This is a genomic window from Mitsuokella sp. AF21-1AC (assembly GCF_003458855.1).
In the GTDB taxonomy this organism is placed as follows: Bacteria; Bacillota; Negativicutes; order Selenomonadales; family Selenomonadaceae; genus Mitsuokella.
Genome location: NZ_QRVW01000022.1, coordinates 1 through 45,069 on the forward strand (window position 1 = coordinate 1; position 45,069 = coordinate 45,069).

49 protein-coding genes are annotated in these 45,069 nt (G+C 56.7%); 44 read left to right on the forward strand and 5 right to left on the reverse strand.

Going from position 1 to position 45,069, the window contains the following annotated elements:
- Positions 1–56: 56 nt before the first annotated feature.
- Complete coding sequence (locus DWX75_RS08565) at positions 57–257, forward strand: RepB family protein (RefSeq protein ID WP_118015956.1); 201 nt, start codon at positions 57–59, stop codon at positions 255–257.
- A gap of 179 nt (positions 258–436) precedes the next feature.
- On the opposite strand, the gene DWX75_RS08570 is transcribed toward DWX75_RS08565, so the two are convergent.
- Positions 437–859, reverse strand: coding sequence for a type II toxin-antitoxin system HicB family antitoxin (locus tag DWX75_RS08570; RefSeq protein ID WP_118015915.1), 423 nt, complete (start codon positions 857–859; stop codon positions 437–439).
- A 26-nt stretch (positions 860–885) separates the two neighbouring features.
- Entirely contained in the window at positions 886–1,026 is a 141-nt protein-coding gene (locus tag DWX75_RS08575) for a type II toxin-antitoxin system HicA family toxin (protein ID WP_118015957.1), read from the reverse strand.
- Positions 1,027–1,256: 230 nt separating this feature from the next.
- Between DWX75_RS08575 and DWX75_RS08580 the strand changes: the two genes are divergently transcribed.
- The 25 genes from DWX75_RS08580 (at position 1,257) to DWX75_RS08700 (ending at position 27,745) form a co-directional block, all read left to right on the forward strand.
- Positions 1,257–2,129 carry a helix-turn-helix domain-containing protein gene (locus DWX75_RS08580; protein ID WP_158558781.1) on the forward strand — a complete coding sequence of 291 codons (873 nt, stop codon included), beginning with the start codon at positions 1,257–1,259 and terminating at the stop codon, positions 2,127–2,129.
- A 173-nt stretch (positions 2,130–2,302) separates the two neighbouring features.
- Positions 2,303–3,703: an ethanolamine ammonia-lyase reactivating factor EutA gene (locus DWX75_RS08585; RefSeq protein ID WP_118015917.1), complete on the forward strand. Its 1,401-nt coding sequence runs from the start codon at positions 2,303–2,305 to the stop codon at positions 3,701–3,703.
- Positions 3,704–3,719: 16 nt separating this feature from the next.
- Entirely contained in the window at positions 3,720–5,093 is a 1,374-nt protein-coding gene (locus tag DWX75_RS08590) for an ethanolamine ammonia-lyase subunit EutB (RefSeq protein WP_118015918.1), read from the forward strand.
- On the forward strand, positions 5,090–5,866 hold the full coding sequence (eutC, locus tag DWX75_RS08595; protein ID WP_118015919.1) for an ethanolamine ammonia-lyase subunit EutC: 777 nt from the start codon (positions 5,090–5,092) through the stop codon (positions 5,864–5,866). Before DWX75_RS08590 ends, eutC begins: the two co-directional genes overlap by 4 nt.
- Before the next feature lie 59 nt (positions 5,867–5,925).
- Positions 5,926–7,425, forward strand: coding sequence for an APC family permease (locus DWX75_RS08600; protein WP_118015920.1), 1,500 nt, complete (start codon positions 5,926–5,928; stop codon positions 7,423–7,425).
- 188 nt (positions 7,426–7,613) lie between these two features.
- Positions 7,614–8,399: an ABC transporter permease gene (locus DWX75_RS08605; protein WP_118015921.1), complete on the forward strand. Its 786-nt coding sequence runs from the start codon at positions 7,614–7,616 to the stop codon at positions 8,397–8,399.
- Between the two features lie 30 nt (positions 8,400–8,429).
- Complete coding sequence (locus DWX75_RS08610; protein WP_118015922.1) at positions 8,430–9,227, forward strand: ABC transporter ATP-binding protein; 798 nt, start codon at positions 8,430–8,432, stop codon at positions 9,225–9,227.
- A complete protein-coding gene (locus DWX75_RS08615) occupies positions 9,220–10,197 on the forward strand; it encodes a C-terminal binding protein (protein WP_158558782.1) in 978 nt (325 codons plus the stop codon). The genes DWX75_RS08610 and DWX75_RS08615 overlap by 8 nt, the downstream gene beginning before the upstream one ends.
- Entirely contained in the window at positions 10,194–10,520 is a 327-nt protein-coding gene (locus tag DWX75_RS08620) for a P-II family nitrogen regulator (protein WP_118015924.1), read from the forward strand. Before DWX75_RS08615 ends, DWX75_RS08620 begins: the two co-directional genes overlap by 4 nt.
- Positions 10,520–10,870, forward strand: a complete 351-nt coding sequence (locus DWX75_RS08625) for a P-II family nitrogen regulator (RefSeq protein ID WP_118015925.1) — start codon at positions 10,520–10,522, stop codon at positions 10,868–10,870. Before DWX75_RS08620 ends, DWX75_RS08625 begins: the two co-directional genes overlap by 1 nt.
- On the forward strand, positions 10,863–11,684 hold the full coding sequence (locus DWX75_RS08630; protein ID WP_199497565.1) for an ABC transporter ATP-binding protein: 822 nt from the start codon (positions 10,863–10,865) through the stop codon (positions 11,682–11,684). The genes DWX75_RS08625 and DWX75_RS08630 overlap by 8 nt, the downstream gene beginning before the upstream one ends.
- A gap of 1 nt (position 11,685) precedes the next feature.
- A complete protein-coding gene (locus DWX75_RS08635; RefSeq protein ID WP_118015927.1) occupies positions 11,686–12,930 on the forward strand; it encodes a lactate racemase domain-containing protein in 1,245 nt (414 codons plus the stop codon).
- An 84-nt stretch (positions 12,931–13,014) separates the two neighbouring features.
- Positions 13,015–13,890: a MurR/RpiR family transcriptional regulator gene (locus tag DWX75_RS08640; protein WP_233519544.1), complete on the forward strand. Its 876-nt coding sequence runs from the start codon at positions 13,015–13,017 to the stop codon at positions 13,888–13,890.
- Between the two features lie 230 nt (positions 13,891–14,120).
- A complete protein-coding gene (locus DWX75_RS08645) occupies positions 14,121–15,320 on the forward strand; it encodes an aconitase X catalytic domain-containing protein (RefSeq protein WP_118015929.1) in 1,200 nt (399 codons plus the stop codon).
- 18 nt (positions 15,321–15,338) lie between these two features.
- Entirely contained in the window at positions 15,339–15,764 is a 426-nt protein-coding gene (locus DWX75_RS08650) for an aconitase X swivel domain-containing protein (RefSeq protein ID WP_118015930.1), read from the forward strand.
- Positions 15,765–15,826: 62 nt separating this feature from the next.
- Complete coding sequence (locus tag DWX75_RS08655; protein ID WP_118015931.1) at positions 15,827–16,840, forward strand: aliphatic sulfonate ABC transporter substrate-binding protein; 1,014 nt, start codon at positions 15,827–15,829, stop codon at positions 16,838–16,840.
- Between the two features lie 118 nt (positions 16,841–16,958).
- The gene (locus tag DWX75_RS08660; protein WP_118015932.1) at positions 16,959–18,221 is read left to right on the forward strand and encodes a M20 family metallo-hydrolase; all 1,263 of its coding nucleotides are present in this window, start codon (positions 16,959–16,961) and stop codon (positions 18,219–18,221) included.
- Positions 18,218–19,555, forward strand: coding sequence for an amidohydrolase family protein (locus DWX75_RS08665; protein ID WP_199497566.1), 1,338 nt, complete (start codon positions 18,218–18,220; stop codon positions 19,553–19,555). The genes DWX75_RS08660 and DWX75_RS08665 overlap by 4 nt, the downstream gene beginning before the upstream one ends.
- Before the next feature lie 53 nt (positions 19,556–19,608).
- Positions 19,609–21,612 carry a urocanate hydratase gene (locus tag DWX75_RS08670; RefSeq protein WP_199497567.1) on the forward strand — a complete coding sequence of 668 codons (2,004 nt, stop codon included), beginning with the start codon at positions 19,609–19,611 and terminating at the stop codon, positions 21,610–21,612.
- A gap of 74 nt (positions 21,613–21,686) precedes the next feature.
- On the forward strand, positions 21,687–22,949 hold the full coding sequence (hutI, locus tag DWX75_RS08675) for an imidazolonepropionase (RefSeq protein WP_118015934.1): 1,263 nt from the start codon (positions 21,687–21,689) through the stop codon (positions 22,947–22,949).
- Between the two features lie 4 nt (positions 22,950–22,953).
- Positions 22,954–23,523, forward strand: a complete 570-nt coding sequence (locus DWX75_RS08680) for a HutD family protein (protein WP_118015935.1) — start codon at positions 22,954–22,956, stop codon at positions 23,521–23,523.
- A gap of 105 nt (positions 23,524–23,628) precedes the next feature.
- Entirely contained in the window at positions 23,629–24,894 is a 1,266-nt protein-coding gene (hisD, locus tag DWX75_RS08685; RefSeq protein ID WP_118015936.1) for a histidinol dehydrogenase, read from the forward strand.
- A gap of 25 nt (positions 24,895–24,919) precedes the next feature.
- Positions 24,920–25,681 (forward strand): SDR family NAD(P)-dependent oxidoreductase, encoded by a 762-nt coding sequence (locus DWX75_RS08690; protein WP_199497568.1) that lies wholly within the window; start codon positions 24,920–24,922, stop codon positions 25,679–25,681.
- 22 nt (positions 25,682–25,703) lie between these two features.
- Entirely contained in the window at positions 25,704–26,705 is a 1,002-nt protein-coding gene (locus DWX75_RS08695) for a zinc-binding dehydrogenase (protein WP_118015938.1), read from the forward strand.
- A gap of 26 nt (positions 26,706–26,731) precedes the next feature.
- Complete coding sequence (locus tag DWX75_RS08700) at positions 26,732–27,745, forward strand: ABC transporter substrate-binding protein (RefSeq protein ID WP_118015939.1); 1,014 nt, start codon at positions 26,732–26,734, stop codon at positions 27,743–27,745.
- 78 nt (positions 27,746–27,823) lie between these two features.
- Here DWX75_RS08700 and DWX75_RS08705 read toward each other — a convergent pair whose 3' ends face one another.
- Positions 27,824–29,590, reverse strand: a complete 1,767-nt coding sequence (locus tag DWX75_RS08705; protein WP_118015940.1) for an NFACT family protein — start codon at positions 29,588–29,590, stop codon at positions 27,824–27,826.
- Positions 29,591–29,809: 219 nt separating this feature from the next.
- Here DWX75_RS08705 and dapF point away from each other — a divergent pair, with 219 nt between their 5' ends.
- Genes dapF through coaBC form a run of 6 tightly spaced genes read left to right on the forward strand, consistent with a single transcriptional unit; the run spans position 29,810 to position 33,926 of the window.
- Positions 29,810–30,649 carry a diaminopimelate epimerase gene (dapF, locus tag DWX75_RS08710; RefSeq protein WP_118015941.1) on the forward strand — a complete coding sequence of 280 codons (840 nt, stop codon included), beginning with the start codon at positions 29,810–29,812 and terminating at the stop codon, positions 30,647–30,649.
- Between the two features lie 35 nt (positions 30,650–30,684).
- A complete protein-coding gene (locus DWX75_RS08715; protein ID WP_199497569.1) occupies positions 30,685–31,563 on the forward strand; it encodes a YicC/YloC family endoribonuclease in 879 nt (292 codons plus the stop codon).
- Positions 31,564–31,580: 17 nt separating this feature from the next.
- Positions 31,581–31,877 carry an extracellular matrix/biofilm regulator RemA gene (remA, locus tag DWX75_RS08720; RefSeq protein ID WP_118015960.1) on the forward strand — a complete coding sequence of 99 codons (297 nt, stop codon included), beginning with the start codon at positions 31,581–31,583 and terminating at the stop codon, positions 31,875–31,877.
- The gene (gmk, locus tag DWX75_RS08725; protein ID WP_118015942.1) at positions 31,874–32,485 is read left to right on the forward strand and encodes a guanylate kinase; all 612 of its coding nucleotides are present in this window, start codon (positions 31,874–31,876) and stop codon (positions 32,483–32,485) included. The genes remA and gmk overlap by 4 nt, the downstream gene beginning before the upstream one ends.
- Positions 32,472–32,702: a DNA-directed RNA polymerase subunit omega gene (gene rpoZ / locus DWX75_RS08730; protein ID WP_118015943.1), complete on the forward strand. Its 231-nt coding sequence runs from the start codon at positions 32,472–32,474 to the stop codon at positions 32,700–32,702. Before gmk ends, rpoZ begins: the two co-directional genes overlap by 14 nt.
- A gap of 6 nt (positions 32,703–32,708) precedes the next feature.
- On the forward strand, positions 32,709–33,926 hold the full coding sequence (gene coaBC / locus DWX75_RS08735) for a bifunctional phosphopantothenoylcysteine decarboxylase/phosphopantothenate--cysteine ligase CoaBC (protein WP_233519545.1): 1,218 nt from the start codon (positions 32,709–32,711) through the stop codon (positions 33,924–33,926).
- A gap of 112 nt (positions 33,927–34,038) precedes the next feature.
- Here coaBC and DWX75_RS08740 read toward each other — a convergent pair whose 3' ends face one another.
- Positions 34,039–34,485, reverse strand: a complete 447-nt coding sequence (locus DWX75_RS08740) for a hypothetical protein (protein WP_118015944.1) — start codon at positions 34,483–34,485, stop codon at positions 34,039–34,041.
- A gap of 120 nt (positions 34,486–34,605) precedes the next feature.
- Here DWX75_RS08740 and DWX75_RS08745 point away from each other — a divergent pair, with 120 nt between their 5' ends.
- The 3 genes from DWX75_RS08745 to DWX75_RS08755 all read left to right on the forward strand — a co-directional run bounded on the left by DWX75_RS08745 (position 34,606) and on the right by DWX75_RS08755 (position 36,777).
- A complete protein-coding gene (locus DWX75_RS08745; RefSeq protein ID WP_147671571.1) occupies positions 34,606–35,436 on the forward strand; it encodes a hypothetical protein in 831 nt (276 codons plus the stop codon).
- Entirely contained in the window at positions 35,433–35,681 is a 249-nt protein-coding gene (locus DWX75_RS08750) for a hypothetical protein (protein ID WP_118015946.1), read from the forward strand. Before DWX75_RS08745 ends, DWX75_RS08750 begins: the two co-directional genes overlap by 4 nt.
- A gap of 61 nt (positions 35,682–35,742) precedes the next feature.
- Entirely contained in the window at positions 35,743–36,777 is a 1,035-nt protein-coding gene (locus DWX75_RS08755; protein WP_118015947.1) for a 3-deoxy-7-phosphoheptulonate synthase, read from the forward strand.
- A gap of 143 nt (positions 36,778–36,920) precedes the next feature.
- On the opposite strand, the gene DWX75_RS08760 is transcribed toward DWX75_RS08755, so the two are convergent.
- Positions 36,921–37,331 carry an ACT domain-containing protein gene (locus DWX75_RS08760; RefSeq protein ID WP_118015948.1) on the reverse strand — a complete coding sequence of 137 codons (411 nt, stop codon included), beginning with the start codon at positions 37,329–37,331 and terminating at the stop codon, positions 36,921–36,923.
- Positions 37,332–37,651: 320 nt separating this feature from the next.
- Here DWX75_RS08760 and DWX75_RS08765 point away from each other — a divergent pair, with 320 nt between their 5' ends.
- The 9 genes from DWX75_RS08765 to nhaA all read left to right on the forward strand — a co-directional run bounded on the left by DWX75_RS08765 (position 37,652) and on the right by nhaA (position 44,897).
- Complete coding sequence (locus tag DWX75_RS08765; RefSeq protein ID WP_118015949.1) at positions 37,652–38,017, forward strand: VOC family protein; 366 nt, start codon at positions 37,652–37,654, stop codon at positions 38,015–38,017.
- Between the two features lie 125 nt (positions 38,018–38,142).
- Positions 38,143–38,436, forward strand: a complete 294-nt coding sequence (locus DWX75_RS08770; RefSeq protein ID WP_118015950.1) for a DUF1653 domain-containing protein — start codon at positions 38,143–38,145, stop codon at positions 38,434–38,436.
- A 28-nt stretch (positions 38,437–38,464) separates the two neighbouring features.
- Positions 38,465–39,766, forward strand: coding sequence for an L-lactate permease (locus DWX75_RS08775; RefSeq protein WP_118015951.1), 1,302 nt, complete (start codon positions 38,465–38,467; stop codon positions 39,764–39,766).
- The gene (locus DWX75_RS08780) at positions 39,766–39,957 is read left to right on the forward strand and encodes a type II toxin-antitoxin system HicA family toxin (RefSeq protein ID WP_118015952.1); all 192 of its coding nucleotides are present in this window, start codon (positions 39,766–39,768) and stop codon (positions 39,955–39,957) included. The genes DWX75_RS08775 and DWX75_RS08780 overlap by 1 nt, the downstream gene beginning before the upstream one ends.
- A 58-nt stretch (positions 39,958–40,015) precedes the next feature.
- The gene (locus DWX75_RS08785) at positions 40,016–40,468 is read left to right on the forward strand and encodes a type II toxin-antitoxin system HicB family antitoxin (RefSeq protein WP_199497570.1); all 453 of its coding nucleotides are present in this window, start codon (positions 40,016–40,018) and stop codon (positions 40,466–40,468) included.
- A 234-nt stretch (positions 40,469–40,702) separates the two neighbouring features.
- Positions 40,703–41,584 carry a phosphate ABC transporter substrate-binding protein gene (locus DWX75_RS08790; protein ID WP_118015963.1) on the forward strand — a complete coding sequence of 294 codons (882 nt, stop codon included), beginning with the start codon at positions 40,703–40,705 and terminating at the stop codon, positions 41,582–41,584.
- Positions 41,585–41,781: 197 nt separating this feature from the next.
- A complete protein-coding gene (pstC, locus tag DWX75_RS08795; RefSeq protein WP_118015953.1) occupies positions 41,782–42,699 on the forward strand; it encodes a phosphate ABC transporter permease subunit PstC in 918 nt (305 codons plus the stop codon).
- A gap of 4 nt (positions 42,700–42,703) precedes the next feature.
- Positions 42,704–43,555, forward strand: a complete 852-nt coding sequence (pstA, locus tag DWX75_RS08800; RefSeq protein WP_118015954.1) for a phosphate ABC transporter permease PstA — start codon at positions 42,704–42,706, stop codon at positions 43,553–43,555.
- A gap of 160 nt (positions 43,556–43,715) precedes the next feature.
- Complete coding sequence (gene nhaA / locus DWX75_RS08805; RefSeq protein ID WP_118015955.1) at positions 43,716–44,897, forward strand: Na+/H+ antiporter NhaA; 1,182 nt, start codon at positions 43,716–43,718, stop codon at positions 44,895–44,897.
- Positions 44,898–45,069: the final 172 nt, after the last annotated feature.

The following is a 45,069-nucleotide window of genomic DNA, read 5'->3' on the forward strand; positions in this document are numbered from 1 at the left end:
AGAATAAATTAGTAGTTTAGCAACTGCGAAGTTTGAGTTATGATATTCTTCATGCGATGAAAAAGGTGATTCTTATGGCAAGGCAAAAGAAAGATGCAAAGATTTTAAATATCCGTTTGGCCACTCCTGTCAGCGATAAGCTGGAAGCTTTCTGTAAAGAGTCAGGGCAGACGAAAACGGTAGCAGTAGAGCGTTTCTTGACAAAATGCTTGGATGAATATTTTGCAATTCCGAAAGAACGTCGTTCTCTGAATTAATCATTCGCGGTTGACGCTTTCTACCTGCCCAGAATGGTCAGAAAAAGTCCTCGTTTCTTCGAATCGGCCAGATAAGAAGAAAACGAGGGCTTTTTGCTGTCCTAGAATAGATACACTTTCGCAGGCAAAAAAGAGGCACCTGCCAATCGGACAAAGAGCCTCTTTGATGTCATGGAGTATTACTGAAAATGTCGTGCCGCAGAATCTTGTACCCCAAGGTATGTCTTCAGAGCTTCCTGCAACAGATGAGAATAATTTACTTTTTCTCTCTTTGCAAGAATATCCAGCCAGCGAGGAATGGTAACTGTTTTGTTCGTTGATTTATTCAACATTTTTTCTCGGAACGGCGGCATCCAGGCCCGAATCATGGCAATACTGTCTCCTTTTCCGCAAGTCAAAGAAGATACAGAAGAAGGGGAGGGAATGGATTCGCCATCTTCTTCCATCCCAAAAATGTGGAGCTGTAGTGCTTCTTTGGCATTTCGGAAGGCTTCTTCCATATCGGAAGCACAAGGAAGACATCCTGGTAAATCAGGAAAATAAATGGAAATACCGTCTTCTGCTTCATGAAAGATTGCGGGGAAAATATATTCATCTTTCATTATATCGTCACTCCTTTTACAAACACTCAGGGAAGTACAATGCCAGCCTGTGCCAGGATACTCTTGAACGTTCCTAGTGGAATATCCTTACGCGGATGCGTGATTGTTACACGGCCTTTCTTTGTCGGATGCTTGAACTGATGGTGATCACCGACATGGTAACACATATTATTACACGCGTCAACTCGACGTATGTCATCGCGCTCGACCTCGGCCTCGGCGTTGGCCTGTACATGTTCGGCGCTTTCTTTTCTTTTGCAGGGATACGTACTTGACAGAACGGTGCTGAAAATCTTAAAATAATATAAGAAGTAAACAAATTGATTCAAAGACAAGGGAGTCGTTTTCGTGAGGAAACGGCTCTTTTTTGTACCCGGGGCTGACAGGAGGGATGCATATGGAACGGACAAGAAACGCCGGCCTGTGGCAGCGCAAAGCGATTTTTTCAGAGGAAAGCTATATTCCCTGGCAGCCGGGATTTGAACGCTTCGGCGCAGAATACCATCATCAATTTGTCCATGATGACATCGTAGCGGATTTCTATGAAATCGATGGCGCCGATTTCATGCACTATGCGCTGCCGACCATCCCCGATGGCTGTACGGATTTCATGTTCACGAAAAGCGGCGATGTCTTTCATGGCTATATCAGTACTGGTGTACGCGCCAAGAAGGATTTTTACTTCGGCGAGATTGAGTACCTGTTCGGCATCCGGTTCATGCCCGGTGCGACCTGCCTGTTCTTCCGAAATCCAATCCGGGAGATCGTGGAGCGCCCGGTCTACATAGAAGATCTCTTTGCCGAAGGGGATTCCCTGCTGTCGCGTCTGACGGCAACGAGTTCCTTCGAAGAACGTGTCGCGGTGGCAACAAAGTTCCTGCAGGCAGCGCGTCTGCAGGAGGATGGGCAGAGTAAGCTTCTGGGTTACTGCACGAAGCGCATGTACCAGACCCGGGGAAATGAGAAACTTTCTGTACTGGCCGAGGATACGGGCTATACTGACCGCTATATCCGCAATTTGTTCACGGACTATATCGGTATTTCTCCAAAATCATTCTGCCAGATGCTGCGTCTGCAATACGTCCTGCTGCTGTTGGCACAGCATCCGTATATGAATCTGGAGGCTGCGGCTGCGTTTGCCGGTTACGACGACCTCAGCCATATGAACCGCGACTGCCGCCGGTATATGGGCTGCAGTTCCCGCCAGGTCCGCACAGAGGATTTCTGGCAGAGGGGATCGAAAAACGGCAGCATCATGTTTCCCTGTTGAAAACGGGCAGGATAAGGTTTTCATGAAAATATTTTGTGCGAGTTCCGATTTTTTCTATTTTATTTCGCAGTTCAGCCTATAATAAGAACATCGAAAGCGAGCAACGGTGCCGGAAAGGTTATCCCGTTGCCCGCTTTTTTATTTGCAGCTTACAGGAAAGGAGGTCGTCTGCGATGCAGCAGCTCATCAGCGTGGGGATTGATATCGGCACGAGTACGACACAAGTCATCTACAGCCGTCTGAGCGTGGACGACACCTCGTATGCATCCCAGCTTTCGCAGATGGAGATCGTCGATAAGGAAATCCTTTATAAAGGCAGGATTTACATGACGCCGATTGTCCAGCAAAAATTCCTGGCAATGGATGCCCTGAAGGCCATCCTGAATCGGGAGTTCGAAACGTCAGGCATCCGGCGGGAGGATGTGGCTAGTGGTGCCGTGATCATCACGGGGGAGGCCGCCAACAAAGAGAATGCGGCCAGTATTGCCGAAGCCCTGGCTGAATATGCCGGAGATTTGGTCGTTGCCATTGCCGGTCCGGATTTGGAAGGGATCTTGGCCGGTATCGGCAGCGGTGCGCAGCAAAAGGCGCGTGAAAAATTGATTCGTCTGGTCAATTTCGACATTGGCGGCGGTACGGCGAATGCGGCTGTCTTTGATAAAGGAAAGCTGGTCGATGCCTATGCACTCCACATCGGCGGCCGGCTCATCCAGTTTGACGCATCGCATCGCGTCACGTACTGTTCGCCATTCGTCCATAACATGTTGCAGAAAGAAAATGCCGACAGCAGTACGGTGACGTCACAGCAGGCAGAGCATATCTGCCGGGAGTTCGCGGATATCCTCGTCCGCATTGCTCAGGGCCGGAGCCCGGGCGCGGAGGAGGAGAGCCTGATGATCTATCATCCGCCGCAGCCCGTGCCGGTCGATGCCTGTTCCTTTTCCGGCGGCGTTGGCGAGTTCGTCTATCAGGAGGATGCTCCTGACAAGAACGCATTCTTTTACCAGTATGGCGATATCGGTCCTCGGCTGGGGCTGACCATCCGGCAGCGTTTTGCCGAGGCCGGCATCCCTATCGTCAAGGTGCCGGAGCGCATCCGGGCGACCGTCATCGGGGCCGGCGTACACAGCATGAAGCTGAGCGGCAGCACGGTCTTTTACGACGCAAAGCTGCTGCCGCTCAAGAATGTTCCGGTGGTGTCCATTCCCTATCGTCAGGGAGAGGGTGAGGAAAAGTTTCTCACGAGACTCCGGCAAAAAGCGGCACGGAATGCCGGTGATGCCAATATCTGCCTGAGCATCCAGGATTTAAAGAAGCCGCGTTATCAGGAAATCAAATTCCTGGCCAGGGCCTTGTGGAAGTGGGAGAAGGAATCCGGACGCCGGCTGCTGCTGGTGCTGCCTTGTGACTGTGCCAAGGTCCTGGGACAGACGCTGGCCATCTGCCGGGATGAGGCGCAGGGCTTCCTGTGCGTTGATAACGTCCGGGCGACCGACGGCATGTACATCGATTTTTGCAAACCCGTTGGCGGCAGCGTCCTGCTTGTCCTCAAGATGCTGATTTTCAAGAATTGAGAGAAGGGAATCACCCATGCGCTTAAAGACAAAATTATTGAATCATACCTACGAGTTTCGCGACTTGAACGATGTCATGGCCAAGGCCAATGAAGAAAAGACAGGAGATTCCCTGGCCGGCATTGGTGCTGATTCCGCTGCTGAGCGGGTGGCGGCAAAAGTCGTGCTGGCAGAAGTCACGCTGAAGGAACTGCGGGAAAATCCCTGCATCCCCTATGAGGCGGACGAAATCACCCGCCTGGAAGAAGATGCCGTTGATGAGGAGGCCTTTGCCAAGATCGCTTCCATGAGCGTGGGGGAGTTCCGCGAGTTCCTGCTGGCGGCAGACACAAAAACCATTGCTTCCATCCGCGGCGGTCTGACAGCTGAAATGATTGCCGCCGTCACGAAATTGATGAGCAATATGAATCTCATCTGTATCGCGGCCAAGATGCCTGTGACAGCTACCTGCAATACAACCATCGGCCTGCCTGGTGTTTTTGCCGGAAGGCTGCAGCCAAACAACGCCAAGGATGATATCCGCGGCATCATGGCTTCTGTTTACGAGGGAATCAGCTATGGGATTGGCGATGCGGTCATCGGCCTGAATCCGGTCAGCGATGATGTCGATACGGTTCAGAGAATTCTCGGGGAGTTCACCGAATTCATGGAAACCTGGGACATCCCGACCCAGAACTGCGTGCTGGCCCATGTGACGACGCAGATGGAGGCTCTGAAGCGGCCGGAAACCACCATGGACCTCATGTTCCAGAGCCTGGCCGGGACTGAGGATGCCAACCGCGGCTTCGGCATAAGCCTGACACTCATGGATGAAGCGTATGCCTGCATGAAAGAGCGAAAACATTCGCATGGTCCCAATTTCATGTATTTCGAGACGGGCCAGGGCTCGGAACTCTCCTTGGAAGCCCATCACGGCGTGGATCAGGTTACATTGGAAGCCCGCTGCTATGCCATGGCCAAGCGGTACCATCCGTTCCTGGTCAACACGGTGGTCGGCTTTATCGGGCCGGAGTACCTGTACGACGGCAAGCAGACCATCCGGGCGGGACTCGAGGATCATTTCATGGGCAAGCTCACAGGCATCCCGATGGGGGTGGATTGCTGCCATACGAATCACATGAATTCGGATCAGAATGATTCCGATAACCTGGCCATGCTGGTTGCCATGGCAGGAGGCAATTACATCATGGGCATCCCGCTCGCGGATGATGTCATGCTGATGAATCAGACGACGAGTTTCCATGATATTGCTTCCATCCGCGAAGTGACCGGCAAACGGCCCATCCGGGAATTCGAACAGGCGATGGAACGCCTGGGAATCATGGAGGACGGCCGCTTGACCGAGCGGGCGGGAGATCCTTCAATCTTCTGGAAGGGGGGAGCGTTATGAAGGATGAAGATGGTTTTGTGCGGGATATATCCGCCATCGATTATCATACGCGTGTCACGATCCAGCATCCCTGCAATCTGGAAGCCTGCAGGGCCATCAAGGGCAGCACGAATGCCAGGATCTGCGTGGGGAAAGCCGGTTCGAGTTATCGGACGGAAAGCTACCTTCGCTATCTGTCGGATCATGCGGCTGCCATGGATTCGGTCTGGAAGGAAGTGGATGATATCATTTTTGATCCGTATGGCTTTGTCAAAGTCGAGACTTGTGCCAAGAGCAAAGAAGCGTATATCAAAAGACCCGACCTGGGACGAATCTTCTCATCGGCGACGATGGATTTCCTGAAGAAGAACTGCAGGCATGACATAGATGTCCAGATCCTGATCGTAGATGGCCTGAGCGCCTATGCGATTGAAGAGAATGCGTTGGACGTATACGAGGTGATGCTGGATGGTTTGAAGGCACGGGGGTATTCCCTCGGAACGCCGATTTACATCAGGCATGGGCGTGTGGCGACGATGGATTCCATCAGCGAGGCACTCCATGCGAAAGTCATCGTACAGCTGATTGGCGAACGGCCGGGACTCATCACGAATCAGAGCATGAGCTGCTACATGGCCTATGAAGCCAGCACGAAAAAACCGGAGTCGCAGCGGACCGTCATTTCCAATATCTATGCGGGCGGCACGCCCGCTATCGAAGCGGCGGCCCAGATTGTCGACTGGTGCGGTGTCCTGATGCGAGAGAAGAAAAGCGGAGCTGCCTTGAAACTGTGAAGCATACATCTTTGTATCGCAGCATCTCAGAATGAACTGTATGAAAAGGAGTGGTGATCATGTCTACTTCTGCTGTTGCTGTTTCAGAACCCAGACTGGAGCGTGCGTTGAGCCTGTCTTCGTGCATCACGATTACGACAGGTGCTGTCATTGGCGTCGGTCTGTTCACAACGGGTTCCGCTGCTGCCGTCAGCATGGGAACTTCTGCCATTATCGCGACGATTATTGCCTTTCTAATGGTCCTGTGGCCGTCCTTGCTGTATGGCGAGATGGGCGCAGCACTGCCCTTGGCCGGCGGTACGTATGCGTTTGCGAAGCGTGCCATCAGCTATCCGGTCGGCATCTTCTGCAGCTGGAATTATACCGTGGCCCAGATCGGCATCGCGGGCGCTGAAGCCCTGGCCTTTGCCAATTACTTCGGCTGCCTGCTGAACTTCCTGGGCTATACGAGCCCGGTCAATGAGAAGGTGCTCGCTTCGGGGCTGATCGTTCTATTTGTCCTGATCAACTATTTCGGCATCAAGGCGGCGGGTAAATTCCAGAATGCGTTCATGTTCTTCTTCTGGGGCATGTCCACCATCTGGTTCTTCAATGTCCTGAAGGATGTGGATTTTGCCAATTTCATGCCTCTTTTTGCCGGTATCCCGCATGAAGTCACGTCGATGGCACAGCTGATCGTTGCCGTCTGGTGGTGCTTTGCCGGCTTCGAGACGGTCGTCGGCATGGGCTCGGAAATCGAATTCCCTCAGATTACGATTCCGCGTGCTCTGATTATCTCTCCGTTCATCGTCTATGGTGTCAATGCCCTGTTTTACTGGTTCCTCATCGGTATCACGCCGCTCGACATGGTGAGTGAGGTATCCGGTGCCACGGCGCCCTTCGCTTCGGCCATGAATGCGGCCGGCATCGTCGGCCTGCCCGCCATTATCCTGTGCCTGGGCATTACGTTCGGCGGTGACTTCTCCACGATGAATCCCTGCATCACGGGGCCGTCAAGATACATGTACACGATGTCAAAGGACGGCTGTTTCCCGAAGGTCCTTGGCAAGCTGCATCCGAAATACAAGAGCCCATATGTGGCTGTCCTGACCATTGGCGTCATCGCCCTGTTCCTGATCTGGTCCGGCTCCATTGCCATCATCGCTGCCATGTGCGCCTTTTCGCAGATGATCTGTTACATGATTGGCTTCCTTTCGTATATCTTCCTGTACAAGAAAGAACCGGATCTTGCGCGTCCCTGGGTCGCGCCGCTCGGAACGGTTGGCGCCGTGGTCAATCTGATCGTTTACGGCGTCGTCATGGTCCTGGCCGTTGACTGGTCTGCACTGCCATACAATCTGGTCCTGTGCGCGGCCTGCCTGGCTTACTATTTCTTTGAAGTGCGCAACAGACCGATGCCGGAAGCCGCGAAGGAGCTGGAAGCATCCGAACTCGTCCTGAATGCTCCGGATGCAGAGGAGATGGCCAGCCTCAACAAGGAATACCGCTACTGGAAGTGGGGCGCCGTCATCGTCTTCGTGGCTGCTTCCGGTGCCTTCGCGCTGGGAAGCCTGCTCTAAAGTATACAGAGTTCATAGAGAAATAGGATTGACAGATCGTATCCTGCGAGCTATCATAAAACCATAAAAGCAACGGAGCTTCGGATTCTCGAAGTTTGGTTGCTTTTTCTTTTATCTGTCTATGAATGAATCCATCATTTATAGATGACAATTGATTATTCGATTAATATCAATCGGGGGGAGTGGCTATGAAACAGAGAGTGTTTATTCCACAGGGAAGTATCAGTAAGCACGCCTATACGGTCTTGGCGGTATTGACGTTTGCTTTTGTGTTTTTCGCTTGGTTTTTCTTGACGAATGCCGGCATCGTTGATCCGTCCTTCATGCCAACGCCTCAACATACGGTGGATTCGGCCGTGCAGCTCTTTGAGACGCATGATTTCATCAAGGATATCGGCATCTCGACGTATCGTGTCCTGGCCGGCTTCCTGATTTCGGCCGTGGTGGCTTTGCCGCTGGGGCTGCTGATCGGCACATATGCCCCAATCGATGCCCTGATTGAACCGCTGATGTCGTTTGTCCGTTACCTGCCGGCCACGGCGTTCATCCCGCTCTTCATCCTCTGGATCGGCATTGATGAATCCGAGAAGATTGCCCTGATCATCATGGGCAGTCTGCCGCAGCTTCTCCTGATGGTCGCCGTTGATGTGCGCAAGGTACCGCATGATTTGGTGGAAGTTTCTTACACGCTGGGCACGAAGCCCTCGCACGTGCTCTGGAAAGTCATCCTGCCGGCCAGCATGCCGCATATCCTGGATTCGCTGCGCATGGTTCTCGGCTGGGCCTGGACGTACGTCGTCGTAGCGGAGATGGTCGGTGCTTCGGCCGGTATTGGCTATATGATGATCCAGTCGCAGCGCATGCTGAATGTCGGCAATATCTTCGTCGGACTGCTGGCCATCGGCCTTCTGGGCTTGTTCTTCGATTGCGTGTTCAAGCTCATGAACAAAGTCTTTTTCCGTTGGAGTGAATAAAGGCTGCAACTCATACAGGGAGGGATCGTTATGGAAAAGAATATCATGTATCGCATCAAGGGTGTGACAAAATGTTATGACAACGGCAAAAAGAAGATACAGGCTCTGCAGGAGATTAATCTGGAGATTCGTAAGAATGAATTCATCGCGATACTCGGGGCCTCGGGCTGTGGCAAGTCGACGCTCTTGCGCATGCTGGCCGGTTTCCTGGAGCCGACGACCGGGAATATCTTTGTCGGCGGACAGCGGATCGAAGGACCGGGGCCGGATCGTGGCATGGTGTTCCAGGCCTATACGCTTTTCCCGTGGCTCAATGTCTACAAGAATGTGGAATACGGCCTGAAGGAATTGAAGGTGCCGGCAAAAGAACGGGAGGCTACCGTTAAGCAATATTTGAAAGACGTCGGGTTGGAAGGGTTTGAAGCTGCTTATCCGAAGGAGTTGTCCGGCGGCATGAAGCAGCGCGTGGCCATAGCGAGAGCCTTGGCCACGAATCCGGACAGTCTTCTTCTTGATGAGCCGTTTGGCGCACTGGATGCACAGACGCGTGGCCATATGCAGGAACTCACGCTGGAAGTCTGGCGGAAACATCCGAAAACCGTCGTGATGGTCACGCACGATATCGAGGAAGCCGTTTTCATGGCAGACCGCATTGTCGTGATGAAGTCCCATCCAGGGGCCATCCGGGAAATCGTGGATGTCAATCTGCCGCGTGACCGGGATTTCTACATCAAGAGCGACCCGCGTTTCCTCCAGTATAAGCGCGATATCCTGGGCATGATTTACGAGGAGATGCAGGAGCATGAGGAAAAGGAGATGGATGCCTGAGCAGGACCAGGTGCCCTGCATCTGGATTCTCGATGAAGAATGGCCGGATTACGAGCTGGAACGGCAGATATTCGCCCGTGCCCTGCCGTGGTGTGATGTCGTTCATTCCAGGCCGGCGGATTACGAGCGGGATGTTCCCGCTTATGGCCGGCGTGCGGTGGCCCTGCTCACACAGATTGATGTCGGGATGACGGAAGAACGCATTGCACAGCTGCCATGCTGCCGCATCATTTCCAATTATGGTACGGGCATCGATAATATCGATACGGCGGCGGCCATGGCCCGTCAGATCCTCGTGACCGGCGTCTCCGGCTACTGTGCGGCAGAGATCGCGCAGTATGTTCTGTCGGCCATTCGGGAATGGGGACGGCCTCTGCACCTCTATGAGCAGGCAACCCGCAGCGGAATCTGGGGGCTGGCGGCCGTGCAGGCCGTTCGCGCGTCTTCCCCAAGAGAGCTTTTCCTTGTCGGTTTCGGACGTATCGGCCAGGCGGTCGCCGCCCGGGCCCGGACATCCGGCATGATCGTGAGTGCCTGGAGCCCTAGCCTGACACCTGCCAGAGCAGAGGCGTGCGGCGCAAGGTATAAAGAGCTGTCAGATGGCCTGGCTTCGGCTGACGTTGTGAGTCTGCATCTGCGGTATGAGGCATCTACGCACCATTTCATCCGGGCGGAGCAGCTGCGGCAGATGAAGGAAACAGCCATCCTCATCAATACGGCGCGCGGCGGTATCGTCGATACGGCGGCTTTGCTGCAGGCCGTGCGCCGGCAGGAAATCGCGGGAGCCGTTCTCGATGTCTTGGAGCAGGAGCCGCCTCGTCCAGATGACCCGGTCCTGCATACGCCGGGAATCATCGTTACGCCGCATATTGCTTATTATTCGCCACGGGCCGTTCATGAACTGAGGCGGCGTGCTGCAGAGCATATCGTTCAGGCTTTGCAGGAAACAGGAAAGGAGAGATTCTCATGAAAATGATCAAAGCGGTTATCCGTCCCGATAAAGTCTTGCCGGTACTCACGGCCCTGAGTGAAAAAGGCCATAATTCCGTGACGCGTATCAACGTCCTGGGACGCGGCAAGCAGCGCGGACTGAAAGTGGGCGATGTCTATTACGATGAGATCCCGAAGGAGATGCTGGTGCTCGTCGTGGAAGATGCCGATACGGATGAGGTCATCAAAACCATTGAGCAGGAAGCGCGTACGAAGGAAAATGGTGCGTATGGTGACGGCAAGATCTTTTTGAGCGATGTTGCAGCTGCCTATACAGTTTCCAGTGGTGAGGAGGGACTTTGATGAAAGAAATCATGGCAATCATTCGCCCCAGCCGTTACTTTGCTACAAAACATCGTTTGATCGGCCATGGTTTTTCTGCCATGTCGACCAAGGAAGTGCTCGGGCGGGGCAGGAAGAAAGTCGTTTTTCATACGGAAGGTGAAGAAGAGCGGGAAGTGGTCGGTATTGAGTTTGTCGCCAAGCGCCTGATTGAGATGGTGGTGCGCGATGAAGACGTCAAGACGGTCGTCGGCTTGCTGCTGGAAGACAATTCAACCGGGCATCCGGGCGACGGCAAGATCTTCGTCCTGCCGGTAGAGAATGCCTTGCGTGTCCGCACCGGAGAGCAGGGGGATGATGTCCTTGTCTGAGCATGCGTTCCAAACACAGGCGCAGCCGCTGGAAGCACAGGTTGCGTCTTCCATCATCACGGCTTCGCATATCACGAAACGGTATCAGAATGACCATAAAGTGACGTTGGCCTTGGATGACTGCAACATCGAGGTCCTGGAAAACGAATTCGTCTGCATTGTCGGCACGTCCGGCTGCGGCAAATCCACGCTGCTGCGCATGCTAGCCGGCCTGGATTTCCCCACGCAGGGGAAGATCGTCATCAAGGACCGGCCAGTGACGGGCCCTGGCCCGGATCGCGGCATGGTGTTCCAGACGTATACGCTCTTTCCCTGGCTGACCGTCGCGGATAATATCGGCTATGGCCTGAAGGAAAAGGGGCTCAGCAAGATGGAACGGGAAGCGATCATTACGCGCTATCTGCACACGATGCATCTGGAGAACTTCCGCGATGCGTATCCCAGAGAGCTTTCCGGCGGCATGAAGCAGCGCGTGGCGATTGCAAGGGCTTTGGCGACGAAACCCGAGCTTATCCTGATGGACGAGCCCTTCGGTGCACTGGACCCCATCACGAAAGCACAGATGCAGCAGCTGATCCGCAGCATCTGGCAGCAGGAACGCCCTACGATTGCGTTTGTCACGCATGATATTGAAGAAGCCGTATTTCTGGCAACGAAAATCTATGTCATGTCGGCAAGGCCGGGCAGGGTCAAGAAATTGATTCCCATCTATCTGCCGTATAATCGTACCCAGGATTTGAAGGAACGGGAAGATTTTGTCGCCTTGCGCATGAAAATCAATGCCATGCTGGATCAGCAGGAAGGAAGCGTATGATATGGCCTTGCTTTTGCCTTCCGATTATGAATATCCGCTGCCGAAGATGTACCGCGTGCGCCAGGATTTCCCCGCGGCCCATCTGTCCGAGAGGCAGATTGTGCCATTGCTGCGCGGGCAGCTGGAGACGCAATCCGTCCGTGATGCGATAAAGCCGGGGATGAAGGTGGCAGTGGCGGTGGGAAGCCGCGGCATTGCCAACTTGCCGCTTATCGTCAAGACGGTCTTGCAGAGCTTAAAGGATCTGGGGGCATTTCCCTTTATTGTCAGTGCCATGGGGAGTCATGGCGGCGGCACGGAGGAGGGGCAGCGGGCCGTGCTTGCTGGCTACGGCATCACGGAGGCGGCGATGGGCGTTCCCGTTGTGACTTCTGTTGACACGGAGGTCATCGGGCATCTGCGCGATGGCCGTCCCCTTTATTTTGATCAGGCGGCCCTGCATGCCGACCGGATCGTGCCCATCAACCGCATCAAGCTGCATACCGATTTTATTGGCGACTTGCAGAGCGGCTTGGCCAAGATGCTGGTGATCGGCCTCGGGAATCAACGCGGCTGTTCCAGCATCCATGAGACACCGCCGGAGCATTTTGCTGCCATCCTGGAGGAGGCTGCCCGGAAAATCTTGTCCGTGGCACCCGTGGCCTTCGGTGTGGCCATCCTGGAAAATGCCTATGACGAAACGGCTGACTTGTCTGTGCTGCCGGCAGATACCCTGCTGGAGCAGGAAAAGCAGCTCGTCAGGCGTGCCATTGTCTATATGCCGCGTCTGATGATCCCGCAGATCGATGTGCTGGTGATGGAGGAAATGGGAAAGGATGTGTCGGGAGCAGGCTTTGACCCCAACATTGTCGGCCGCAGCTCGGCCCGCGATAAATTCCTGGTGCCTATCCCTGAAATCGAGCGCATGGTCCTGCTGGACATCACGGATGCTTCACACGGCAACGGCATCGGCATCGGTTTGTTCGATGTCATGCTCAAGCGGATCTTTCCCAAACTGGATTTGCCCGCCATTTACACGAATGCCATTGCCTGCCGCTGCATTGAGGACGCGAGGATTCCCCTGATGGCGAAGAATGAGGAAGAAGCGCTGCGGATTGCCATCAAGACCTGCCGCCATGCGGACCGGGATCATTTGCGCGTGGTCCGCATCAAGAACACCTTGCAGCTGGCCGAGATTGAAGTATCAGAAGCCTTGCTTCCCGTCGTTTTCCGGAATCCGCAGCTCACGTGCCAGGGGCCGGTTTGACGGGACTGCCGTGGAAGCATTATAATAGAAGCACCTTACGATACGAAAATAGAAAAAATGTGCGAAATGAGAGGGGGGAAACGTATGACATCCTTTCAGACGCCGGAAGAATTGCAGGGGATGCTGATGCGCGTCGCAAAGCATTCTCCGACGAATCAAAAGATTGCCTTGTATCTCGAAAAGAACTATCTGCAAGTGATTTTCATGACGGCCAGCGAACTGGCCGATGCGATGGGGGTATCGCAGGGCAGTGTATCCCGTTTCTTCATGATGCTGGGCTATCGCGGCTACAACGATTTCCTGCGCAGTCTGCAGCGCCTGGTCAGCAAGCAGCTCACAGGCCCTGAGCGATTGCAGTACAGCAACAGTTCTCATAAAGGCAATCATCATGAGGTCAGCCAGGTTCGTTCCATCCTGGATGTCGAGCTCGGCAATCTCAACAGCCTGGAAGAAATCATGCAGGGGGAAGATTACGAGGCGATGGTATCGATGGTGACGGCTCCCCATCCGCTGATCCTGTTGTCCGCCCGTATGTCGGCAACGCTTCTTCCGTATGCTGCCTACATCCTGCACAAGATGCGAGCAGATGTTTCTGTTGTCGTGCCGGGAACCGATGAATGGGGGACGCTCGAGCTTCTGGATCCGGCTCATACGAATGTCATTGCCGTTGCCTTTCCGCGATATTCCCAGACGCTCATCCAGAAATGTCGGGCGCTCAAGAAAGGCGGGTTCTCTCTTTGTGCCCTGACCGACAGCCGTCTTTCTCCCATGGTGGACATTGCCGCGCATACGGTCTGCGTGCCGGTCACCACGGCCTCGCTGTTTGATATCTACAGCACGCCGCTGGCATTCCTGAACCTGATGCTGCGAGATGCAGCCGGCCGCATGCCGCAGCTGGGCGCTCGCATTGAAGCCATTGAAGCGATGGAACGGCGGGATCGTGTGTATTTTACAAAATAATATTTGTCGTTTTGATATGGACTGTCATGGACAATGTATACTTAAAATAAGACGTTGACATGGCTGATGCGTAGTGTTATTCTATAGACATCAAGAGAACAAAGGCGTTCAAGACAAGCAAAATTGTCTTGAACGCCTTTTCGTTTTTCTTGTTGTTAATGATTTCATCAATATATAAGAATAAAAATGAAATCATTAACAATGACCATTTATACCGAGGGGGCTGGAATATGAAGCTGACGAAAGAGGAAAAAGCCATGCTGGCAGGTGCGTATGGTGAGGGAACGAGCCTGGCCATGAAAGTCCTGGTGGCTATTGGCGAAGCTTATGACGCTCCGTACATGGTGCCGGTGACACGAACCCATGTGGCCTTGAGCAACCAGGAAGCGGATCTCTGGTTCGCGGAACGCCTGGCGAAAGGCGGTGCTGTCTGCCGCGTCCGTCCCACTGTCAACCCGAGTTTCAACTGGCGCGCCTGTGAAGAATTCACGCAGCTGGAGGCAGAGGACCTGGCCATCGTCAAGCGTACGCATGCTGCCTATACCAAACTGGGTGCCATCATGACATACGATTGCACGCCGTATCTGGAACGCAATGTGCCGCGCTTTGGTGAGACGATTGCCTTTTCGGAATCCAGTGCCACGCCGTTCGTCAATTCCGTCTACGGTGCGCGCTCGAATCGTGAATCCGCGCAGAGTGCCCTTTGCTCGGCCGTCACGGGCGTGACCCCTTATTATGGATTCCTGCTCGATGAGAATCGTGCCGGCGAGGTCCTGGTTCATGTAGACGCGGATTTGCAGGATGATTTTGATTACCAGATGCTCGGTTACCTGACGCCGCGCAAGACGGGATTTGCCGTGCCGGTCTTCGAGGGCATCACAGGGCCGTCGAAAGAGGCGCTCATGAATCTGGGCGCTGAACTGAATACGGGCGGCAATGTGGCGCTTTACCACATCGTTGGCTTTACGCCGGAGGCCCCGACCCGCGAAGCGGCCTTCCAGGGCAGGAAGCCGCAGAAAGAGGTCACGATCACGCGGCCGGAGCTGGATGCCATGCGGGAGGAACTGAGTGCGCCGGGCGGCAAAATCGATTTTGCCCTTTACGGCTGCCCGCATTTCACCATCGATCAGGTGACGACCGTGGCCGAGATGGTGAAGGGCAAAACGCTGGCTGTGCCGCTTTTCATCATGACCTCTTCGCTGACGAAGAATCTGGCTCAGAAGATGGGCTATGAAGAAATCATCCGCCAGGCTGGCGGCTACATCATCGACGACACGTGCATGGATCAGCCCTGCTGGAAATTCCTTTACGGGAAGAAGGGCATCACGGATTCTCCAAAATGTGCCTATTACACGAAACGCCGTCAGATGGAATTCGTCATCGCTCCGTTGAAAGACAGCGTTACGGCTGCCCTGGAAGGCCGCTATTGAGAAAGGGGAGTGAGTGCCATGAATGAAGATAAAAACGTACTGAGCTGCCATAAGATCGCCGATGGTCATGGCAAAGGGCAGCTGCTTTACTCGAAAGACCCCATTTGCTTTTACCTGATCGATCCGAAAACGGGCAGGGTCATCGAACGTGAACACTGTCTCTACGGTCAGTCCATCACGGATAAGATCCTGGTATTCCCGTATGGCAAGGGGAGTTCCGTCGTACAGGCAGACGGCATGTATCAGCTGAAGCTCACGGGCATGGGCCCGGCCGGCATGATCGTCGAGCATGCCGATACGACCCTGGCGGCGAGTGCCATCATTTTCGATATCCCGGTCGTTAACCGCATGCCGGCAGATTTTTATGCCGCAGCCGAAGCGGGGGATCTCGATGGCAGAGAAGCAGAACTTAATGCGGATGCAGGCAAGCTGACCTTGCTCTGATGCCGCTTAAGGATAGATTCCAGCTTAGAGGATTGGATACACATGCATGGGAGGGAATGAACATGAAGACGATTTGGAAAAAGATGCTGTCAGTAGCGCTGGCTGTTTCCATGACGGCCATGGCAGCTGGATGCGGTTCTTCATCAAAAGAGAGTTCGTCCGCATCATCCTCCGGGGATGCGGGCAATGAGGTCATCATCGGCCAGTCTTCCTGGATCGGTTTTGCTCCGTTCTACATTGCAGAAGATAAGGGCTTCTTCAAGGACCACGGTGTCAATGTCAAGATTCAGTCCATCGAATCGAAGGCAGACAGCAAGAGTGCCCTGGCGGCCAATAAGATCCAGGGCGTTTCGACCACGGCCGACACGCATGTCGTCAATGCCAGTGCCGGTATTGATATCGCGCAGGTCCTGGCTCTTGATACCTCGTCTGGCGGCGACGGCATCATCGCCAAGAAAGAATATCCGACCATCGAGTCGCTCAAGGGCAAGAAGATCGCTCTGGATACGACGGGCGGCGCCGATTTCTTCTGGTTCCAGTATCTCCTGCATCAGAAGGGCATGAGCCTCAAGGACTTCGATGTGCAGAACATGGCCGCCGGTGATGCCGGTGCGGCGTTCATCTCGGGCAAGGTTGATGCGGCCATCACGTGGCAGCCGTGGCTCTCAAAAGCCGCCAACACGGATTTCGGCCATACAATCATGGACAGCAAGCAGACGCCTGGCATCATCGTCGACACCTTTGCGATGCGCAAGGATTTCATCGAAGCACATCCGGATGCCGTCAAGGGGATTGTGGCAGCCTGGTATGATTCCATCAATTTCCTGAAGGAACATCCGGATGAGGCTACGGAAATCCTCGCGAAGCACCTCGGCGAGAAGCCGGAAAATGTCAAGAAGGAACTGAACGATGTCACGTTCTATGATGAAGCCGGCAACAAGGCCTATTTCGGGACCAAGGATAATCCCGGCGAGTTCTACAAGGTCGTCAAGATGGCCTCGGATCTCTGGGTGGAGCTCAAGCTCATCGATAAGCCGGTTGACCCGAACTCCGTCATCGATGGTTCTTTCCTTTAATCCATGATATTCGTCGACATCATCCTGCTGCCTGCTGTATCGACATGACGATACGGCAGGCAGTATCGATGTGATTCGTAACTTGTATTCCGGATGAGAAATGTGAGGCGATCAGCCTATGGATATAACTTGTAAGATTCAGGCCGAACGCTTGCTGCAACGTTTGGCTGATTTATCGAAAATCGGTGCGAATGCGCAGGGCGGGATTGACCGACAGCTCGGGAGTCCTGCCGATAGCGAAGCCAGGTCCTGGCTGCAGCAGCTCTGGGAACAGATGGGGCTGGACGTAAGACGCGATGCCATTGCAAACCTTTGGGTAGAAGATCCCCACACGCGCGGCAAGGGCAAGCCGCTGGTCTTGGGCTCGCATCATGATACCGTGCCGAATGGTGGTGCTTACGATGGCGCGTTGGGTGTCCTCATGGCCACCGAAGTCCTCGAGACGCTGCGCGAACATGACGTCCCGCTGCACCATCCCTTGTCCCTGATTTCGTTTACGGGCGAAGAACCCAATGATTTCTCGGTTTCCACGCTTGGCTCAAAAGTCCTTTGCGGCCGCTTGACCGAACCGGATCTCATGCAGCTGAAGCATCGCGTGACGGGAGAGCCGCTGGCAAACGCAATAGAGCGCATGGGAGGCGATATCCATCAGGTGGCGGCACATGCCCGTCTGGCACCCGATTCCCTGGCGGGATTCATCGAATGCCACATTGAGCAGGGACGCCGGCTCTATGATGCCGGTGAGAAGGTCGCAACCGTCAGCTGCATCACAGGCATTTACCGCGAGATTATCACGGTGGAAGGAGAAGCCAATCATGCGGGAACAACGCGGTACAAGGACAGGCGCGATGCCCTGACGGCAGCCGCTGAGGTCGAACTGGCCGTAGAAGATATCATCCGTCAGCCCGAGTGGCAGGATGTGGCCGCGACGGTGGGGCGCGTCAAGGTGGCGCCCAATGCCTCAAATATCATACCGGGGCAGGTGGAGCTTACGCTGGATCTGCGAACGGCGAATCCCGAGCATCGTCAGCAGGCTCTTGCCTATTTGACGCGTGAGATTCAGCGCATTGCAACGAAGCGCCAGGTGACGATCACGCAGCAGCTCAACCTCGACCAGCCGGAAATGCCGATGTCGCCCGTCATCATCCAGGCATTGCTGGACGGTGCGGAAAAAATCGGTGAGCCGCGGCGTGAGCTTGTGAGCATGGCCGGACACGATGCCGCCAACATGGCACGCCTCACCAGGGCCGGCATGCTGTTTGTTTCCACCGTGAACGGATACAGTCATTGCCCGCAGGAACAGGCAGAGCCTGACGCGATTGACGCTGCGGCGCAAAATCTGCTCGAAAGTGTATTGCTGTTGGACAGGAGGCTGGAATGATGATGCGATTGATTGAGCCGTCAATCTGTTTTACCCAGGGGAAACCCCAGAAGAACATGGCGGTTGTCGTAGAAGATGGCACGATCAAGGAGGTGAGCCCTGCACGGAAAGCCGAGCAGGAAAATCCCGAGGCCATGCCGGAATACTGGGAACACCTGGCCCTGGTGCCGGGAACCGTCAATGCACACAATCACAGTTTCCAGAGCCTTTTGCGCGGCATTGCCGCCGACCGTCCCTTCCTGGAGTGGCGGGATGAGTCCCTCTACAAATATTCGCCAAGACTGCGGCCCATCGATATCTATACAGGAGCATTGTTCTCCTTTGCCGAGATGATGAAATGCGGTGCCACGACCGTCTGTGATTTCTTCTACCTGCACAATGACGGCATGGAAGGAGATGAGGCCGTGATCCGGGCCGCGAGGGATCTCGGCATTCGCCTCGTGCTGGCCCGCACGATGTATGACTGGGATGGAGCGCCAGCCGGCTACGTCGAGACCGTCTCGGATGCTTCGCACCATACCGAGTTGCTGATGAAAAAGTATCCGGGCGGCATGACAAAAGTCATTCCGGCTCCCCACAGCCTGCATGCGGCTTCGCCGGAGATGGTCGAGGCGGGATGCTCGCTGGCTCTGAAATACCATACGCCTTTTCATATTCACGTTTCGGAAGAACGCTTTGAGGTGGAACAGGTCAAAAAAACGTATGGCACGACGCCGCTGCGTTTCCTCGATAAACTCGGGGTGGTAAATGAGCATATGAGCATCATCCATGGCGTCTGGCTGGAGCCGGAGGAAATCCGGGTACTCGGCGCCAAGGGGGGACATCTGATTTACTGCCCGTCGAGCAATATGTTCTTGGCCGATGGCATCACCAATCTGCCAGCTTTCCTGGCAGCTGGCGTACCGGTGGCTCTGGGCAGTGACGGCGCCTGCGGCAATAATCGCAACAGCGTCTTTGAAGAAATGCGCATGGCAGCCATCCTGCAAAAGGCCAGCACGCTCGACGCCTTATGTGTGAATTATCACGATGCGATGCAGATGGGAACGACGAATGGCGCGAAGGCCCTTGACCTGCCGGTCGGCGAAATTGCTGCAGGCAAGGCTGCCGACTTCGTGGGAATTTACCTCGATGATCTTTCCATGCAGCCGCTGAGCAAAGGCAATCAGTTCCTGCCGAATCTGATCTATTCCCTGCAGCCGACGGCCATAGAGCGTGTCGTCGTCAACGGAGAGGATACGGTCAAAGACGGTCGCTTCGTAAAGATTGATGAAGAAGAACTGCTGGCAAGGATCCGCACGACGATGGAGCATCTGGAATCTGCAGATATGGGATGAGCCTGTATCGTTGATCAGAACTGGAGATGGTAATGATGAAGAATGAACCGTTTATGATTGCACCAGAAAAAGAACTTCCGCCCATGCCGGAATTTGTCCCGGGGATTCGCCGCGCTCCTTCCCGTGGGTTTCATCTGTCGCCGGCACAGACGGAAACGGCCTTAAAGAATGCACTGCGTTACGTGGATCCCAGCCTGCACGAGGCGTTGATCCCGGAATTCCTCAAGGAACTTACGACGTATGGCCGCATCTATGCCTATCGCTTCCGCCCGGCAGGGCGCATCTATGGCAAGCCCATCGAGGAATACAAGGGCAACTGCCTGGAGGGCAAGGCATTCCAGGTGATGATTGACAACAATCTGGATTTTGAAGTCGGCCTGTATCCGTATGAGCTGGTCACGTATGGTGAAACGGGCAGTGTCTGCCACGATTGGCTGCAGTATCGGCTGATCAAGAAGTATCTGGAGGTCATGACGGATCATCAGACGCTGGTCGTGGAATCGGGCAACCCCCTGGGGCTCTTTCCGTCAAAGCCGGATTCCCCGCGCGTCATCATCACGAATGCGCTGATGGTTGGTGAATTCGACAACCAGAAGGACTGGGAGATTGCCGAAGAAATGGGCGTGGCCAATTACGGGCAGATGACGGCTGGCGGCTGGATGTACATTGGCCCGCAGGGCATCGTTCATGGCACCTACAATACGCTCTTGAACGCCGGCCGTCTGCATCTGGGGATTCCGGAGGACGGCAATCTGGCCGGCCGTCTTTTCGTCAGCTCCGGCTTGGGCGGCATGAGCGGTGCACAGCCGAAGGCCGCCGAGATTGCTCACGCTGTGGGCATCATTGCCGAAGTGGATCAGTCGAGGATACAGACCCGTCTGGATCAGGGCTGGGTGAAGGAATGCTACAATGACCTGGATGCGGTTTTTGCGTCTGCCGATAAGCACCTGGCAGCCAAGACGGCTGTTTCCATCGCGTATCACGGCAATATCGTCGATCTGCTTGAATACATCGTTGAGCATGATATCCACGTCGATCTCATGAGTGATCAGACGTCCTGCCATGCTGCCTACGATGGCGGCTACTGCCCGCAGGGCCTGAGCTTTGCGGATCGCACGGAGATGCTGGCGAAGGACCGGCCGCATTTTATTGAGCTGGTCAACAAGAGCCTCCGCCATCAGTATGAGCTCATCAAGGCCTGCGTGGATAAGGGGACGTACTTCTTTGATTATGGCAATTCCTTCCTGAAAGCCGTCTATGATGCCGGCGTCAAGGAACTTTCCAAGAACGGCATTGACGATAAGGACGGCTTCATCCTGCCGTCGTATGTCGAGGATATCATGGGACCGCAGCTCTTTGATTATGGTTATGGTCCGTTCCGCTGGGTATGCCTTTCGGGCAAGCCGGAAGATCTCATCGCCACAGACCAGGCAGCGATGAGCTGCATTGATCCGAACCGCCGCTACCAGGACCGCGACAATTACAACTGGATCCGCGATGCCGAGAAGAATCATCTCGTGGTCGGCACGCAGGCGAGAATCCTGTATCAGGATGCAGAAGGCCGTATCCGCATTGCCTTGAAATTCAACGAGCTGGTGCGGGAAGGGAAGATCGGCCCGGTGATGATGGGCCGCGATCATCACGATGTTTCCGGCACGGACTCGCCGTTCCGCGAGACGGCGAACATCAAGGATGGCAGCAACGTCATGGCGGATATGGCTGTCCAGTGTTTCGCCGGCAATGCGGCGCGCGGCATGAGCCTCTGCGCGCTGCACAATGGCGGCGGTGTCGGCATCGGCAAGGCCATCAACGGTGGCTTTGGCCTGGTCCTGGATGGCAGCGAGCGCGTGGACCGCATCATCAAGAGTGCTCTGCTCTGGGATGTCATGGGCGGTGTTGCCCGCCGCAGCTGGGCGCGCAATGCGCATTCCATCGAGACGGTCAAAAAGTTCAATGAAGATTATGCAGACTCCGCGCATATCACGGAACCATGCCTGGCGGATGAAGCGCTCGTCAAAAAAGCAGTGGCAGGCTGTTTCGCAAAACCGAAATCGTAAGGCTGCGGTAAGAGGAGCATGGCATGTGCGTCTCTGCCGGGCGTGCTGAGAGGTGCTGAAAAGGAGGGATTCTTTTGTCCAGCAAGATCATTCGTCATTTGGCGCAATTGGCTACGCCCCAGGGAAAGGAAGCCTGCCATGGGCAGGCGATGAACAAGCTCCTGCTCGCTGCGGATGCAGCCGTCTGGATGGAAGACGGCATCATTCGCGCCGCTGGCCGCGATGATGAGGTCGTGGCGAAAGCCCGGGCTGCGGGGGATCTGGCAGGCTGTGAGATGCTTGACGGCAGCGGCCAGTGTGCAGTTCCGGGGTTCGTCGATCCTCATACGCATTTCCTGTTTGCCGGTGCCCGCGCGGAGGAATTCGATGACCGCCTGGCCGGTGTACCCTATCTGACGCTGTTGCAGCGTGGTGGCGGGATTGTTGCCACGATGGAAAAAACACGTCAGGCAAGTGAAGCAGAACTGATGGAACATGGCCGGCGTGTCCTGCGGGCCATGCTCGCCATGGGCGTCACGACCGTAGAGGGGAAGAGCGGCTATGGTCTGGATCATGATACAGAACTACGTTTGCTGCATGTCCTGCGCCAGTTGGACAATGAACTGCCGACCACGGTGATTCCCACGTATCTCGGGGCACATGCCGTGCCGCCGGAGTTCCGTGATCATCCAGACGACTATGTCGACTTTATTGTTCACATGGTCCTGCCGCAGGTCGCCGCGGAGCATCTTGCTGATTTCGTCGATGTGTTTTGCGAAACAGGTGTCTTTTCTCTGGCACAAAGCAGGAAAATTCTTACCGCAGCGAAAAAGCACGGCCTGGCATTGAAACTCCATGCCGATGAGATGAGTTCGCTCGGCGGTGCGGAACTTGCCTGTGAACTGGGGGCGGTATCGGCCGATCATCTGCTCTCCGTCAGCGATGCAGGCATCCGGAAACTGGCAGCGAGCTCCACGGTGGCTGTCCTGCTGCCGGCAACGGCGTTTTGCATGCGGAAGCCCTATGCACCGGCGAGAAGACTCATTGATGCGGGGGCTGCCGTAGCGCTTGCCAGCGATTACAATCCGGGCAGCTGCTATACGTATTCGCTGCCGCTCGTCTTCGGCCTGGCTGTCATCGCGATGCACATGACGGCGGCCGAAGCCCTTACGGCAGCCACCTTGAATGCAGCCGCTGCCGTCGGCCGTGCTGGAGAATGCGGCAGCATCGAGCCAGGCAAGCGCGCGGATCTTGTCCTCCTGCAGGCGCCTGATTACCGCTATCTGTCGTATGCAACCGGCCTGAATCTGGCGGATCGTGTATTCAAGGACGGCCAGCTGGTCAGCCAAAGGAAGTGATTCGATGAAATACCGTATCATTCTGCCGGAGGAACAACGCGTCACCTCCTGGTCAGGAGGGCAGACGCGCGAACTCTACATTGCCGGCGGACAGGCCGATTATGCAGCCAGGGATTTTCTGCTGCGCCTGAGCTCCGCCGCGGTAGAAACAAAACGCTCCGTTTTTACGTCCCTGCCCGCTTATCATCGCGCCCTCATGCCGCTCGATGGGACGATCCATCTCACGCATGATGAAGGGCCGGAGATCTGTCTTTCTCCCTTTCAGACGGATGTCTTCGACGGCGGGGCCCGCACCGTGAGCGAAGGGGAATGCCAGGATTTCAATGTCATGTGGCATAAAGATGCACCCTTTTCGGTCATCCTGCAAGCCCTTGCGGCGTATCCCTGCCAGCAGACAGGGGCCAGCCTGGATTTTTATTACGCGTATCGCGGCACCTTTCACCTGAAGACAGGAGGAGAGGATTTGACCATATCGCCAGGGATGCTGATCTGCCTCTGGCAGGCCGATGAGATTTGCATCGAGGCGGATGAGCCTCAGCAGGCCGCGCCAATCATTCATGTGGCGATTCATTGAACTATCGTCGTTTTCCAAATCGAAAATCAACAGTCTCAAGGATGAGCTGCCTCTTGCGAGGCGGCTTTTCTTATTTTTCAACATTTTTCAAAGGGGGCAGTTGCCATGGAAATCATCAAGCATGCAGAAAAGAAGACTTATGAACGGGATGCCAATCTGACCAAGACAGTGGCGGATATCATTGAGCGTGTGAAGAGGGAAGGCGATGCTGCTTTATTGTCGTATGCGGAGCAATTTGACCACGTCACGATGAAGAGCGTCAAGATCCCGGCGGAAGAGGTCCGGGCTGCCTATCAAAAGATTGATGCGGAGACGTTGGACGCCATTCGTTATGCGGCAGCGCAAATTCGTTTCTTTGCAGAACAGCAGAAAACCTGCCTGAAAGACCTGGATATCCCGGGCCGGATCCCCGGTCTGACGCTGGGACATCGGATGGTTCCGGTAGAGCGTTGCGGCTGTTATGTACCAGCCGGCCGTCATCCGCTGCCGAGCTCGGCGCTCATGGGCATCATCACGGCCAAGGTGGCTGGCGTTCGGCAGGTTGTGGCATGTTCTCCGGCTTTTCGTGGCGTAGGCTCTATCCATCCGGCTGTTCTGGTTGCCATGGACATTGCCGGTGCCGATGAGATTTTCTGCATAGGTGGTGCTCAGGCAATCGCGGCACTGGCTTATGGAACAGAGACCGTCCCTCATGTCGATTTGATTGTCGGACCGGGGAATCGGTTCGTGACCGAGGCGAAACGCCAGGTGCTGGGAGATGTTGGCATTGACAGCCTGGCCGGCCCCAGCGAAGTCCTGGTACTGGCTGATCATACAGCCAATCCCCGTTTTGTGGCAATCGATTTGCTGGCACAGGCAGAACACGACCCCAATGCCAAGCCGATGCTGGTGACAACGGACCGTCAGCTCATAGAACCCGTACAGAACGAATTGCAGGTCCTGCTGCCGCAGTTGTCGACCAAAGACGTGGCCGCTCAGGCCTGGGCCGACAATGGCTCCATTTATCTGGCAGACAGTCTGCAGGAGGCCATTGATATCACCAATCAGATTGCCCCGGAACATCTGGAAGTGCAGGTTGCGCATGCAACGGATGTGGCGAAAAAGCTGCTGCATTATGGTTCCATGTTTATTGGCTCATATGCGCCGGTGGCTTTCGGCGATTTCGTCTCCGGCCCGAATCATACCCTGCCGACCATGCATACCGCACGATATGCCAATGGCGTCTGGGTCGGGACATTCCTGAAAACACCGTTTCATCAGATCATCACCAAAGAAGCCTGTGAGGCCATGGCTCCCGCATGCATGAAGTTTGCAGCGGTGGAAGGCCTAGACGCGCACCGCCTGTCCGTGGCCTTGCGCCTGGAAAAGTGATTCGTCCGGGAAAGGAGGAATGGAGATGAAGAATTTATTTGACGTATCCGGGAAAAACGTTTTGATTACCGGCGCAGGACGCGGCTTGGGCCTAGGGTATGCCCAAACGTTTGCAGCGGCTGGCAGCCGTGTTTTCCTGGCGGGCAGGCATCCGCCTCAGCTTGAGAAGATTGCCGGAGCGTTGCGCGCAGCGGGCGGAGAGGCCGAGGCTGTACTGCTGGATGTGACGTCTCCTGACTCCATCGAGGCAGCGGTTTCTTTTGTAATGGGGCACGGTGGAACCATCGATGTACTGGTCAATAACGCAGGGTATGAACAGGTTGCTGATTTCACGGAGGTGACGCGGGATACGTACGACAAGATCATGGCGGTCAATCTGAAGGGCACTTTCTTTATGAGCCAGGCCGTTGCCAAATGCATGAAGCAGACTGGCGGCGGCAAGATCATTAATATTGGTTCTTTGGGCAGTTTCCTTGGCTTGCGGCAATCGAGTGTCTACTGTGCCACCAAGGGCGGCGTCGTACAGCTGACCAAGACGATGGCCCTGGAACTCGGTGCCTATGGCATCCAGGTCAACTGCCTTGCTCCGGGCTATTTCATCACGCCGATGACGCAGGCTTTTTACGATGACCCGCAGCACCGGGCCTGGATTGAGAGCCGGATTCCCCTGGCGCGCTGGGGAACGAATGAGGATCTGGCGGGAGCTATCTTGTTCCTGGCTTCGGCAGCGAGCGATTACATCACGGGGGAAACCATCCGGGTAGATGGCGGCTGGTTGGCTGGTTGAATCGGAGGGAAGGAGGTACAGCATGAAAGCAGTGCGATTTTACGGCAGTGGCGATGTTCGCTGCGAAGAGATTCCCAAGCCTGCTTGCCAGGGAAAAGACGTGCTTGTACGTGTCCTTTATGCCGGTATCTGCGGCTCGGACTTGCATCGGTATCGCAAAGGGATGTTTACGGAGTATGTGCCGGAAACGATGGGACATGAATTCATCGGCCGGATTGAAGCTGTTGGTGAAGGCGTTGCTTCCTTTCAGACGGGTGAGCTGGTCACCGCCAATCCCATGGTGCCATGCGGCCATTGCTTGAGCTGCCAAAATGGTGATTTTCAGACTTGTTCCCATTTAGGCTATATCGGTGAAGTCGCACCGGGATGTTTTGCTGAGTGGATTACCTTGCCGGAAGTGGCATTGCTCCATGTCCCGGAAACGGATGATCTCCCGTCTCTGGCCTTGGCCGAGCCCTTGGCTGTAGCCCTGAACATTTGTGAACAGGGAGAGCTTCGGGCGGCCGATTCTCTGCATATCATCGGTTGCGGCGCTATTGGCCTGCTGACGATCCTGGTGGCAAAGGCCGTATATGGCGTTTCACGCATCACGGTGACGGAGCGTTCCCCGACACGATGTCGGCAAGCGGTCCGCCTGGGGGCGCAGGTCGAATCCGCACAGGACGAATGCCGCTATGACAAAGTGATTGAAGCAGCCGGGAATACAGGTGCTTTCACCGCGGCCCTGCGACGGACCAAGCCGAATGGGACGCTTTTGGTGGTCAGTGTATTTGAGCAGGATGTTGTATTTGATATGAATGAACTGGTTGGTTCCCAATTGCATCTGATTGGCTGCAATGCTTACAAGCGAAAGCATTTGCAGCAAGCCATTCATTTGCTGGCCGAAAAAAGGCTGGATGTCCGGCCTTTGATTTCAAAGATTTTTCCCCTGGAAGCCTGTCGGGAAGCTTTTTCCTTGTTGTCTGCTCCGGAAACGGCGGCAATCAAGGTGCTGTTTTGTGGCAGCAAGGAAAGAGATATCTGACGATAGATGATAAAGGAGGGCTTTCTATGATGCGCAGAATACCATATGTCATGACTACACTTTTGCTCATTGGCAGTTTACTGGCTGTCGGCTGTGGCGGTACGCAGAAAGCGGAGAACGATCAGACGGAAGATGGTCTTTATTCCGGCAAAGTAATCTTGGGCAGTGCCACGTGGATTGGGTATGCGCCGCTGCACCTGGCGGTGGAAAAAGGCTTCGCCAAAGAGGAAGGCGTTGACTTGGAGATGCGTACCATCGAATCGACCAGCGATATTGCCAATGCCATGCGTTCGGAAAGTCTGCAGGGAACGGCGGAAACACTGGATACCGAGGTGATTGACAAGTCCGCCGGCCTTGATTTGGTAGCCGTGCAGCCCTTGTGCAATTCTAACGGTGCTGATGGCGTGGTGGTAAAGAATGCTTACGATTCATTGGAGTCCCTGAAAGGCAAGACCATCGCGCTGGAAACGACAGGAGGTGCTTCGCTTTTCTGGTTCAATACGATGCTGGCGGAGAAAGGCCTTTCCATGAAGGATTTTGATGTCAAGAGCATGTCCGCCGGGGACGCCGGCTCCGCTTTTGTCGGCGGACAGGTGGATGCTGCCGTTACTTGGGAACCATGGCTTTCCAAGGCCAATCATACGGATTTCGGCAAGACACTGGTAACCAGTAAAGAGTATCCTGGTCTGATTGTCGATTCGCTGGCATTCCGCCGTGATTTCGCCGAGAAGTATCCGAAGACGGTACAGGGAATCATTCGTGCCTGGTTCCGTGCCGTGCAGTATATCAAGGACCATCCGGATGAGGCAATCCCGATTTGCGCTGAGAGCCAGGGAATGACGCCGGATGAATTCAAGGAAGAAATGAAGAATATCCAGTACTTTGATGAAGATATGACAAAGGATTATCTGGTAAGTGGTAAAATGGCAGATATTGCCCAGAAAATGTCCGATTTGTGGCTGAAGATGAAGATCACGCAGGAACCGGTAGAAGGCAAGGATATTGTAGACCCTGCATATTATCAGGCGCTCGGTAAGTGACAGAAATGGCTTAGGCTGCGACATTCAAAAAACACCTCCGCTCTTGTCTGGCGGAGGTGTTTGCATATCTTCATCTGATTATGAGATGGCTGCCGGATCCTGGCTCAGGATGGCGGCGAGCTCCTTTTCGTCGGGGGTGATGTAGAGCGTCTTCTGATTTGTGAAGATGACGAAGCCGGGCTTGCTGCCGGACGGCTTCTTGACATAGCGGACCTCGGTGTAATCGACGGGGATCTTCGAGGAGCCGCGGGCCTTGCTGAAATGGGCGGCGAGACTGGCGGCGAGCAGGATGTCGTCCTCGCTGGGCTCAAGGCCGCCGTTTTGCAGGATGACGTGGGAGCCCGGGATGTCCTTCGTGTGGAACCAGGTATCGTTGAAGCGGGCGGTCTGGAACGTCAGCTTGTCGTTCTGATAGTTGTTCTTGCCGACGAGGATGGAAGTGCCATCCGGCGCCTGGAAATGGAAGGGGCGGGCCGGCTTGTCGTTGTTCTTTTTCTTGGGCTTCTCGCGCAGGTAGCCGGCGGCGATGAGCTCGTTGTGGATCTCGGCGATTTCGGCAAGACTCGAGGAGGCGAGCAGCGAGGCCTCGATGCTCTCGAGGTAGGCGATGTTCTCCTCGCATTCGCGGCGCTGCACGCGCAGGAGTTCCTGGGCGCGCTTGAGCTTGTCGTATTTCTTGTAGCAGGCCTGCATGTTCTGCACGAGCGTCAGGCGCTGGTCGAGCGGGATCCGGATTGTCTCGCCCGTCTCGCTGTAGATGTTCGGCACCTCGATCTCGGCGTCTTCGCGGTCCTTGAACTGATACTGGTACGTCATGAGGTTGTCGCCGCGCACCTTGTATTCCTCGGCGTTCTCGGCCTCGCTGATTTCCTCGTCGAGCTTTACGAGCTTGTTCTCGGCGCGGTTCTTCTCGTTCTTGACGAGCTTGCGGAAGCGGTCCTTGTCGGGCAGCACGTAGGAGCCTAAAAGCTGGTCGGCCTTCTCGAGCATCGCGCTGATCGTCGGGAAGGTGAGGCTGACGGCATCCGGCAGGTAGTGGAGCGGGAACGAGGCCATCGCGAGCACCTTCTGGTTCGGGTCGATGAGGAGGGCCGGCTCAGCGGGTTCCTTCGTCGCGGCCGCGCGCAGCTCCTCGAGCGCCTCGCGGATGGCGGCGAAATCGGCGTCGTCGAGTGCATCGAGGTGCACGGAGGGGGCGAGGCCGGCCGAGAAGCAGACTTCCTTTGCCGATACGGGCCCGAAGCCCATGCAGGCGGCGAGCAGGGCTTTGTCGAGGCGCGGCCCCTCGGCCGTGCGGATGCGCGCGAGGATGGCCGTGAGGTCGTCGGTGAAGAGATCGAGCTTGTCCTGGCCGGGCGGCAGCTCGTAGGCCTGTCCCGGCAGCACCGTGCGGACGCGGCTGTTGTTGTTGCCAATCTTGCGCAGGGCGTCGAGGATGAGGCCGTCCTGCACGAGGATGATGTTGCTGTACTTGCCCATGAGCTCGAGTACGAGCGTCTTCGTGACGATGCGGCCGCCGGCGGCGAGAGAATCCACGTCGATGAGCAGCAGGCGGTCGAGCCCGTGCTGGCGGATGCCCGCGATGCGGCCCGTCTCGAGCTGCTTGCGCAGGACCATGCAGAAGACCGGAGGCTCCGGCGGGTTCTCGAGATTCTTCGCGAGCAGGTGCGCCGAGGGATTCTGCGGCTGTATGGAGATGTGGAGCAGGTGATTCCTGCCGGGCTGGCGCACGGACAGGATGATCGACTGTTTGTTCGGTTGGGTAATCTTATCGATGCGGCCGCCGGTCAGGGCTCGGTCGAGCTCCTGCACGAGCGGGTGCATGGAAAATCCATCAAGACTCATGATACGATCCTCGTTTCTTACTATATTTATATAGGAAAATTATAGCATTGCACTGCGGGCAACTCAAGGCAGTCTGTCTTCCTGCCCGCTTCTGAGGCGCAAAAACGCGGAAAATCGGCGAAATTTCGCCATTTAGCGAAGAAAACTTGCAACAAGTGGCCAAAACAGGTAGAATAAAGAGATAAAGATTGACATAAAAATTGTGAGGAGGTACTTCTCATGAAGTTTTCGAAATGGCAGGGCTGCGGCAACGATTTCGTGCTGATTAACTGCCTGCAGGATAAGGTGGCCGATTACGCGGCATTTGCCCAGGAGGTCTGTGACCGCCATTACGGCGTCGGCGCCGACGGCATCCTCGTCGTGGAGCCTTCGGTCAAGGCGGACTTCCGCATGCGCATCTTCAATACGGATGGCAGCGAGGCGGAGATGTGCGGCAACGGCATCCGCTGCTTTGCGCGCTATCTTTACGATTCCCATCTGACGGACAAGAAGGAATTCACGGTCGAGACGGGCGCGGGCGTGCTCGTGCCGCGCCTGATCTTTGAGGGGGATACCGTATCCGGCGTGCGCGTCGATATGGGCGAGCCCATCCTCGAGGGCGACGAGATCCCGGTCAAGGGCTTTTGCCGCCGTCACGTCGTCAACGAGAAGCTGACCGTTAACGGCAAGGATTACGCGATGACCTGCGTCTCGATGGGCAATCCGCACTGCGTCATCTACGTCGATGATGCCGAAGGCTTCCCCATCCATGAGCTCGGTTCTTCGTTTGAGCATCATCCGGCCTTCCCGCGCAAGACGAATACGGAATTCGTCGAGGTCAAGGACCGCGGGCATGTGCGCATGCGCGTCTGGGAGCGCGGCGCGGCGGTGACGCTGGCCTGCGGCACGGGCTCGTGTGCGACGGCTGTCGCCGGCGTGCTGACGGGCCGGACGGACCGCAGCGTCGAGGTCCAGCTCGACGGCGGCACACTGCATGTCGAGTGGGATGAGGCAAGCAATCACGTATTCATGACGGGTCCCGCGGAGCTCGTCTTCACGGGCGAACTGCCAAAGCGCTGAGACGCGTCCGATTGCAGCAGAGAAGAGATGGTTTTATGTTGAAGAGCATGACAGGATTCGGCGCGGCCCTGCGGGAAGATGAGTCCTATAAGATCTCCATCGAGGTCAAGGCGGTGAACCAGCGGTTCCTCGAGACGTCGTTCCACATGGTGCATCCGCTCTATCCCTATGAGGACATGATGCGCCGGCAGATCCGCGACGTCGTTGCGCGCGGCAAGGTCGACGTGTTCCTGACGTGCGAGGACAAGCGTCCGCAGAGCCGTTCCATCCGGGTCGACAAGGACCTCGCGCTCGCGTATCATCAGGCGCTTGACGACCTCAGCGATTTTTTGCACCTCGCGCGTCCCGACGAGATCATGGATATCGCCTCGTACCCTGACGTCATCCGCATGGAGGAGACACAGGAGCTCACGGGCGTGGAGGGACCGCTCCGGGAGGCGCTTTCCGAGGCCCTTCGGCAGTTTGACGCGATGCGGCAGGCGGAAGGCCGCCATATCGAGCAGGACTTCCTCGCGCGCATCGACAGGCTTGCGGCGTGTGTCACGCGCCTGCGCGAGCTCGCGCCTTCCATCGTCGCCTCGTACCGGCAGCGCCTGCAGGAAACGATAAAGGAGCTCTTGGGCTCCCGTGAGCCCGATGAGACGCGGCTCATCCAGGAGACGGCCATCTATGCGGACAAGGTCAACTACACCGAGGAGGTTGTCCGCCTCGGCAGCCATTTCAGCCAGTTCCGCGCCATTGTCAGTCAGGCGCAGGGGCCGGTCGGCCGCAAGCTGGATTTCCTGATCCAGGAGATGAACCGGGAGACGAACACCATTGCCTCCAAGGCCAACTGCATGGAGGCCGCGCAGCTCGTCGTCGATATGAAGAGCGAGATCGAGAAACTGCGCGAACAGGTGCAGAACATAGAATGACGGGAGTGAATACGGATATGGATTTCAAGTTGATCAATATCGGATTCGGCAACATCGTTGCCGCCAATCGCATCGTCGCGATTGTGAGTCCGGAGTCGGCCCCCATCAAGCGCATCATCCAGGAAGCGCGCGACGGCGAGCGCCTGATCGACGCGACGTACGGCAGACGCACGCGCGGCGTCATCATCATGGACAGCGATCATGTGGTCCTGTCCGCAGTACAGCCGGAAACGGTGGCACATCGCATCGTGGACAACGGCAGTGACGACCTCGATGTGAAATTCGACAGCAAAGGAAAAGATGAGAAGATATGAGCAAGGGTTTATTGATTGTGGTATCCGGACCATCGGGAACAGGGAAGGGCACGGTCTGCGCAGAACTCCTGTCGCAGACGCCGGAGCTTGCCTACTCGATTTCGGCGACGACGCGCCAGCCGCGCGACGGAGAGGTCGATGGTAGGAATTACTATTTCCTGGACCGTGAGAAGTTTGAGCAGATGATTGCGGACGGCGGCTTCCTCGAATACGCCAATGTCTACGGCAATTATTACGGCACGCCGCTCGGTAAGATTGAGGAGCGCCGCGCGGCCGGGCAGGACATCCTCCTGGAGATCGATACGCAGGGAGCCCTCAACGTCATGGAGAAATGCCCCGACGGACTCTTCATCTTCCTGCTGCCGCCGTCGCTGCCGGAACTGGAGCGCCGCATCCGCGGCCGCGGTTCGGAAACGCCGGAGTCCCTTGCCAGGCGCCTCGGCGCGGCCAAGCAGGAAATCGAGATCGGCCGCCGCTACACGTACGTCGTCATCAACGATACCGTGCGCCAGGCCGTCTCGCGCATCAAGTCCATCATGGTGGCAGAGCACTGCCGCATTGATAAAGAAGAAGTAATTGCTGAGGTGTTGAACAATGAAAACGAATAATGTTGAGATGAGCATGGTCAATCCGTCGACCGATGCCCTGATGAAGAAAGTCGACAGCCGCTACGGCCTCGTGGTGCTCGGTGCCAAGCGCGCCCGCCAGCTGCTCGACGGTGCCGAGCTGCTCGCGACGAAGGCACACTCCACGAAGAACGTGACGAACGCGCTTGAGGAGATTGCCGAAGGCGAGATCACCTACAAGCTGGACGAAGAGGAATAAGACGCCATGGAGGAGATGCTTGCGCAAGGGCCGCTTGCCGGCAGGAAAATCGTCCTCGGCGTGACGGGCGGCATCGCGGCCTACAAGGCCGTTGAACTCACGAGCCGCCTGCGCAAGGCGGGCGCGGAGGTGCACGTCATCATGACGCGGGCCGCCCAGGACTTCGTGACGGAGCTGACCTTCCGCGAAATCAGCGGGCAGGCCGTCGTCACGAGCATGTGGGACAAGGTCCCGACGCACAACGTCGAGCACATCGCACTGGCGAACCTCGCGGACCTCCTGATCGTCGCGCCGGCCACGGCCAACTTCCTCGCGAAGGCGGCCGCCGGCCTTGCCGACGACATGCTGACGACAACCCTGCTTGCGACGAAGGCGCCGGTATTCCTGGCGCCGGCCATGAACACCAACATGTACGAGAATCCCGTGACGCAGAAGAACCTCCGGGAGCTCGCGGCGCGCGGCTTCCACATCATCGAGCCCGCGTCGGGGCACCTGGCCTGCGGCGTGACGGGCAAGGGCCGCCTGCCGGAGCCCGTGGACATCGCCCGCCAGGTCGAGGCGTTCTTCGCGAAGGCGCGCGACCTGCTCGGCCGCAAGATCCTCGTGACGGCCGGCGGCACGCGCGAGCCGCTCGACCCCGTGCGCTACCTCGGCAACCGCTCGACGGGCCGCATGGGCTACGCGATCGCGCAGGAGGCCGCGGCGCGCGGCGCTGACGTCGTGCTCGTATCGGCGCCCTCGGCGCTGCCGGTGCCGCCGGGCGTGCGCTGCGTTCATGTCGAGACGGCCCGCGAGATGCGCGAGGCCGTGCTGCGCGAATTTGACGATGCCGATGTCGTCATCAAGGCCGCGGCCGTCGCCGACTACCGCCCCAAGATCGTGGCGGAGAACAAGATCAAGAAGAGCGAGGGCGAGTTCACGCTCGTGCTCGAGCGCAACCCGGACATCCTGCTGGAGCTCGGCCAGAAGAAGCGGCAGCAGGTGCTCGTCGGCTTTGCGGCCGAGACGACGAAGCTCGAGGAGTACGCGCGTGGCAAGCTCGCGAAGAAGAACCTCGACTTCATCGTGGCCAACGATGTCTCGCGCTCCGATGCGGGCTTTGCCGTCGATACCAATTGTGCCAAGCTCTTCATGCGCGACGGCACGGTTTGCGACTGCCCGCTTTCATCCAAGGCGGAGCTCGCGGGCGTCATTCTGGACCACGTCAGGGCATGCCTGTCCTGAGGTCCTGGCCTTCTTCATCTGGGGAATGCCTTTTCGAGCAAGAGCGGCATAAAAAATACCCTGTGGGCATCTCGATGTGCCACAGGGTATTTTTACAGGCTGCGGGGGGACCTTATTTCTTGTCGCTGGCCTTGGCGTCCGTCTTCTGCTGGACTGTGAACGGCGTCAGGTTGAAGTTTTCAAGCGTGCCGTCTTTCTTGAACAGCAGCTCGCAGCGCACCGTCGGGGACTTGTCGAAGCCCATGAGGTAGATGAACTGGTCGGCCTGGTCGAAGCGCGTCCAGCTGATGAAGCGCGTGGTCTTGAGCGTGCCGAGTTCCTTCGTCATGCGGTCGCGGATCTCTTTCATCTGCGCTGGCTTGACGTTGGTCTGGGCGTCCTTGCCCATGAGCGTCAGGGCTTTTTCGGGCTGGTTCTTCGTCAGCATCGTGTCAATCCACTGCGTGGCAACCGTTTCCTCGCTGGCGAAGGCCTTGGCGTTGTCCGACGTGGCCGCAAACGCGCTGACCGGGAACGCCAGCAGGCAGAGCATGGTGGCAATGAGCCATAATTTTTTCATAAGGATACCTCCTATTTGCTGATAGGTTCATTGTACCGCTTTTCCTGGCATGATGCAAAAAACTTTTGACATTTTAACGCAATTGTAAAATGAAATGGTAACTGGAGAGGAGTGCTTGAGGTGTTGGAACGATTATCCTTTATCTTGGGCGGCCCGCTGACGGCGGACCGCTGGCAGGTGGAGGCGGTCGTCAAAGATCGTAAGGTGTACGTGGGCTGCCGCCGCTGTTTTGCCGAGCAGGAGCCGCAGGACGGGCAGGAGCTGCCGAAGGAGGAGCTGCCGAGCGGCCGCCGCTGGCTCCGGAAGCTCGAGAAGCTCGGGATCCAGCGCTGGCGCAGCCGCTTCGTGCCGGAGGAGCCCGCGCGGGCTGATACGCAGTGGACGCTCCTCTACAAGGAGGAGGGCAAGCCGCAGCGCCATATCACGGGCCGCGGGGCGTACCCTGAGAACTGGGCCTCGTTCATCGACTGGCTCAACGAATTGCCCGGGGCGGCCATCCGCCAGGAGAACCACCTCGAATCGGTGCGCTTCTCCCTGCTTGAGGAAGTCCCCTTGAAGGCGGGCGGCAGGAAGATCCCGATTCGCGAGAAGCTGGCCCTTGACCGCCGCCGCCGCGTCATCATCTACAACCGCCACAAGCAGGAACTCGGGACCGAGCGCCATGCCTATGAGGTGCCGCGCGCCATCATCCGCCTGCTCGACATGCTCGACCGCACGCAGCATCTCGAGGACAAGTGGCCGGCCGAGCGCGGCGAGGAAGGGCCGAAGCTCGAGGTGCGCCTGACGCGCCACGACGGGACCGAGACGGTCATCCGCTGCCGTTATGTGCCGGCGGAGCTGCCAGAGAACTGGCCGGAGTTCCTCGCCGAGGTCCAGCACATCATGGGAGGCATCGGTGGCCGCTTCTTCCGCCGCGATACGTACCTCTCGGAAAGCGAGGTGTATCGATGAAACCGGCTGTCATCGCCGACATCATCCTCGTGGTCTTCCTGCTGCGCTTCTTTGCCGAGGACAATCTCCTGCAGTGCGTCCCGCTCGCGCTGCTCTGGGCCCTCATGACGGGCTTTTTCCTGCGCGAGTCGAAGAAGAAGGGGGAGTACGCGAATCTGTCGCTGCCGATCCTCTGGGCGGCCAACGCCTTCCTGACGCTCCTCATGATCTGCGGCTTCGTCTTCCTCGACCGTTTGCCGGGCTGAAAAACGGAAAAATCTATGATATAATGGAACTCAATAGAATCACCAGAGAGGGGAAAACCGAATGGAAATGCAAATGGAATTTATCCGCAAGCTGCCCACGCCGCAGGAGCTCATGGAGCAGTTTCCGATTGACGACCGCGTCAAGAAGATCAAGGCCCAGCGCGACAAGGAGATCGCTGCCATCCTGACGGGGCAGGACAACCGCTTCCTGCTCATCATCGGCCCGTGCTCGGCCGACAACGAAGAGGCCGTGCTCGACTACATCCACCGTCTCGTGCCCGTGCAGGAACAGGTCCGGGACAAGATCCTCATCGTGCCGCGCGTCTACACGAGCAAGCCGCGCACGATCGGCATCGGCTACAAGGGCATGCTGCACCAGCCGGACCCGGAGGGCAAGGAGGACATGCTCGGCGGCATCATCGCCATCCGCGAGATGAACGCGCGCGTCGTGCGCGAGACGGGCTTCACCTGCGCCGAGGAAATCCTCTATCCGGAAATCTACCGCTACCTTTCTGACCTGCTATCGTATGCAGCCGTCGGCGCGCGTTCCGTCGAGGACCAGTTCCACCGCATGATCGCAAGCGGCATCGGCATCCCTGTCGGCATGAAGAACCCGACGTCGGGCGACATCTCCGTCATGCTCAACTCCATCGAAGCGGCCCAGCACTCGCAGGAATTCCTGTTCCGCGGCTGGGAGGTGCGCACGACGGGCAATCCGCTCGCTCATGCCATCCTGCGCGGCTACGTCGACAGCTTCGGCAACAGCCTGCCGAACTACCACTACGAGAACCTGCGCTCGCTCTACGAGGCATACCACAAGCGCAATCTCCAGAATCCGGCCGTCATCGTCGACGCCAACCATGCGAACTCGGGCAAGAAATACCTCGAGCAGATCCGCATCGCCAAGGACGTCGTCAACAGCTGCCGCATCTCGCCGGACATCCAGACGCTCGTCAAGGGCCTCATGATTGAGAGCTACATCGAGGACGGCAACCAGAAGATTTGTGAGGGCACGTACGGCAAGTCCATCACGGACCCGTGCCTCGGCTGGGAGAAATCGAAGCAGCTCATCTTCGACCTCGCAGAAATGCTCTGATTTTCTTGATACCCCATACGGTTACAAACGCCCCGGTTCCTGCGAGCCGGGGCATTTTTCAAGCCAAGAAGCCGCCAGCCATCCGGATGATTCCCGATGACTGGCGGCTCCTTTTATACCGTGTCGTATTGTCTGCGCAGCGGTCAGAACTTGTCGACGAGCTTGTAGCCCTTGCCGCGCAGGAACGTCTCGGCCTCCGGCTCCTGCGTCTTGAAGATGACGACCGGTTTGCTGGCCTGGCGGTCGTAGGAGATGTAGAGGTAGTCGAGCGAGACATTGGCCTCGCAGAGATGGTTGAGGATTTTGTCGAGGCTGCCCGGCGTATCGTCCATCTCGACGGCGATGACCTTGTCGATGTGGCACTGGTAGCCGGCTTTCTTGAGTTCCTCCACGGCGCGTTCCGGATCGGTGATGACGAGGCGGATGATGCCGAACTCAGCACTGTCGCTGGCGAGCATGGAGTAGATGTTGATGTCGGCCGCAGCGAGCACCGCCGTCATCCTGCGCAGAGCACCCTTGGTGTTTTCCGCGAATACAGAAACTTGGTTGAGCATGTGATGAATTCCCCTTTACGATTAAATTTAAAATAATAGCATCCCGGCTTGCTGGCGCGCCTGCCGGGCTTCCTGAGCCCCGGCAGCAAGCCATCGGTACGGTCTGTCTGATGTTCCTATTCTATCATATCGGCCGGGAGAAAGCAAAGGCGGGGAGCCGCCCGCCTGTAACGTTGTCAATCAGGAACAGAGTGCCGGGAGCCGGCAGCATGACGATACCGGCAGAGAGAATGGCAGCCAAAAGGTATCTATGGGAAAAGGGATGGAAATGTGCTACACTGGATATAAAAGCACTTGATTTTATATTGGGAGGAAACATCATGGAATTTCAGTTTGCCCACAACAACTTCAACGTCCTGGATCTCGAGAAGAGCCTGGCCTTCTACAAGGAAGCGCTCGGCTTTGAGGAATCGCACCGCCTCGAGGGGCCGGGCTTTACGCTCGTCTACCTCTCCGACGGCGGCAAGACCCCGCATGAGCTCGAACTGACCTGGGTTCACGACCGCAAGAAGCCGTACGACCTCGGCGAGAACGAATTCCACCTGGCCGTGACGACGGACGATTACGAAGCCGCCCACAAGAAGCACGAGGCGATGGGCTGCATCTGCTACGAGAACGCCGCCATGGGCATCTATTTCATCAGCGATCCCGACGGCTACTGGGTCGAAGTCCTGCCGCGGAAATAACATGCAAGGATAAAGAGCAAGCCCTCCCGATGACTGACTGCTTCCCGCAGCGCATGGCGAGGGCTTGTTTCTTGGCAAAGAGGGCAGATGCTTGTATCTTAATAGAGAGACGATAAGGAGAAATCATGGAAGAATCGAAAGAAATCCAGCAGCAGCGGGCACTGCTTCATGCCAAGTACCGCCGGGCCATCCCGCAGGCCGGGGAATTGTGGAGACATTTCAAGGATAACATGTATCAGATCATAGCCTGTCCCGTCATGCATACCGAGACGGGAGAAATCTACTGCGTGTACCAGGCCCTGTATGGCAGCTGCGGCGTATATTGCCGGCCGCTGGATATGTTCATGAGCGAGGTAGACCATGATAAATACCCGCAGGTGCAGCAGAAATACCGATTTGAGAAAACGCAGGATAGTTGAACAGAATCGGAATAAGGAAGGCTTCTGAATGGATGTGGAACGTTGTTTGCTGGCGCTGATGCCAATCTTGTCCTTGCTCGTCATGCTGCTCGCGCTCCGTCAGTCTGTGCAGCGGGCGGCGGGACTTGGATTCCTGCTGGCCGCTGCACTCGGCAGCGCGTTTTTCGGCGCAGCGGGCACGCTGCTGCTGGATGCCAGCTTGCAGGGCGTGCTGCATGCGCTACCCATCATTGGGGTCATATTCGGCACGCTGCTGCTTTATGCTGGAGCAGAGGCGCTGGGAATCCTGCGGCGTCTGCAGCAGTTCCTGCAGGCTTGTTCCACAGACCTGGCGGTACAGGCACTCGTTGTCGGCTGGCTGTTTGCGCATCTCCTGCAGGGAATCTCAGGCTTCGGCGTGCCGGTACTGATCTGCGCGCCGCTGCTGGTCCGGCTGGGCATTCCGCCACTGCGTGCCGTGCTGATTGCCCTGCTGGGCCAATGCTGGGGAAATACCTTCGGTACAGTCGGGCTTGCCTGGGACGGCCTGCTGACGCAGGTCACACTGACGCCCTCCATGGAGCGCACGGTCCTGGTGTTGTCGTCTTCGTATCTGCTTCTGGTCTGTCTGCTGTCCGGTTTCCTGATTGCGTATCTGGCAGATGGCTGGAGCGGCCTGCGCCGCACCTTCTTCCTCGTCCTGTGCCTCGGTATCCTGCAGGGAGAAGGGCAGACGCTGTTTTCATACGTCCATGCAGAACTGGCCAATTTCCTCGCATCGCTCCTGGGCTTTGGGGCATTCCTGCTCTGGCGGCGAACAGGCGGGATACCCGCTGCTGTGCCGCCTGTCCCTGTGGGGCCTTTTCGAAAATCAGGAAGGGGCGGGAAGACGGTCCTGGCTTCTGCCTGCCGCTATGCGCTTTGTCGCACCCGGCCGGTGGCAACGACAGTCGTGCTCCTGCTCGCGATGTCGGAAATCATGGTGACGACAGGGCAGACCAGGGCTTTGGCTGAAGGGCTGGCCACGCTTACCGGCAAGGGGTACCTGCTGGCGGCCCCGTTTGTCGGTCTGCTCGGCTCCTTCATGACGGCGAGCAATCTTTCGTCAAACATCCTGTTTGCGGCCTTTCAGCAGCAGATGGGGACCATCCTGCATCTGCCGGTGGAGCAGCTGCTGGCCCTGCAGACAGCTGGCGGCGCGGTGGGGACGCTGCTTTCGCCGAGCAACGTCTTCCTCGGAACGTCAACGGCGGGCATCGCCGGACAGGAAGGAATCATCCTGCGCCAGACCCTGCTGATTGCCGTGATATGCTGCATGCTGTTTGCGCTGGCCGCTCTTGTCCTGTCGTGATGGTTCGGGAGAGCCATCTGCAAAGAACTGAACACTTGAAAAAGCATGGGTGCAAGTTTATAGAGCATGGTGGCAATCACGACATATTCTATAGCCCCGTGACACAGAAGCGATTCCCGGTTTGGCGTCACGCCAAGGACATACCGCCAGGAACCGCAAAGGCAATCTTTAAACAAGCAGGAATTGAATGAGGCGAGGGGCAGACGTCTTTTGCTGATATACATAGATATACATAGAGGAGGAAACATCATGAAGTATGCATATCCAGCGCTTATCTCCTGGAATGAAGAGGATAAAACTTATTACGTTACGTTTCCAGATTTGGAAAACTGTTTTACCGATGGAGCAACTCTGCCAGAAGCGCTTGAAAATGCAGCCGATGTATTGAATCTGATGCTCTGGTCGGCGGAACATGAAGGGGAGCCCATTCCGAAGGCATCGACCATGGATGCAATCAAGAAGGAAAAGCCGGATGATATCGTTACGCTGGTGGCCGCCGATACTGTAGCGTATCAGGAAGTGATGGATCGGGAAAATAATCCCATCAAGTATGCCAGAGAAAAAGCAGGGCTTAATATCAAGAAGCTTGCGGAACTCCTTGGCGCTCCGTATCGTACAGTCCAGGATTGGAATGCCGGCCGTCGTATGCCGCCGGATTGGGTGCAGCGACTGATTGTCGAAAAAATAAAATCAGTATCTTGAAGCAGGCAGGGCTCAAACCTTGCCCCATGATTTTAAGCCGTCCATGTGGGCGGCATTTTTTTGCATTTGAGTCTCTTGGGCTGGACCAGGAGACGTTGTTGATCGTTGATCTTAACAAAAGCGTAACATACTCGCAACAATTGCCTCTGGAATCTTTGCTACGATATAGGAGAACGATGAAGGGAGCCAACGGGTTCCCGGAATTTACTCAATCAAGGAATGGTTTGGGAGGAAATGGATATGTTCAACAAGATGAAGAAACTTCTTTCCATTGGCGCAGTAGTCGCCAGTACGGCTGTACTGCTCACGGGCTGCGGCGGCGGTGGTCAGCAGGCTGCCAGCTCGAGCAGCAGCGGGGCTGCACAGGAGATTTCCGGCAAGATTTCCGCTTCGGGTTCAACGGCACTGCTGCCGCTCCTGAAACCGGCACAGGAAGCCTTCCAGGACAAATATGAGAAGGTCACGGTCAACATCGCCGGCGGCGGCTCTTTCACGGGCATGAACCAGGTATCGGAAGGTGCCGTACAGATCGGCAACTCCGACGTCAACCTGCCGGACGAGTACAAGGACAAGGGCCTCGTTGACCACAAGGTCGTCGTTGAGCCGTTCGTCTTCATCGTTGACAAGGACAACAAGGTCGACAACATCACGAAGCAGCAGGCCATCGATATCCTGACGGGCAAGATCACGAACTGGAAGGAAGTCGGCGGTGCTGATCAGAAGATCACGCTGATCCATCGTGCAAAATCCTCGGGTTCGCGTGCTACGATTGCCGATGTCGTCCTCAAGGGCGCAGCATTCACGGATGATGTCGTCATCCAGGATTCCAACGGTGCGGTCCGCGCTGCCATTGCCAGCACGCCGGGTTCCATCGGCTATGTCGATGCACCGTATGCCGATGATTCCGTCAAGGTCCTGAAATTCGACGGTGTCGAGTATTCTCCGCAGAACATCATCGATGGCAAGTATCCGATCTACGGCTACGGCCACATGTACACGAAGGGTGAGCCGACGGGTGCCGTCAAGGCCTTCATCGATTACATCCTCAGCGATGAGTTCCAGAACAGCCAGGTTGAGAAACTCGGCTTCATTCCAATCAGCAAGATGAAGAACTGATTTTAGTCCCGCCGCAGGCCTTACGGGCACGGCAGGGAACGTAACCAATGAACAGTGAGCAGTGGTCAGCGGGCAGTCCATCGTGAGCAGGCAAAAAACCTACGGCATGGCCCCCTGACCACTCTTTCATTATCTGACGCCTGGCATCCGGATGAGGATGCCAGACGGCGGGACTCTACAGGAAGTGGGAGGAAATTATGGAACGGGCAGTAACAGTAAGCCGCATGGACGGAAAACAGTCTGGCGGCGGTCATGAGCGCAGGCTCTTTTACGACAAGTGTGGACGATACCTCTTTATCGCGTCTGCTTTTCTCATGACCATCATCATCTTTTCCATCATCTTTTTCGTCGGGCGGCAGGGCCTCATGACCTTTGCGGAGGTCAGCCCGCTGGAGTTCTTCTTCGGCGCGCAGTGGGACCCGACGCTCGGGAAATTCGGCGCCTTGTCCTTCATCATCGGTTCGCTGGCGACGACGCTTCTGTCCGTCGTCATCGGTGCACCGCTCGGACTCCTCGGTGCGATTTTCCTAGCGAAGGTCGCGCCGGTCTGGCTCAAGAACATCATGCGCCCCGCAACGGACCTTTACGTCGCCATCCCGTCTGTCGTCTACGGCTACATCGGCCTGATGGTCCTCGTGCCGTTCCTGCGCAGCACCTTCGGCACGACGACGGGCTTCGGCGTGCTTGCGGCATCGTTGGTGCTGGCCGTCATGATCCTGCCGACGATCCTTTCCATCAGCACGGATGCCTTAAATGCCGTGCCGCGTCCGCTGGAAGAAGCCAGCCTCGCACTCGGCGCGACCTGGTGGCAGACGATGGTGCACGTCATCGTGCCGGCTGCCGCACCCGGCATCTTGACCGCTATTGTGCTCGCGATGGCGCGCGCCGTGGGTGAGACGATGGCCGTGCAGATGCTCATCGGCAACACGCCGCAGATCATCACATCGCTCTTCACGCCGACGGCCACGCTGACGAGCAACATCGTCGTCGAGATGGGCAACACGCCGTTTGGCTCGGTCTGGGGCAACGCCCTGTTCCTCATGGCGTTCGTCCTGCTGCTCATTTCGCTGGGCATGATTCTCTTGATTCGCCGTTTCGGTCAGAGGAGGGTTTGACGCTATGGATACAAGGACACAAAACAAGATAGCCGTGGCTGGCCTCTGGGTCGTGGGATTCTTCATCCTGGGCCTCCTGGCCGTATTCCTCGGCTACATTCTCTACAAGGGCCTGCCGGTGCTCTCGCCGCAGTTCGTGCTGGGCAAGTCCAGCGATATGATGGCGGGTGGCGGCGTCGGTGCCCAGCTCTTCAACTCGTTCTACATGCTGCTCATCTCGATGGGCATTTCCATCCCGATCGCGCTCGGCGCCGGCATTTACCTTGCGGAGTATGCGCGTGAGAACAAGCTGACGAAATGCATCCGCCTGTCGGTCGAGAGTCTCGCGACGGTGCCGTCCATCGTCCTGGGCCTGTTCGGCATGATCATCTTCGTCAACATGATGAACATGGGCTTCTCCATCCTCGGCGGCTCACTGACGCTGGTACTTTTGAACCTGCCGATGCTCGTGCGCGTGACGGAGGAATCCATTCGCACGGTGCCGAAATCGTACGAGGAAGCCAGTTTGGCCCTGGGTGCCACGAAGCTGCAGACCATCTGCAAGGTTGTGCTGCCCAATGCCATGCCGGGCATCATCACCGGCATCACGTTGACGGCCGGCCGCGCCCTCGGCGAGACGGCCATCCTGATCTTCACGGCCGGCACGACGGTATCGCGCCACATGTTCGATACGGATGTCATGGCCGGCGGCGAGACGCTGGCGGTGCATCTCTGGTATCTCATGAGTACGGGCCTTGTGCCGGACCGCGACATGATTGCAGACGGCATCGGCGCGCTCCTGATCCTCACGATCCTCGTGTTCAACTTCATCCTGTTGCTGCCGATGAAGCTCATGCGCCATACGCCGAAATCGTAACGCCAGATCCATAACGACAGATTCATAAGGAACTCCTGCTTGACTGCCTGCCGCATCCTCCGGGTTTGCGGCGGGCAGTTTTTACTTTTTCCTGTTAAATCCCAGATTTCTTTTGTATAATATAAAGAAAAATGTATGTTTATAAGGAGATGATATTGTTATGAAAGAGACAATCCGCTCGCTGGCGACGCCATTCCTCTGGTTCTGGCGCTGGGAAGCAAAAAGCGGCGCCATCCTGCTGCTCGGTGCGGTGGTCGCGCTGCTGCTGGCGAATTCCCCGCTGGCCGGCGCCTACCATCACGTCCTGCACATGCCGATCCGGCTGGGCTTCGGTGATTTTGGTCTCGAGATGGGCCTTTTGCACTGGATAAACGACGGACTCATGGCCGTATTCTTCTTTGTCATCGGTCTTGAAATCAAGCGCGAATTCCTCTACGGCGAGCTCAAGACGCGCTCGGCCATGATGCTGCCGGTCGGCGCGGCCCTCGGCGGCATGATCGTGCCGGCCATCCTCTATGCACTCATTAATTTTGGCACGCCGACCGCAGGCGGCTGGGGCATCCCGATGGCTACGGACATCGCCTTTGCGCTCGGCATCATGACGCTGACGGCGCGCCAGGCACCGCTGGGACTCGTCGTCTTCCTGACGGCGCTGGCCATCGTCGATGACCTCGGCGCCATCGTCGTCATCGCGCTGTTCTACAGCAGCGAAATCGCCTTTGCGGCGCTCTTCGTCGGCCTCGTGGCCATCGTCGCGGCGTTCCTGTTGAGCCGCCTCAACGTGCGGTTCTTCCTCGCGTACCTCGTCCTCGGGCTCATCGCCTGGTATGCCTTCCTGCAGGCCGGCGTGCATCCGACCATCGCAGGTGTCCTGCTCGGCCTTGCCATCCCCGCACAGGAGGACCCCGAGCAATCGATGCTCCATGTCTGGGAACACCGCCTGGAGCCCTGGTCGGCCTATGGCATCATGCCGATTTTCGCACTCGGCAATGCGGGCGTCACGCTCTCGTTTGCGACGTTTGACCCGGGCTCGCCGCTCTTCCTCGGCATCCTGGCCGGCCTGTGCCTCGGCAAGCCCATCGGCATCTTCGGCACGGTCTGGTGTTTCAACCGCTTCTTCAAGGTACCCGTGCCCGGCAACGCCTCTTCGGGGCAGGCAGCCGCGACGGGCATGCTCGGCGGCATCGGCTTCACGATGTCCATCTTCATCGCTTCGCTGGCCTTTGCCGACAGCGGCGCGATGCTCGACCTCGCGAAGATCAGCATCCTTTCGGCGTCCATCCTCTCGGGCATCCTCGGCGCCATCGTCTTCAAGCTCCAGAGCTTGCGGGCATCCGCCTGATTTGGCATACTAAAAATCCTGACCCGTCATGCGTGACATGGTCAGGATTTTTTGTGAAACAGAGCTTCCCCCTTAGGGGGGAAGTGGCCCAGCAGGCCGATAGGGGAAACTGCTGGTAACTGCTTTACGGTTCAATGAAATGCGAAACTGAAGGTATCGTTTTCATCGAGCC

What these genes read in the sequence shown, in the direction of transcription:
- DWX75_RS08620 (WP_118015924.1), top strand. Translation starts at nt 10,194, where the DNA reads ATGAAAATGATCAAAGCGGTTATCCGTCCCGATAAAGTCTTGCCGGTA.
- DWX75_RS08715 (WP_199497569.1), top strand. Translation starts at nt 30,685, where the DNA reads ATGTTGAAGAGCATGACAGGATTCGGCGCGGCCCTGCGGGAAGATGAG.
- nhaA (WP_118015955.1), top strand. Translation starts at nt 43,716, where the DNA reads ATGAAAGAGACAATCCGCTCGCTGGCGACGCCATTCCTCTGGTTCTGG.
- DWX75_RS08705 (WP_118015940.1), bottom strand. Translation starts at nt 29,590, where the DNA reads ATGAGTCTTGATGGATTTTCCATGCACCCGCTCGTGCAGGAGCTCGAC.
- DWX75_RS08640 (WP_233519544.1), top strand. Translation starts at nt 13,015, where the DNA reads ATGACATCCTTTCAGACGCCGGAAGAATTGCAGGGGATGCTGATGCGC.
- pstA (WP_118015954.1), top strand. Translation starts at nt 42,704, where the DNA reads ATGGATACAAGGACACAAAACAAGATAGCCGTGGCTGGCCTCTGGGTC.
- DWX75_RS08665 (WP_199497566.1), top strand. Translation starts at nt 18,218, where the DNA reads ATGATGATGCGATTGATTGAGCCGTCAATCTGTTTTACCCAGGGGAAA.
- DWX75_RS08580 (WP_158558781.1), top strand. Translation starts at nt 1,257, where the DNA reads ATGGAACGGACAAGAAACGCCGGCCTGTGGCAGCGCAAAGCGATTTTT.
- DWX75_RS08610 (WP_118015922.1), top strand. Translation starts at nt 8,430, where the DNA reads ATGGAAAAGAATATCATGTATCGCATCAAGGGTGTGACAAAATGTTAT.
- pstC (WP_118015953.1), top strand. Translation starts at nt 41,782, where the DNA reads ATGGAACGGGCAGTAACAGTAAGCCGCATGGACGGAAAACAGTCTGGC.
- DWX75_RS08655 (WP_118015931.1), top strand. Translation starts at nt 15,827, where the DNA reads ATGAAGACGATTTGGAAAAAGATGCTGTCAGTAGCGCTGGCTGTTTCC.
- coaBC (WP_233519545.1), top strand. Translation starts at nt 32,709, where the DNA reads ATGGAGGAGATGCTTGCGCAAGGGCCGCTTGCCGGCAGGAAAATCGTC.
- hisD (WP_118015936.1), top strand. Translation starts at nt 23,629, where the DNA reads ATGGAAATCATCAAGCATGCAGAAAAGAAGACTTATGAACGGGATGCC.
- DWX75_RS08790 (WP_118015963.1), top strand. Translation starts at nt 40,703, where the DNA reads ATGGATATGTTCAACAAGATGAAGAAACTTCTTTCCATTGGCGCAGTA.
- DWX75_RS08575 (WP_118015957.1), bottom strand. Translation starts at nt 1,026, where the DNA reads ATGTGTTACCATGTCGGTGATCACCATCAGTTCAAGCATCCGACAAAG.
- DWX75_RS08690 (WP_199497568.1), top strand. Translation starts at nt 24,920, where the DNA reads ATGAAGAATTTATTTGACGTATCCGGGAAAAACGTTTTGATTACCGGC.
- DWX75_RS08760 (WP_118015948.1), bottom strand. Translation starts at nt 37,331, where the DNA reads ATGCTCAACCAAGTTTCTGTATTCGCGGAAAACACCAAGGGTGCTCTG.
- DWX75_RS08600 (WP_118015920.1), top strand. Translation starts at nt 5,926, where the DNA reads ATGTCTACTTCTGCTGTTGCTGTTTCAGAACCCAGACTGGAGCGTGCG.
- DWX75_RS08770 (WP_118015950.1), top strand. Translation starts at nt 38,143, where the DNA reads ATGGAAGAATCGAAAGAAATCCAGCAGCAGCGGGCACTGCTTCATGCC.
- DWX75_RS08750 (WP_118015946.1), top strand. Translation starts at nt 35,433, where the DNA reads ATGAAACCGGCTGTCATCGCCGACATCATCCTCGTGGTCTTCCTGCTG.
- DWX75_RS08605 (WP_118015921.1), top strand. Translation starts at nt 7,614, where the DNA reads ATGAAACAGAGAGTGTTTATTCCACAGGGAAGTATCAGTAAGCACGCC.
- DWX75_RS08785 (WP_199497570.1), top strand. Translation starts at nt 40,016, where the DNA reads ATGAAGTATGCATATCCAGCGCTTATCTCCTGGAATGAAGAGGATAAA.
- DWX75_RS08775 (WP_118015951.1), top strand. Translation starts at nt 38,465, where the DNA reads ATGGATGTGGAACGTTGTTTGCTGGCGCTGATGCCAATCTTGTCCTTG.
- DWX75_RS08680 (WP_118015935.1), top strand. Translation starts at nt 22,954, where the DNA reads ATGAAATACCGTATCATTCTGCCGGAGGAACAACGCGTCACCTCCTGG.
- DWX75_RS08590 (WP_118015918.1), top strand. Translation starts at nt 3,720, where the DNA reads ATGCGCTTAAAGACAAAATTATTGAATCATACCTACGAGTTTCGCGAC.
- DWX75_RS08570 (WP_118015915.1), bottom strand. Translation starts at nt 859, where the DNA reads ATGAAAGATGAATATATTTTCCCCGCAATCTTTCATGAAGCAGAAGAC.
- dapF (WP_118015941.1), top strand. Translation starts at nt 29,810, where the DNA reads ATGAAGTTTTCGAAATGGCAGGGCTGCGGCAACGATTTCGTGCTGATT.
- DWX75_RS08660 (WP_118015932.1), top strand. Translation starts at nt 16,959, where the DNA reads ATGGATATAACTTGTAAGATTCAGGCCGAACGCTTGCTGCAACGTTTG.
- DWX75_RS08615 (WP_158558782.1), top strand. Translation starts at nt 9,220, where the DNA reads ATGCCTGAGCAGGACCAGGTGCCCTGCATCTGGATTCTCGATGAAGAA.
- DWX75_RS08625 (WP_118015925.1), top strand. Translation starts at nt 10,520, where the DNA reads ATGAAAGAAATCATGGCAATCATTCGCCCCAGCCGTTACTTTGCTACA.
- DWX75_RS08645 (WP_118015929.1), top strand. Translation starts at nt 14,121, where the DNA reads ATGAAGCTGACGAAAGAGGAAAAAGCCATGCTGGCAGGTGCGTATGGT.
- DWX75_RS08765 (WP_118015949.1), top strand. Translation starts at nt 37,652, where the DNA reads ATGGAATTTCAGTTTGCCCACAACAACTTCAACGTCCTGGATCTCGAG.
- gmk (WP_118015942.1), top strand. Translation starts at nt 31,874, where the DNA reads ATGAGCAAGGGTTTATTGATTGTGGTATCCGGACCATCGGGAACAGGG.
- DWX75_RS08565 (WP_118015956.1), top strand. Translation starts at nt 57, where the DNA reads ATGAAAAAGGTGATTCTTATGGCAAGGCAAAAGAAAGATGCAAAGATT.
- DWX75_RS08635 (WP_118015927.1), top strand. Translation starts at nt 11,686, where the DNA reads ATGGCCTTGCTTTTGCCTTCCGATTATGAATATCCGCTGCCGAAGATG.
- DWX75_RS08670 (WP_199497567.1), top strand. Translation starts at nt 19,609, where the DNA reads ATGATTGCACCAGAAAAAGAACTTCCGCCCATGCCGGAATTTGTCCCG.
- eutC (WP_118015919.1), top strand. Translation starts at nt 5,090, where the DNA reads ATGAAGGATGAAGATGGTTTTGTGCGGGATATATCCGCCATCGATTAT.
- DWX75_RS08755 (WP_118015947.1), top strand. Translation starts at nt 35,743, where the DNA reads ATGGAAATGCAAATGGAATTTATCCGCAAGCTGCCCACGCCGCAGGAG.
- DWX75_RS08700 (WP_118015939.1), top strand. Translation starts at nt 26,732, where the DNA reads ATGATGCGCAGAATACCATATGTCATGACTACACTTTTGCTCATTGGC.
- remA (WP_118015960.1), top strand. Translation starts at nt 31,581, where the DNA reads ATGGATTTCAAGTTGATCAATATCGGATTCGGCAACATCGTTGCCGCC.
- DWX75_RS08740 (WP_118015944.1), bottom strand. Translation starts at nt 34,485, where the DNA reads ATGAAAAAATTATGGCTCATTGCCACCATGCTCTGCCTGCTGGCGTTC.
- DWX75_RS08780 (WP_118015952.1), top strand. Translation starts at nt 39,766, where the DNA reads ATGGTTCGGGAGAGCCATCTGCAAAGAACTGAACACTTGAAAAAGCAT.
- rpoZ (WP_118015943.1), top strand. Translation starts at nt 32,472, where the DNA reads ATGAAAACGAATAATGTTGAGATGAGCATGGTCAATCCGTCGACCGAT.
- DWX75_RS08650 (WP_118015930.1), top strand. Translation starts at nt 15,339, where the DNA reads ATGAATGAAGATAAAAACGTACTGAGCTGCCATAAGATCGCCGATGGT.
- DWX75_RS08695 (WP_118015938.1), top strand. Translation starts at nt 25,704, where the DNA reads ATGAAAGCAGTGCGATTTTACGGCAGTGGCGATGTTCGCTGCGAAGAG.
- DWX75_RS08585 (WP_118015917.1), top strand. Translation starts at nt 2,303, where the DNA reads ATGCAGCAGCTCATCAGCGTGGGGATTGATATCGGCACGAGTACGACA.